52 protein-coding genes, 1 tRNA gene and 1 pseudogene (1 of these 54 running past the window's edge) are annotated in these 57671 nt (G+C 54.4%); 25 read left to right on the top strand and 29 right to left on the bottom strand.

The features are described 5' to 3' along the window. On the top strand, positions 1 to 1069 hold the 3' portion of the coding sequence (mltF, locus tag CDH48_RS17360; protein ID WP_227521155.1) for a membrane-bound lytic murein transglycosylase MltF. The gene continues 428 nt to the left of window position 1, outside the view; only the last 1069 of its 1497 coding nucleotides appear in the window; its start codon lies off the left edge, out of view; it ends in the stop codon at positions 1067 to 1069. A gap of 3 nt (positions 1070 to 1072) precedes the next feature. Here the strand turns inward: mltF and CDH48_RS17355 are convergent, their stop codons facing one another. After that, positions 1073 to 1558 (bottom strand): regulatory protein RecX, encoded by a 486-nt coding sequence (locus tag CDH48_RS17355; protein WP_100689997.1) that lies wholly within the window; start codon positions 1556 to 1558, stop codon positions 1073 to 1075. Between the two features lie 186 nt (positions 1559 to 1744). Between CDH48_RS17355 and CDH48_RS17350 the strand changes: the two genes are divergently transcribed. Next, complete coding sequence (locus CDH48_RS17350; protein WP_100689996.1) at positions 1745 to 4213, top strand: DUF349 domain-containing protein; 2469 nt, start codon at positions 1745 to 1747, stop codon at positions 4211 to 4213. 10 nt (positions 4214 to 4223) lie between these two features. Here CDH48_RS17350 and CDH48_RS17345 read toward each other — a convergent pair whose 3' ends face one another. After that, positions 4224 to 4487, bottom strand: coding sequence for a late competence development ComFB family protein (locus CDH48_RS17345; RefSeq protein WP_100689995.1), 264 nt, complete (start codon positions 4485 to 4487; stop codon positions 4224 to 4226). 209 nt (positions 4488 to 4696) lie between these two features. Here CDH48_RS17345 and CDH48_RS17340 point away from each other — a divergent pair, with 209 nt between their 5' ends. The 4 genes from CDH48_RS17340 to CDH48_RS17325 all read left to right on the top strand — a co-directional run bounded on the left by CDH48_RS17340 (position 4697) and on the right by CDH48_RS17325 (position 11296). Further along, positions 4697 to 5905: an acetyl-CoA C-acetyltransferase gene (locus tag CDH48_RS17340; RefSeq protein ID WP_100689994.1), complete on the top strand. Its 1209-nt coding sequence runs from the start codon at positions 4697 to 4699 to the stop codon at positions 5903 to 5905. 32 nt (positions 5906 to 5937) lie between these two features. Then, on the top strand, positions 5938 to 8088 hold the full coding sequence (locus tag CDH48_RS17335; RefSeq protein ID WP_100689993.1) for a 3-hydroxyacyl-CoA dehydrogenase NAD-binding domain-containing protein: 2151 nt from the start codon (positions 5938 to 5940) through the stop codon (positions 8086 to 8088). Positions 8089 to 8336: 248 nt separating this feature from the next. After that, a complete protein-coding gene (locus CDH48_RS17330) occupies positions 8337 to 10511 on the top strand; it encodes a carboxy terminal-processing peptidase (RefSeq protein ID WP_100689992.1) in 2175 nt (724 codons plus the stop codon). Continuing rightward, on the top strand, positions 10508 to 11296 hold the full coding sequence (locus tag CDH48_RS17325) for a helix-turn-helix domain-containing protein (protein WP_100689991.1): 789 nt from the start codon (positions 10508 to 10510) through the stop codon (positions 11294 to 11296). The genes CDH48_RS17330 and CDH48_RS17325 overlap by 4 nt, the downstream gene beginning before the upstream one ends. Here the strand turns inward: CDH48_RS17325 and mtnA are convergent. Further along, a complete protein-coding gene (gene mtnA / locus CDH48_RS17320) occupies positions 11285 to 12382 on the bottom strand; it encodes an S-methyl-5-thioribose-1-phosphate isomerase (protein WP_100689990.1) in 1098 nt (365 codons plus the stop codon). The genes CDH48_RS17325 and mtnA overlap by 12 nt on opposite strands. A gap of 138 nt (positions 12383 to 12520) precedes the next feature. Here mtnA and CDH48_RS17315 point away from each other — a divergent pair, with 138 nt between their 5' ends. The 8 genes from CDH48_RS17315 (at position 12521) to rdgC (ending at position 18271) form a co-directional block, all read left to right on the top strand. After that, a complete protein-coding gene (locus CDH48_RS17315) occupies positions 12521 to 13861 on the top strand; it encodes a TRZ/ATZ family hydrolase (RefSeq protein WP_100689989.1) in 1341 nt (446 codons plus the stop codon). A gap of 35 nt (positions 13862 to 13896) precedes the next feature. Further along, the gene (ubiG, locus tag CDH48_RS17310) at positions 13897 to 14613 is read left to right on the top strand and encodes a bifunctional 2-polyprenyl-6-hydroxyphenol methylase/3-demethylubiquinol 3-O-methyltransferase UbiG (protein ID WP_100689988.1); all 717 of its coding nucleotides are present in this window, start codon (positions 13897 to 13899) and stop codon (positions 14611 to 14613) included. Further along, the gene (locus CDH48_RS17305; protein WP_100689987.1) at positions 14603 to 15265 is read left to right on the top strand and encodes an HAD family hydrolase; all 663 of its coding nucleotides are present in this window, start codon (positions 14603 to 14605) and stop codon (positions 15263 to 15265) included. Before ubiG ends, CDH48_RS17305 begins: the two co-directional genes overlap by 11 nt. 68 nt (positions 15266 to 15333) lie before the next feature. Next, positions 15334 to 16083, top strand: a complete 750-nt coding sequence (locus CDH48_RS17300) for a YciK family oxidoreductase (protein ID WP_100689986.1) — start codon at positions 15334 to 15336, stop codon at positions 16081 to 16083. Further along, positions 16083 to 16316, top strand: coding sequence for a glutaredoxin family protein (locus tag CDH48_RS17295; RefSeq protein WP_100689985.1), 234 nt, complete (start codon positions 16083 to 16085; stop codon positions 16314 to 16316). The genes CDH48_RS17300 and CDH48_RS17295 overlap by 1 nt, the downstream gene beginning before the upstream one ends. Positions 16317 to 16329: 13 nt before the next feature. Next, complete coding sequence (gene yaaA / locus CDH48_RS17290) at positions 16330 to 17100, top strand: peroxide stress protein YaaA (protein ID WP_100689984.1); 771 nt, start codon at positions 16330 to 16332, stop codon at positions 17098 to 17100. 24 nt (positions 17101 to 17124) lie between these two features. Continuing rightward, the gene (locus CDH48_RS17285; RefSeq protein ID WP_100689983.1) at positions 17125 to 17325 is read left to right on the top strand and encodes a DUF2788 domain-containing protein; all 201 of its coding nucleotides are present in this window, start codon (positions 17125 to 17127) and stop codon (positions 17323 to 17325) included. Between the two features lie 19 nt (positions 17326 to 17344). Beyond that, on the top strand, positions 17345 to 18271 hold the full coding sequence (gene rdgC, locus CDH48_RS17280) for a recombination-associated protein RdgC (protein WP_100689982.1): 927 nt from the start codon (positions 17345 to 17347) through the stop codon (positions 18269 to 18271). A 45-nt stretch (positions 18272 to 18316) separates the two neighbouring features. Here rdgC and CDH48_RS17275 read toward each other — a convergent pair whose 3' ends face one another. Next, positions 18317 to 21061: a bifunctional acetate--CoA ligase family protein/GNAT family N-acetyltransferase gene (locus CDH48_RS17275; protein WP_100689981.1), complete on the bottom strand. Its 2745-nt coding sequence runs from the start codon at positions 21059 to 21061 to the stop codon at positions 18317 to 18319. Between the two features lie 158 nt (positions 21062 to 21219). Here CDH48_RS17275 and CDH48_RS17270 point away from each other — a divergent pair, with 158 nt between their 5' ends. Continuing rightward, the gene (locus tag CDH48_RS17270) at positions 21220 to 22146 is read left to right on the top strand and encodes a histone deacetylase family protein (RefSeq protein WP_100689980.1); all 927 of its coding nucleotides are present in this window, start codon (positions 21220 to 21222) and stop codon (positions 22144 to 22146) included. A gap of 22 nt (positions 22147 to 22168) precedes the next feature. On the opposite strand, the gene CDH48_RS17265 is transcribed toward CDH48_RS17270, so the two are convergent. Next, the gene (locus CDH48_RS17265; RefSeq protein WP_379923834.1) at positions 22169 to 23029 is read right to left on the bottom strand and encodes a flagellar protein MotY; all 861 of its coding nucleotides are present in this window, start codon (positions 23027 to 23029) and stop codon (positions 22169 to 22171) included. A gap of 242 nt (positions 23030 to 23271) precedes the next feature. Between CDH48_RS17265 and pyrC the strand changes: the two genes are divergently transcribed. Together pyrC and rnt are read left to right on the top strand one after the other, a co-directional pair. Continuing rightward, the gene (gene pyrC, locus CDH48_RS17260) at positions 23272 to 24303 is read left to right on the top strand and encodes a dihydroorotase (protein WP_100689979.1); all 1032 of its coding nucleotides are present in this window, start codon (positions 23272 to 23274) and stop codon (positions 24301 to 24303) included. A gap of 41 nt (positions 24304 to 24344) precedes the next feature. Next, positions 24345 to 25001, top strand: a complete 657-nt coding sequence (rnt, locus tag CDH48_RS17255) for a ribonuclease T (protein ID WP_100689978.1) — start codon at positions 24345 to 24347, stop codon at positions 24999 to 25001. Between the two features lie 83 nt (positions 25002 to 25084). Here rnt and CDH48_RS17250 read toward each other — a convergent pair whose 3' ends face one another. Beyond that, positions 25085 to 27070, bottom strand: coding sequence for an SDR family oxidoreductase (locus tag CDH48_RS17250; protein ID WP_100689977.1), 1986 nt, complete (start codon positions 27068 to 27070; stop codon positions 25085 to 25087). Positions 27071 to 27441: 371 nt separating this feature from the next. Between CDH48_RS17250 and CDH48_RS17245 the strand changes: the two genes are divergently transcribed. Together CDH48_RS17245 and CDH48_RS17240 are read left to right on the top strand one after the other, a co-directional pair. Beyond that, positions 27442 to 27741, top strand: coding sequence for a hypothetical protein (locus tag CDH48_RS17245; RefSeq protein WP_100689976.1), 300 nt, complete (start codon positions 27442 to 27444; stop codon positions 27739 to 27741). 90 nt (positions 27742 to 27831) lie between these two features. Beyond that, positions 27832 to 30684 (top strand): insulinase family protein, encoded by a 2853-nt coding sequence (locus CDH48_RS17240; protein ID WP_100689975.1) that lies wholly within the window; start codon positions 27832 to 27834, stop codon positions 30682 to 30684. Between the two features lie 14 nt (positions 30685 to 30698). Here CDH48_RS17240 and CDH48_RS17235 read toward each other — a convergent pair whose 3' ends face one another. Beyond that, positions 30699 to 31346: a TIGR04282 family arsenosugar biosynthesis glycosyltransferase gene (locus tag CDH48_RS17235; RefSeq protein WP_100689974.1), complete on the bottom strand. Its 648-nt coding sequence runs from the start codon at positions 31344 to 31346 to the stop codon at positions 30699 to 30701. Beyond that, entirely contained in the window at positions 31333 to 32040 is a 708-nt protein-coding gene (locus CDH48_RS17230; RefSeq protein ID WP_100689973.1) for a TIGR04283 family arsenosugar biosynthesis glycosyltransferase, read from the bottom strand. Before CDH48_RS17230 ends, CDH48_RS17235 begins: the two co-directional genes overlap by 14 nt. 86 nt (positions 32041 to 32126) lie before the next feature. Here CDH48_RS17230 and CDH48_RS17225 point away from each other — a divergent pair. Then, positions 32127 to 32203, top strand: a tRNA-Arg gene (locus CDH48_RS17225). A gap of 340 nt (positions 32204 to 32543) precedes the next feature. Here the strand turns inward: CDH48_RS17225 and CDH48_RS17220 are convergent. The 3 genes from CDH48_RS17220 to CDH48_RS17210 are packed head-to-tail and all read right to left on the bottom strand — an operon-like array spanning position 32544 to position 38274. Continuing rightward, positions 32544 to 35666, bottom strand: coding sequence for an efflux RND transporter permease subunit (locus CDH48_RS17220; RefSeq protein WP_100689972.1), 3123 nt, complete (start codon positions 35664 to 35666; stop codon positions 32544 to 32546). Next, on the bottom strand, positions 35666 to 36949 hold the full coding sequence (locus tag CDH48_RS17215) for an efflux RND transporter periplasmic adaptor subunit (RefSeq protein ID WP_100689971.1): 1284 nt from the start codon (positions 36947 to 36949) through the stop codon (positions 35666 to 35668). The genes CDH48_RS17220 and CDH48_RS17215 overlap by 1 nt, the downstream gene beginning before the upstream one ends. A 5-nt stretch (positions 36950 to 36954) precedes the next feature. Next, on the bottom strand, positions 36955 to 38274 hold the full coding sequence (locus tag CDH48_RS17210) for a TolC family protein (protein WP_100689970.1): 1320 nt from the start codon (positions 38272 to 38274) through the stop codon (positions 36955 to 36957). A gap of 222 nt (positions 38275 to 38496) precedes the next feature. Between CDH48_RS17210 and CDH48_RS17205 the strand changes: the two genes are divergently transcribed. Further along, a complete protein-coding gene (locus CDH48_RS17205) occupies positions 38497 to 38823 on the top strand; it encodes a hypothetical protein (RefSeq protein ID WP_100689969.1) in 327 nt (108 codons plus the stop codon). A 625-nt stretch (positions 38824 to 39448) separates the two neighbouring features. Here CDH48_RS17205 and CDH48_RS17200 read toward each other — a convergent pair. The 4 genes from CDH48_RS17200 to CDH48_RS17185 are packed head-to-tail and all read right to left on the bottom strand — an operon-like array spanning position 39449 to position 42060. After that, positions 39449 to 39784 carry an outer membrane lipoprotein-sorting protein gene (locus CDH48_RS17200; RefSeq protein ID WP_100689968.1) on the bottom strand — a complete coding sequence of 112 codons (336 nt, stop codon included), beginning with the start codon at positions 39782 to 39784 and terminating at the stop codon, positions 39449 to 39451. Between the two features lie 46 nt (positions 39785 to 39830). After that, positions 39831 to 40784 carry a DMT family transporter gene (locus CDH48_RS17195; protein ID WP_227521154.1) on the bottom strand — a complete coding sequence of 318 codons (954 nt, stop codon included), beginning with the start codon at positions 40782 to 40784 and terminating at the stop codon, positions 39831 to 39833. Then, complete coding sequence (locus CDH48_RS17190) at positions 40753 to 40944, bottom strand: DUF2933 domain-containing protein (RefSeq protein WP_227521156.1); 192 nt, start codon at positions 40942 to 40944, stop codon at positions 40753 to 40755. Before CDH48_RS17190 ends, CDH48_RS17195 begins: the two co-directional genes overlap by 32 nt. A 45-nt stretch (positions 40945 to 40989) precedes the next feature. Continuing rightward, entirely contained in the window at positions 40990 to 42060 is a 1071-nt protein-coding gene (locus CDH48_RS17185) for a YncE family protein (protein ID WP_100689965.1), read from the bottom strand. A gap of 303 nt (positions 42061 to 42363) precedes the next feature. On the opposite strand from CDH48_RS17185, the gene CDH48_RS17180 reads away from it, so the two are divergent. Next, positions 42364 to 43446, top strand: coding sequence for an IS630 family transposase (locus CDH48_RS17180; protein WP_100689964.1), 1083 nt, complete (start codon positions 42364 to 42366; stop codon positions 43444 to 43446). Positions 43447 to 43521: 75 nt separating this feature from the next. Here CDH48_RS17180 and CDH48_RS17175 read toward each other — a convergent pair whose 3' ends face one another. Then, complete coding sequence (locus tag CDH48_RS17175; RefSeq protein ID WP_100689963.1) at positions 43522 to 44040, bottom strand: DsrE family protein; 519 nt, start codon at positions 44038 to 44040, stop codon at positions 43522 to 43524. Between the two features lie 256 nt (positions 44041 to 44296). Between CDH48_RS17175 and CDH48_RS19480 the strand changes: the two genes are divergently transcribed. Next, the gene (locus CDH48_RS19480) at positions 44297 to 44686 is read left to right on the top strand and encodes a hypothetical protein (RefSeq protein WP_227521153.1); all 390 of its coding nucleotides are present in this window, start codon (positions 44297 to 44299) and stop codon (positions 44684 to 44686) included. A 483-nt stretch (positions 44687 to 45169) separates the two neighbouring features. Here the strand turns inward: CDH48_RS19480 and CDH48_RS17165 are convergent, their stop codons facing one another. From CDH48_RS17165 to CDH48_RS17105, 13 genes are all read right to left on the bottom strand, one after another. Further along, positions 45170 to 45838, bottom strand: a complete 669-nt coding sequence (locus tag CDH48_RS17165; protein ID WP_100689962.1) for a methyltransferase family protein — start codon at positions 45836 to 45838, stop codon at positions 45170 to 45172. Continuing rightward, positions 45831 to 46259: a hypothetical protein gene (locus tag CDH48_RS17160; protein WP_157807860.1), complete on the bottom strand. Its 429-nt coding sequence runs from the start codon at positions 46257 to 46259 to the stop codon at positions 45831 to 45833. The genes CDH48_RS17165 and CDH48_RS17160 overlap by 8 nt, the downstream gene beginning before the upstream one ends. A gap of 13 nt (positions 46260 to 46272) precedes the next feature. Beyond that, the gene (locus CDH48_RS19255) at positions 46273 to 46761 is read right to left on the bottom strand and encodes a hypothetical protein (protein ID WP_188437808.1); all 489 of its coding nucleotides are present in this window, start codon (positions 46759 to 46761) and stop codon (positions 46273 to 46275) included. A 156-nt stretch (positions 46762 to 46917) separates the two neighbouring features. After that, positions 46918 to 47376 (bottom strand): ATPase, encoded by a 459-nt coding sequence (locus CDH48_RS17150; RefSeq protein WP_100689960.1) that lies wholly within the window; start codon positions 47374 to 47376, stop codon positions 46918 to 46920. A 266-nt stretch (positions 47377 to 47642) separates the two neighbouring features. Further along, positions 47643 to 48443 (bottom strand): prolipoprotein diacylglyceryl transferase, encoded by an 801-nt coding sequence (lgt, locus tag CDH48_RS17145; RefSeq protein WP_100689959.1) that lies wholly within the window; start codon positions 48441 to 48443, stop codon positions 47643 to 47645. A gap of 101 nt (positions 48444 to 48544) precedes the next feature. Then, positions 48545 to 48967, bottom strand: a complete 423-nt coding sequence (locus CDH48_RS17140; protein WP_227521152.1) for a c-type cytochrome — start codon at positions 48965 to 48967, stop codon at positions 48545 to 48547. A 94-nt stretch (positions 48968 to 49061) separates the two neighbouring features. Then, on the bottom strand, positions 49062 to 51413 hold the full coding sequence (locus CDH48_RS17135; RefSeq protein ID WP_100689958.1) for a heavy metal translocating P-type ATPase: 2352 nt from the start codon (positions 51411 to 51413) through the stop codon (positions 49062 to 49064). Further along, positions 51406 to 51633, bottom strand: a complete 228-nt coding sequence (locus CDH48_RS17130) for a hypothetical protein (protein ID WP_100689957.1) — start codon at positions 51631 to 51633, stop codon at positions 51406 to 51408. Before CDH48_RS17130 ends, CDH48_RS17135 begins: the two co-directional genes overlap by 8 nt. 30 nt (positions 51634 to 51663) lie before the next feature. Next, positions 51664 to 53016, bottom strand: coding sequence for an APC family permease (locus CDH48_RS17125; RefSeq protein ID WP_100689956.1), 1353 nt, complete (start codon positions 53014 to 53016; stop codon positions 51664 to 51666). 11 nt (positions 53017 to 53027) lie between these two features. Beyond that, entirely contained in the window at positions 53028 to 53381 is a 354-nt protein-coding gene (locus CDH48_RS17120; RefSeq protein WP_100689955.1) for a hypothetical protein, read from the bottom strand. A 168-nt stretch (positions 53382 to 53549) separates the two neighbouring features. After that, positions 53550 to 54287 carry a copper resistance protein B gene (locus CDH48_RS17115; RefSeq protein WP_406564998.1) on the bottom strand — a complete coding sequence of 246 codons (738 nt, stop codon included), beginning with the start codon at positions 54285 to 54287 and terminating at the stop codon, positions 53550 to 53552. A gap of 8 nt (positions 54288 to 54295) precedes the next feature. Then, entirely contained in the window at positions 54296 to 55987 is a 1692-nt protein-coding gene (locus CDH48_RS17110; protein ID WP_100689953.1) for a copper resistance system multicopper oxidase, read from the bottom strand. Between the two features lie 94 nt (positions 55988 to 56081). Further along, positions 56082 to 56615, bottom strand: a complete 534-nt coding sequence (locus CDH48_RS17105) for a cupredoxin domain-containing protein (RefSeq protein WP_100689952.1) — start codon at positions 56613 to 56615, stop codon at positions 56082 to 56084. 228 nt (positions 56616 to 56843) lie between these two features. On the opposite strand from CDH48_RS17105, the gene CDH48_RS17100 reads away from it, so the two are divergent. Then, entirely contained in the window at positions 56844 to 57509 is a 666-nt protein-coding gene (locus tag CDH48_RS17100; RefSeq protein WP_100688817.1) for a response regulator transcription factor, read from the top strand. After that, positions 57496 to 57671, top strand: a pseudogene (locus tag CDH48_RS19615) (histidine kinase); the annotation flags it as partial. The gene CDH48_RS17100 and the pseudogene CDH48_RS19615, both read left to right, overlap by 14 nt.

Raw genomic sequence — 57671 nt, 5'->3', positions numbered from 1 at the left:
GGTTTCCGACAGCAATCATGAATACCAGTTACAAGCACTTGCAGACTCAGAACCACGTATCTCCTGGCAAGTGCACCCGGGGCTGGATGCCGCCGGCATTCTGGCCCGGGTGGAATCCGGAGAATTCCCGTACGCGGTTGTCTCTTCCAACGAACTTGAGCTCAATCATGTTTTTTTCCCTCAAGTGAAGCAAGCGTTTGCAATTGGCGATGTAAAGGAACTGACCTGGCTGTTTCCTTCAAGCCAGGACGACTCATTAGTGAACGCCGCAAAATTATTTTTCGAAAAGGTGGCTGCAGACGGCACCATGGCCCAGCTCTCCGAACGCTTTTACGGGCACCTGGATCACCTGAACTATGTGGGCGCACGCACGTTCATGCACCATGTCGAAAACCGGCTGCCGGACTACAAGGCTTTGTTTCGGGATTATGCCGACGCATTCAATATGGATTGGCGCCTTCTTGCCGCTATTGGTTATCAGGAATCCCACTGGCGCCCCAATGCGGTCTCTCCCACGGGCGTTCGCGGTCTGATGATGCTGACACGTAACACGGCAAACCACATAGGTATCAATAACCGACTGGACGCAGAAGAGAGCATTCAGGGAGGAGCCAAGTACTTCCGCATGGTTCACGAAAAGATCCCTGAACGGATCGCGGAACCTGATCGCACCTGGTTCGCTCTGGCTTCCTACAACGTGGGGTTCGGTCATCTGGAAGATGCCCGCAGACTCACCGAGAGTGCCGGCAAGAACCCTGACCGCTGGATGGATGTAAAAGAGTTCCTGCCATTGCTGGCGCAGAAAGAGTGGTACACAAAAACCCGTTTCGGATACGCCCGGGGCCATGAACCCGTGCTCTACGTGCAGAATATCCGCCGCTATTACGATGTTCTGGCGCGGATGATGAAGCCCTCAGAAGATAAAGACATGGAACGTGTTGATGACCCGTCATTCGTCAGTCTGGAGCAGACTGACACTGATATGCCCGACGCAAAACTGCCGGAAGAGCAACCGGATATGCGGGCAGGCCTGCCACCCGAACTTGGCATGATACCGCCAACACTTTAACGCTCATATACCCGGATCAATCGCATCCCGGACTTCAAGCGCACGCTCAACCTGATTTGCTGTAAAGCCTCTGCGAGTCAGAAACCGGGCCTGGCGCATTTTTTCATCCCGGTCGCTACTCAAGTCAGACAGGCCAAAGCGCTTTTCCCTCAACAGGAGCGCCCTGTGAATCCAGTCTGCATCAACTGACTCGCTAACACATTCCGGAGTATGGTGGATCCCCCGCTGTTGCAGTTCCGCCTGAACACGCACCGGGCCATAGCCCGAAGCGATCCGCTGGCGTGAATATTCCTCGGCAAACCGGTTGTCGTCCAGCCAGCCCTTATCCTCATACTCATCCAGAACCGCCGAGATAACCGAACTGTCAAGCTTGCGCTGTCGCAGTTTCATCGCCAGCTCCTGGCGACTGTGTTCCCGGCGGGCAAGCAGCCTGAGGGCAACCGAGCGCGCTTTGTACTCCTGGTCGCCACCATTTTCCTGTTTTGACATTCAGCCCTTCCCGCATACGCTTACAAAACGCTAGACTAGCCCCGATCAATGCCGTCGGGGCTGGTCACTCAACCCTCCGACAACAGTATCCGGCGCTCTTGAACCCTGAAACAAGAGAGCCGATGGCCGGTGCCGGCTTACTTTGCCCGACACTGTAGATTGGTTTCAATCCCCAAGGATATCTTCATGGCTGCATTCCTCGAGAGACTGTTTAAATCCCGCAAAACGGCTGCACCAGGCAAGAAAGCACCACCCCAGACACAGCAAGCGACCGAGTCAGCAGAAGACAAACGGGCGGTAATGCGGCAGGAACAGCTTCAGGCGCTACAGGCCCATCCGAGCGAGGATGCTGCGGCTATTCTTGCAATTGAAGGATTAACGGCCGAAATCCGGCTCAAAGCTGCCGGTTTTCTCCAGGATGCAGAGCTTCTGCACAAGGTACAGAAGCAGGCCAAGGGCCGGGATAAAAGCGTTTATCAGGAAGTAAGGCAGAAGCTGCAACTTGCCCGGGAGGAACAGGCCCGGCAGGAAGCGATTTCAGAATCCATCATCACACTGATTGCCAATGCCCGCGACCAGGCTGCAAGTGACGATACCCAGCTCTATGAGGCTCGCCTCAACAAACTACTCAGCCAGTGGGCATCGGTAGAGTCCAGCGCTACACCGGAACAGCTGAGTGAGTTTCTGGCATCGGTACACCTCTGCCGGGAGCGGTTATCGGATTTAAAGGCAGCCCAGGCCGCAGTGAAACATGAACACGAACAGCAAATTCAGCGCGAAGAAACCCTGGAACTGATTGCCCGGACACTGGAAGACCTCAGACACCAGCCTACGGAAGCACTTGCGTCCCTGGCATCGCTGGATGCTTTGCAGAAAACCCAGGAAAACCGGTGGCTGGAAGCAACCCGTGATACCCGGGTTGAAAAGCAACAACAGAAAGCTTACGAAACGTCGATGATGGCGCTGCGCAATTACATCAACGCAATCCGCCAGATCAGCCAGAAAAAAGAGGCTCTGCTGGCGCTTTCCGGGATGTCAGTCCAGGACGCGAGCCCTGAAGATCAGGACAACGCCGTTACTTTGCTGAAGGAGATCAATTGGCCAGAGGGTTTTCCTGCCCCCGAAATACTGGAGCCTGCGCGAAAGCTTGCTGGCAAACCTAAAGCCGCAGTGGCCCCTGGGCGGGGCAACGGCGACCAGAAGCAGCAACAGGAGACATCGGACAACCTCAGAGCCACCCTGGCGCAGCTGGAAGACACCCTCGAAGCAAAACAACTGAAAGAGTCACGGCAGCTTCTGAAAACCGCCCAGCAATACCTCAAGGCTCTTGACCAGCGCCACAGCAAGAACTTTCAGGCCCGCGTCCAGCTACTGACTGGCCAGCTCAGGGAATTAACGGACTGGCAAGGGTTTGTCACAGAACCGAAACAGATAGCCCTCTGTGAACAGATGGAATATCTGGCACAGCAGCCAATGGAACCCGAGGCAAAATCGGAGCGCATCAAGGAACTGCAGAAAGAGTGGCGGGAACTGGGTGGCTCATCAGACCGCACTCTGTGGTCACGCTTTAAACAGGCGTCTGACGAAGCCTATGAGCCCTGCAAAGCCTATTTCAAGGCCAAATCCGGGCTCAAGCAGGCGAACCTGGAGAAGCGCAAGGCGATCTGTGCCGAGCTGGAGCATTTTGTTAACGCGGCAGAGTGGGACAGTATCGACTGGAAGGCCGTCGAGCGAATTCTGCAGACCGCCCGCCAGGAATGGAAGTCTGCCTGGCCGGTGGAGTTCCGCGACAACCGTCAGGTTCAAAAGCAGTTTGATGAGCTGCTTAAAAAGCTTGAGGCGCCCATCGATCAGGAGCGCCGGAAAAATGAAGCACTGAAGCTGTCGATCGTCGAGCAGGCACAGGCTCTGATCGAGCATGAACCGCTGCAGGAAGCCATGAACAAGGCAAAAGCCCTGCAATCGGAATGGAAAAGCATCGGCATTACCCGCCACAGGGAAGACCGGAAGCTCTGGCAGGCATTTCGCAAGGCCTGCGATGCCATTTTCGAACGTCGCGACCTGGAGCGTTCGGAACAACAGCATGTTACGAAAGAGGCCGATGCGGCAGCAGAAACCCTGCTTCAGCAGCTGACAGGCGTGGGCGCTGAAACGGGCCAGGAAGCGCTGGAGCAAGCAATCGCCGAACTGGACAACTTCGATGCATCACAAACCTCTGCCGGGGTGAGAGAACAGATTCAGAACCGGAAAAAGCGGTTAAGACAGCTTGTGTCGGCACAAAAACTCAAGGCCGGAATCGCTGAATGGCAAGCGCTTGTGCTTACCCGCACTGAGACGGGTGTGTCGCCTGGGCCCCTGTCGGATAAATGGGTGTCACTTGCAGAAAACATGGGCGAACTGAACGATCAGGAGATTGTTATTCGTGCCGAGATTCTTGCCGGCGTGCCTTCCCCGGAGGCCGACCAGAAAAAGCGCATGGAAATACAGGTTCAGAGACTGGCAGAAGGTATGGGATCCTCTGACACAGCAGACTCGCCTGTCAAAAACATGGAAGGTCTTATCGCAAGCTGGTGCGTTAAGCCGACTGACGAACCGGCGGACCCCTCCCTGGCAGCCCGCCTGAACAGGGCTTTGGACAACCTGCTCGAAAGCTGACCCGCGGGCACTACTCGCGCTGATGCTCCCTGACAAAATCCCTGGCAAACCTGACGGCGGCCAGGGATTTTTCTTTCATAACACTGAGTTCTTCATCTGCCAGATAGAACATCATGTCAATAGTGTGCCTGTAATACCTGGGCGGCAGCCTGTTCAGGGCGACACACATAACGTCCGTCAGATAGTCCGCGGTATCCCCCGGCTCCCTTGTCGCGTCGATCGCGTCCATCACCAGGCGTTCGTAAAAATTGTCAACAGCGTCTCTGAAAGACATGGCTCTGTGCCTCCTGAATCCCCTTGCGAGCACCTGAAAAGTTGATGCTTCTGTTTAACCATAGAAGCCGCACCCAGGCCTGTCATGGTTACTGAGCAATTTCGTCAATCCGATTGGCAGGCGGCGTCATTACCCACAGAGCTGTCAAAAGGCTATGGTGGGCTGTCTGGCATGCAAACCACAAAGCAACAATCATCAGAGGAAAAGCAATGACCACCGAGGCGTATATCTTCGACGCGGTCCGCACTCCCAGAGGGCGTGGCAAAAAGGACGGCGCTTTGTACAGCGTGAAACCCATTACACTTCTGACCACTGTGCTCAATGCGCTGCAGCAACGAAACAATCTGGATACCGCCCAGGTAGACGATATAGTGCTTGGTTGCGTCACCGCTATTGGCGATCAGGGTGCCGACATTGCCAAAACTGCGGCTCTCGCAGCAGACTGGGACGAGAAAGTAGCCGGCGTTACCCTTAACCGTTTCTGCGCTTCCGGTCTGGAAGCCGTTAACCTGGCCGCCATGAAAATTCGCTCAGGCTGGGAAGATCTTGTTGTAGCCGGCGGTGTCGAGTCTATGTCCCGCATCCCCATGGGTTCTGATGGCGGCGCCTGGGCGATGGATCCGCACACCAACCTGCATACCGGCTTCATGCCCCAGGGTATCGGCGCCGACCTTATTGCCACCCTGGAGGGCTTCAGCCGGGAAGATGTTGACGGCTTCGCCGTCAAATCCCAGCAGAAAGCCGCAAACGCCTGGAAAAACGGTTACTTCGCCAAATCCATTGTGCCTGTTACCGACCAGAATGGCGTTGTTATTCTTGACCGTGACGAACACGTGCGAGGCAACACTACTGTTGAGTCTCTTGCCGGCCTCAAACCCTCCTTCCAGATGATGGGCGAAATGGGCTTTAACAGCGTGGCTCGCGAAAAATACCACTATGTTGAAAAAATCAACCATGTGCATCACGCTGGCAACTCTTCCGGCATGGTAGACGGCGCCACCGGCATTCTGATTGGCAGCGAAGCCAAGGGCAAGGCCCTGGGCCTGAAGCCCCGTGCCCGCATTGTTGCCACTGCCGTAACCAGCACCGACCCCACCATCATGCTCACCGGCCCTGCCCCGGCAACGCTCAAAGCGCTGGATAAAGCAGGCATGACGGTGGATCAGATTGATCTGTTTGAAGTAAACGAAGCCTTTGCCTCCGTGGTAATGCGCTTCCAGAAGGAACTCTCGGTTCCTGATGAAAAAGTGAACGTGAACGGCGGTGCAATCGCCATGGGCCACCCACTCGGCGCTACCGGCGCAATGATTCTCGGCACCCTGCTGGACGAGCTGGAGCGCCGTGAATTGCGTTTTGGCCTGGCAACGCTTTGCGTTGGCGGCGGCATGGGCATTGCCACCATCATTGAACGGGTCTGAACCCCACACTTTTTCAGTAAGGAGAACCGATTATGAGTGCCATTCGATATGACTTGGGTTCGGATCAGATACTGACCCTTACCATCGACATGCCGGGCCAGTCCGCGAACACCATGAACAAGGCGTTTCGTGAAGCTCTGGACGACGCCGTGAGCAAAGTTCAGGGCGACCTGGAAAATATTCGCGGTATTATCGTCACCTCTGGCAAAAAGACTTTTTTTGCCGGTGGCGACCTGAATGAAATTTTCAAAGTCACCCGTGACAATGCCCAGTTATTTGAGGACATGGTCAACGGCATGAAAGCCCAAATGCGGGCGCTGGAAACCTGTGGCAAGCCGGTGGTCGCAGCCATTAATGGTGCGGCGCTCGGGGGCGGATTTGAAATTGCTCTGGCTTGCCACCACCGCATAGTACTGAACAACAACAGCATCCAACTGGGCCTTCCGGAAGTATCACTGGGCTTGCTCCCCGGTGGCGGCGGTACTCAGCGACTACCCCGAATGATTGGCCTGGAAGCGGCGTTTCCGCTTCTGATGGAAGGCAAAAAGCTGCGCCCGGCCGCTGCCCTGAAAGCCGGCATTATTGATGAGCTGGCAGACTCCCCGGAAGACATGATGGCCAAGGCCCGGGCATTTATTGACGCCAATCCCAAGTGCCAACAGCCCTGGGACAAGAAAGGCTACAAAATGCCCGGCGGCGCGCCCCATCATCCGGCCATGGCACAAAAGCTGGCAATTGCGCCGGCCATGCTGAAGCAGAAAACCAAAGGCTGCTACCCGGCTCCCGAGCGCATCATGGCGGCGGCCGTTGAAGGTGCTCAGGTCGACTTCGATAACGGCAGCCTGATTGAAACCCGCTACTTTGCCGAACTGGTGATTGGCCAGGTTGCCAAGAACATGACAGGCACCTTCTGGTTTCAGCTGAATGACATCAATGCGGGCGGCAGCCGGCCATCCGGAGTGGAAAAAGAAACTTTCAAAAAGGTAGGCGTGCTGGGTGCAGGCATGATGGGTGCAGGCATTGCCTACGCCACCGCCAACCGTGGCATGGAAGTGGTGCTGAAAGACGTTTCTCTTGAAAACGCAGAAAAGGGCAAGAGCTATTCGGAAAATCTGCTGGCGAAAAAGGTCAGCCGTGGCCACATGACCGAGGAGAAAAAAGCGGAAATCCTGGGTCGCATCAAAGCCACAGACTCTGCCGCCGACCTGGAAGGCTGCGACCTGGTCATCGAAGCAGTGTTCGAGGACAGCGATCTGAAAGCCAAGGTAACCGCAGAAGCCGAGCCAAAACTGGTGGGCAACGGCATCTTCGCCTCCAACACCTCAACCATTCCAATCACACAGCTGGCAAAAGCCTCTGCCAAGCCGGAAAACTTCATCGGTCTGCACTTTTTCTCACCCGTCGACAAAATGATGCTCGTTGAAATTATTGTGGGCGAGAAGACTTCCGACGAGACACTGGCACGAGCCTTCGACTACGTTCAGCAGATTGGCAAAACCCCGGTGGTGGTGAACGACAGCCGTGGATTCTTTACCTCTCGGGTTTTCGGCACCTTTGTGAACGAAGGCATCAGTATGCTGGGCGAAGGCATTCACCCGGCCAGCATCGAGAATGCCGGCTTAATGGCCGGCATGCCCGTTGGGCCCCTGACCATCTCCGATGAAGTCAGCCTGACGCTGATGCAACATGTTCGTGACCAAAGCAAAAAAGACACAGAAGCGGCCGGTGGAATCTGGAATGCGCACCCGGCAGAGGCCATCATCGACCAGATGGTCAAGGACCACGGACGCAAGGGCAAGGCAGCCGGAGCCGGTTTCTATGAGTATCCCGCGAAAGGCAGGAAATACCTGTGGCCAGAGCTTGAAACGCTCTATGTGGATAGCGAAAAAGCCCGCAAGGTGGAATTGCAGGAACTGAAAGACCGGATTCTGTTCATTCAGGCCATTGAAACCGTTCGCTGCCTGGAAGAAGGCGTGTTACGCACCGTGGAGGATGCCAACATTGGCAGCATTTTCGGTATCGGGTACGCGCCCTGGACTGGCGGAGCCATACAGTTTATTAACCAGTATGGAGTGAGAGCCTTTACTGAACGAGCCAGGGAGCTGGCTGCAACCTACGGTGAACGCTTTTCACCACCTGCGCTGCTGCTTGAGCACGCAGAGCAGGACAAGCCGTTTGTCTGATGCGGATGATCGTCGGGGGGCTCGCCCCTCCGACGCGCTGTTAACACCTCAAAGTTCCTGAGTTTTCATGTTTTTTTAATGTTATCCTGCCGGGTTCATGGACAGATTGTCACGAACCGATACGCTATGCCTATAGCAACAGGTGTAGCCCTTGCCTACAATAATTCTATAAGCTCACGGGTTAACCACCGCCAAAACAGCCTGTATGTCGTCGGCGGATACCCAGCATCGTCGTCAGGTATGTTTATATGACCATCCCGGAAAAAACATCTGTCCATCGTTCGCCACACAAAGCCGGCAAGACAGGTGTGTTTATAGCGCTCACCATTGCCCTGCTTCTGTCAACGCCGTTTGCAGTTCAGGCAAACGCTGTCGAGCCGGAGTCATATACACCCGTTGCTCCAACGATTGACCAGGCTCGTGCCAACATTCTTATCGCCAGACAACTTCAGTTCACCCATTTCCGCGATATGGGCATCAGCGACGAGCTTTCCGGCGATGTCTTCGACGCTTACCTGAACTACCTTGACGGGCAGCGGGTGTATCTTACCGCTCGCGATGTCCAGGCCCTCGACAAAGTGAAAAGCCGGTTAGGATCCGCTCTCAAAACCGGTCAGTTGCAGCCGGGGTTTGATATCTACAATCTGGTCCAGAAACGGATCATAGAACGCCTCCGGTTTGCCCTCAAAACCCTCGATGAAGGCATTGAAAATCTGGATTTCTCATCAAACGACAGCATTCTTCTGGACCGCTCCGAGGCAGACTGGGAACCGGACAAAGAAGCGCTCGACGCATTGTGGGTAAAGCGCATCAAAAATGCCGTCTTGGCCCAACGCCTTAACGGTACCGACGACGAGGCGATTACCGAAACGCTCAAACGTCGCTATGAAGGGCAGCTAAAGCGTGCCTACCAGGCCCGTAGCGAAGATGCCTTTCAGGCTTACATGAATGCATTTACTGGCATGTGGGACCCGCATACGGCTTATTTCTCACCGCGTACATCGGAAAACTTCAACATCAACATGAGCCTTTCGCTTGAAGGTATAGGCGCGGTCCTGCAGGGGGATAACGAGTACACCAAAGTCGTCAGACTGGTTCCGGGTGGCCCGGCATCGAAACAGGGCCAGTTGCAGCCTGCTGACAGGATTGTCTCCGTGGCCCAGGAAGGAGAGAAACCGGTAAACGTTATTGGCTGGCGCCTGGACGAAGTTGTCGATCTTATCCGCGGCCCTCGGGACTCCGTCGTCACTCTTGAAGTGGTCCCCGCCAGCGCAACCGACGAAACCATTACCAAATCCATTTCCATCCGGCGTGATGAGGTCAAACTGGAAGAGCAAAGCGCCAGCAAGAACACCATTGAGTTCGAGCGAAATGGTGAAACCTACACGGTTGGGGTTATTACCATTCCCACCTTTTATGCCGATTTTCGCGCCATGCAGGCAGGGGATCCCAACTACAAGAGCACAACCCGCGATGTGCGCAAACTGATTGCCGAACTTCAGCAGGAGGGCGTCGATGGCCTGGTGATAGACTTGCGGAACAATGGTGGCGGCGCCCTGCATGAAGCGAACGATCTGGTCGGGCTGTTTATCGATACCGGCCCCACGGTGCAGATTCGCAACTCAAACAATGAAGTTCAGGTTCTCAATGACGATGACGCATCCGTTGCCTACGACGGGCCTCTGGTGGTACTGACCAACCGCATGAGTGCATCGGCGTCCGAGATTTTTGCGGGTGCAATCCAGGATTATGGCCGGGGCCTGGTGGTTGGTTCACAAACCTTTGGCAAAGGCACTGTGCAGGCCGTGCGCCCGCTGAATCACGGTCAGCTCAAAATTACCCAGTCGAAGTTTTACCGGGTATCCGGGGGCTCCACCCAGCACAAAGGTGTAATCCCCGATATCGAGATACCCTCACGCATCGACAAAACCCGAATCGGTGAGGATGCTCTGGATCACGCCCTGCCCTGGGATCAGATTGAGGCAGTTCCACACACCCGCTATTTCGATTTCAGCGACATTATTGAGGAACTGCGCAAGCGCCACGAAGATCGTTTTGCCAAAAGCCCCGATTTCAGACTCCTGCAACAGGAGATCGACTTCCTGGAAGAGCAGCGCCAGAGGGAAACCGTAAGCCTCAATCTGGACGAGCGAACCACGCAACAGGAGCAGATCGAGCGCACCAGGCTGACCATTGCCAACGCCCGCCGGGAACTGCGTGGCGAAGAGCCTTTCGAGTCGCTGGATGAACTTGAAGACTGGCAGGATCAGCAGGCTGCGGATCTGGGTTCTACCGATGAAGAACTGGATTTCGTAATCCGCGAAGGCGGGCACATTATGGCGGATATGCTGGAGCTGGATAAGCGGATGGTCTCCATTCTTGCGCCACGACAGATTGCAGCCCAGGCTGAGGTACGGCAGTGAGCCAGAAAACGGCCAAAGCCACGTCCAGCGAGCAGGAGCACCAGACCAAAGCCCGTGCTCTCCAGGACATGCTGCTGGACGCGCTGCATGCCATGCGCTCCCAGGAAGAGGCGGATGAACTGCGCAAACCGAGCGCATCGGAAAAAGCACCTGAAGGCATTTTTGACCGTCTCGCCGCCCTTACGGGGTCGGCATTCCGCTTCGGAGCCCGGGCCACCGACACGTCACTGCGTGTTGGCCGGGTGCTGGTCAATTCACAGGATCAGCTTCGCGCCATGCTGGCTGCCGGTCAATCACTGAAAGACATACGGGAAGTTGCCGGGCTTACCTTATCCGAAATGAGCGAAGCCCTCGATCTCCGCGACAAGTCCGTTCTTGAAGCCATCGAGAACGGCACAGCAACGCTTTCCTTTGAACTGATTCTGCGCTTGACCGCCCTGATTGCACGGAACGACCCCATTCCTTTCATTATGCGCACTACCCGCAACTACAACCCGGAAGTGTGGCAGGTCCTGAACGACTGGGGCGTGGCAAGGGTACCTTTGCAGTTTGAGCGGGAGCGGGAATTCATCAATATATTCCGCCGCCATGATTCCGCAAGAAACCTTTCCGACGAGGGTTTTGCCAAGGTGCTTGAGTTCACCCGACAGAGCTTCGAGATGTCCCTGCATTTCATAGAAGACCAGGAAAGACAGGTATCAGAACTTCGCGCCAGGTTTGAAGATCAGCAGGAAAAGCCGGTGGAGAACAAAGCGGTCATCGGAAAAAAACCGTCACCCAAATAGCTTGTGCATCCCCGTAATATTCGGGTTTCGCACGGCGCCTTTTTCCGTAACGATCAGATCAATCAGGTTCGCAGGTGTTACATCAAACACCGGGTTGAACACCGACACACCCTCCGGTGCCAGTGGAATACCCCGTATCTCCCGAAGCTCGCTTCCGTCCCGCTCTTCGATGACAATATCGGCACCTGATGCCAGCGACATATCCACAGTGCTGGAAGGCGCCACAACCATAAATCCGATTTTGTGATGTCGCGCCAATACAGCAAGGCTGTAGGTGCCAATCTTGTTCGCCACATCACCGTTGGCGGTAATTCGATCGGCGCCAACAACGATCCAACGCACCTCACCCGCTGCAAGAATGGCCGCCGCCGCGCCATCGGCATTCAAGGTAACCGGAATGCCGTCCCGCACCAATTCCCAGGCGGTAAGGCGGCTACCCTGAAGCCAGGGCCGGGTCTCATCCGCGTAAACCTGCTTCAGCAACTTTTTCTCGTGCAGCCGGCGAATAACACCGAGCGCAGTGCCGTAACCACCGGTTGCAAGTGCGCCTGTATTACAGTGGGTCAGAACCGAGACAGGCGAAGCATTTCCGCCACCAGCAGAGAGCCCCATTGCGTCAAGAGCATGGTCTGCCATTGCCAGGTTCGCTGCGAGGTCTTCCTGATGGATGGCAACGGCTTCCTTCTCCAGCCGCTTCTGGGCTTCGCCCAGAGAGTTGCAGCACGCAAACACCCGCTCCATTCGCTGCAGAGCCCAGAACAGGTTTACCGCCGTTGGCCGTGACGCCGCCAGTTCACCAAAAGCCTGCCTGACCTCGGCTCGCCAGTCTCCACCTCCGGCATGCCGGGCCGCCAATGCGACACCATAAGCGGCGCTGATGCCAATGGCCGGCGCACCGCGTACCACCATATCCCTGATGCTTTGCGCAACGCCGGCTGCCCCCTCAAATGTAATCCAGTGTTCCTGAACCGGCAGCAGGCGCTGGTCCAGCAGTTCCAGGCTGCTACCGTGCCACCTGAGTGCCACCGTACCGGTGGTATGGGAAGGTGGCAAATTAGAAGGTGGCGATTTAATGGAGTCATTCATTGCCTGGTTTCCGTTTCGTAGCGCTGAAAACCGCCATTATAACGGTTATACTTCCGGGCTACATTTTATTGTCCGGCGCCCTGGTGCACTTTGTTGGTGTTCAACCGCATTCGCCGCCGGCATCGCAAGGCAGGGTTAATGACGGCAGATACCATCACCGCAGCCGATATTCGCATCAACGCCCGTTGGTTGCTTCCGGTTGAACCTTACGGAATCGTGCTTGAGCACCAGGCCATTATCATTCAGGGCGCCAGAATTGCCGCGGTGCTGCCCGTTGCAGAAGCGGACCAGGGGTTTCGCACCAAAGAGACAATAGAACTGCCCCACCACGTTGTGATGCCCGGGCTGATCAACATGCACGGCCACGCGGCCATGTCGCTGTTTCGGGGCATGGCGGATGACCTGCCTTTGATGGCCTGGCTGAACGACCACATCTGGCCGGCGGAAGGCCAGTTTATCAGCGAGCAATTTATTGCTGACGGCACCCAACTGGCCATGGCGGAAATGCTGCGAACCGGTACGACGACCTTTTCGGATATGTATTTTTTCCCCGAGATTGTCGCCCAGATGGCTCACGATACCGGTATGCGGGCGCAAATCTGCTTTCCTCTGCTGGACTTCCCCACGGTATGGGGCTCCGGGCCAGACGAGTACCTGCACAAGGGCGAAGATCTGCTCAACACCTGGAAAGGTGACAGCTACATCATGCCCGCCATTGGCCCGCATGCACCCTATACGGTCTCTGACGGCCCCCTGGCCCGGGCTGTCGCCCTCTCGGAAAAAACCGGCGCCCGCCTCCAGACCCACCTCCATGAAACCGAATTTGAAGTGTCGGATGCCATGGAAAAACAGGGCAAACGCCCGTTAGAGCGGCTGGCGAAGCTTGGGGTTCTTGGCGCCAGAACCCAGTGTGTTCACATGACTCAGGTCAGCCAGCCGGATATTGATTTACTTGCCGGTACCGGGACGCATGTTATCCACTGCCCGGAATCCAATCTCAAGCTCGCCAGCGGGCTCTGCCCTGCCCATAAGCTCATGGCAGGCGGCGTAAACCTGGCCTTGGGGACAGATGGCGCCGCCAGCAATAACGATCTGGACCTGTTTGGCGAAACCCGGACTGCCGCCATGGTTGCAAAGGTAGTCGCCAAGGACGCCTCCGTACTCTCCGCGCACCAGGCTTTACAGATGGCTACGCTAAACGGCGCCAGGGCGCTGGGGCGGGAACACGAACTGGGCTCGCTGGTGGCGGGCAAGCTTGCCGACATCATCGCCGTGGACCTCAGCGACCCCTTTATTCAGCCGGTTTATGACCCCGCTTCCCACCTTGTTTACAGTAATCATGGCCGTGCGGTAACCCATAGCTGGGTTAATGGCGTACCCCAGGTACAGGATGGCAAACTGACGCGTATCGATGTACCGGATCTTATGCTCCGTGTTGATGGCTGGGCCAGGCAAATCCGCGAGCGACAGGCTGACTAACCGAATCCCGACATATTGATCAGGCAGAAGACAAGATGACGAACCAGAATGTTGATCGTAACGAAATAGCCAAATTTGAAGCCCTTGCCAGCCGCTGGTGGGATCCCACCAGCGAGTTCAAACCACTGCACGACATTAACCCGTTGCGGCTGAATTACATTGATGAGCGCGTATCCCTTGCCGGCAAGCGGGTAGCAGACATTGGCTGCGGCGGCGGATTGCTGTCAGAAGGTATGGCCCTGCGCGGTGCACACGTAACCGGAATCGATATGGGGGAGGCGCCACTCGCTGTTGCCCGGCTGCACGGTCTGGAAAGTGGCATCAAGGTAGACTATCGGCAAATCACCGTAGAAGAACTGGCCCGGGACCCTGAACACGCGGGCCAGTACGATGTGGTTACCTGCCTGGAAATGCTTGAACATGTGCCCGACCCGGCATCTGTTATCAAAGCCTGCTCTGCCCTGCTCAAGCCCGGTGGGCATCTGTTTGTTTCCACCATTAACCGCAACCCGAAATCCTTCCTGTTTGCCATTGTAGGCGCGGAATACGTGCTGAACCTGCTCCCCAAAGGCACCCATGAATGGAAAAAGTTTATCCGGCCATCGGAAATGTCCGATCACCTGCGCCACGCCGGGCTCGACGTACGGGAACTCACCGGCATGACCTACAACCCCATTACCCGCACCTACAAGCTGGGCCGGGATGTGGACGTAAACTATCTGATGCACGCAAGGGACACCCGTGAAAACTGAACAGCCCTCCACCGTTCTGTTCGATCTGGACGGCACCCTGATCGACACGGCGCCGGATTTCATCCGCTGCCTGAATGAGCTGCGCCGGCAGCACGGGCTCCCGGCACTCCCGGCGGATCATATACGCCGATCTGTTTCCAATGGCGTCCGGGCTATGGTGCGGGTGGGCTTCGGGCTGGAGCCTGATCACCCGGATTACCCCGGCAAGCACTCAGCCTTTCTGGACCTGTACGAGGCAGGCGTTGCGGTTGAAACCACCCTCTTTGAAGGGATGAACACACTGCTGGAATCACTGGAGCGGCGGCAAATCCCCTGGGGTATTGTTACCAACAAACCGGTACGCTTTGCCGCGCCGCTGGTTCAGGCACTGGGTCTGGCAGAGCGCTGTGCGTCGCTGGTCTGCCCGGACCACGTTACCGATCGAAAGCCCCATCCGGAAGCCCTGTTTCTCGCCTGCAGACAAATCGGAGCAGATCCTGAGCAGGCAGTGTACGTGGGCGATCACCAAAGGGACATCGAGGCCGGCCGGAATGCCCGTATGAAAACCATCGCCGTGCGCTACGGCTATATTGAAGAGCCGGAAACCGTTGATCTATGGCAAGCAGATCTCATTGCCGACTCCGTCAATGACCTCGCAAAGCTGTTACAATAGTACGCTTTTGAAACCGGCCCGTTTTTTGAACATTCCCACGAACTCACCGTCTGCTATGGAGACAGGTTATGCAAGATTACCAGGCGCCCGCTGATCTTCTGAAAGACCGCATCGTTTTGGTGACAGGTGCAGGCAGCGGAATCGGTCGCACAGCCGCAAAAACCTACGCGGCCCACGGTGCCACAGTGATTCTTGTTGGGCGAACCGTGAGCAAACTGGAGTCGGTCTACGATGAAATCGAAGCCGATGGGCACCCGAAACCGGCTATTGTGCCGATGAACTTTGAAGGCGCCGCCGTGAAGGACTATGAAGAACTGGCCATGACCCTGGAGGACAACTTCGGGAAGCTGGATGGCCTGCTGCACAATGCCGGCATTCTGGGCGATCGCAGCCCGGTGGAAATGTACGATCCGGAAACCTGGAACAAGGTCATGCATGTGAATGTGACGGCACCGTTTTTGCTCAGTCGTGCAATGATTCCCCTGTTGCGCAAATCAGACGCCGCCTCCGTTATCTTCACGTCTTCCGGTGTTGGTCGCAAAGCCCGGGCTTACTGGGGTGCCTACGCGGTATCCAAGTTCGCGGTCGAGGGTCTCAGCCAGCTTCTGGCCGATGAGTTGTACGACAAGCATCATAACGTGCGGGTAAACAGCCTGAACCCGGGCGCTACCAGAACCAATATGCGGGCCCACGCCTACCCGGCAGAAAATCCGAAGCAGAATCCGGCACCGGAGGAACTGATGCCGGTCTATCTGTATCTGATGGGCCGTGACAGTGCGCACCTGAACGGTCAGCAAGTGGACGCCCAGCCAAAATAATGGAACTGCTTTTTTACACCACGTCCCAATGCCACCTGTGTGAACTGGCGGAGGCACTGCTCGTGAACACACCAATGCCAACTCCGATACCGGTGGACGTTGTGGACATCGCCCAGTCAGAAGAGCTGATACAGCGATACGGCACACGAATTCCCGTGCTCAGGCGCAACGATACCGGGCAAGAACTGGACTGGCCGTTTAACCGGGATCAGTTACTTACGTTTCTGCAATGAGGAATTACCTGACATGTTGATGGTTATCTCACCCGCTAAAACCCTCGACTACGAGAGCCCACTGGCAACCCAAACCCATACCCAGCCGGACTTTCTGGACGATGCCTGCGAACTGGTTGATCAGCTCAAGGAACTGGAGCCCCACCAGGTCAGCAACCTGATGAGCATCAGTGACAAGCTCGGCCAGTTAAACGCCGAGCGCTTCCAGAACTGGCATACGCCCTTCTCACCGGAGAACGCGCGTCAGGCGATTCTGGCATTCAAGGGCGATGTGTATACCGGGCTGGACGCAGGAAGCTTCAGCGAGCAGGATTTCGGCTTTGCCCAGAAGCATCTGCGCATACTGTCCGGCCTGTACGGCATCCTCAAACCTCTTGACCTGATGCAGCCTTACCGGCTTGAGATGGGTACGAAGTTTGAGAACAAGCGCGGCAAGGATCTGTACGCGTTCTGGGGGGATCGCCTGACACAGGAAGTCAACCATTTACTGAAGAATGATGACGAAGTGCTGGTAAACCTGGCCTCGAACGAGTATTTCAAGAGCCTGAAGAAGAAAGACCTTGAAGGCCGGCTGATTACCCCACAATTCAAGGACTGGAAGAACGGTCAGTACAAAATGATCAGTTTCTACGCCAAAAAAGCCCGCGGCCTCATGTGCCGCTATGCCATCCTGAATCGAATTACCGATGCAGACGACCTCAAGGGGTTTGACCTTGAAGGTTACTACTTCAGCGAAGACCAATCCGACAAAAATAACTGGGTTTTCCTGCGAGATGAACACTAATCCAGATTAAGTTCGGAGCAAATCATGAATGAAGCAGTATTTTCCCAGATCGCCATGGTGGTGTTTCTGACAGGCCTTATTGGCTGGATGGGTTTTATCGTCTGGGATCTGGCCAAAAAATCAGAGGCCGGAAAATTTGGCACCCTCGCTCTTTTTACGGTGCTGGGAGCGGGTGTTGTCGGTTTTATTGTCAAAACAGTGCTGGTGGAAATTATCCAAATATGAAAGACAAGGATCAAGCCTGATGTGGTTTCGCAATGCCCGCGTTTTCCGTTTCACCAAGCCGTTCGATATTTCTTCTGAAGAGTTGGAAGACAAACTCAGCGGCGATGCGTTCAAACCCTGTGGCCCTCAGGAGACCACACGCCAGGGCTGGGTTCCGCCCCTGGGTAAACACGGTGAACTGCTTGTTCACAGCGCCAATGGTTACCACCTGATTGCTTTGCGCAAGGAAGAGAAAATCCTGCCTGCTCCTGTAATCAAGGATGCGGTAGAAGAGAAAGCCGAAGCGATCGAGATCGAGCAGGGGCGCAAGGTTCGCCGCAAGGAAAAAGACGAAATCAAAGAACAGGTGATGCTGGAAATGCTACCCCAGGCATTTTCCCGCAACCGCCGCAGCTTTGCGTATCTGGCGCCGAGGGACGGCGTTCTGGTGGTGGATGCCGGCTCCGCAAAACAGGCGGAAGACCTGGCTTCAACCCTCCGCAAAAGTCTCGGCTCCCTTCCTGTTCGTCCACCCGTTGTGGAGCAGGCGCCTGCCTTCACGTTCACCGGGTGGCTGAATGAAACCATCGACCTGCCCGCCCAGGTGGTGCTTGGCAATGAGTGTGAACTGAAAGACCCGTCCGAGGATGGCGGCGTGGTTCGTTGCAAAGGGCTGGACCTTAGGGCGGACGAAATCCGTAATCATCTGGAAGCCGGAATGCAGGTCACCAAACTGGCGGTAACCTGGGACGACAACGTGTCATTCATTCTGGATGAGGAACTGGGCATTCGCCGCTTGAAGTTTGGCGAAACCCTCCAGGAGCAACTTGACGACGTGGATGTGGAGGACGCCGTCGCAAAGTTTGATGCCGCCTTCACCCTCATGACTCTTGAGCTGTCCAAACTCATTCCGGGCCTGCTGGAGGCCTTGGGCGGTGAAGACCGCTCGGCCATCGTTGAAGAATAATCAGCCCGGTACAGGAGCGCCACTGGCGCCTTTCACCGAAAGGCTTCAGTGGGCGCTTTTCTCGAGCCTCTCCTTTTGCCAGTCTTTTTCCGGCTCGTTAAGAACCAGCCGCAAATCCATCACTTCTTCCTCAACGTTGTACTTGATTTCAAAACCAAGATGCTCGGCTAGCTGTAACATCGGGCGATTGTCTGCCAGTACAGTACCAACCATTTCCACCGTGCCACGGGAACGGCAGTAATCAATCATCTTCTGCATCAACGCAACACCAAGCCCTTCACCTTTCATTTTGTCGTGAACCATCACCGCAAACTCACATTGCAGGTTGTCTGCGTCTGTCCAGGTTCTTACGGTGCCAAGGGTTTCTTCGCCTTCACCGTCCTCTTTGGGCGCATTGGCGATAAAGACCATTTCCCGGTCGTAGTCGATCTGCACCATCTGTGCGACGTCTTCCCGGGAGAAGTGTTTGCGATACTGAAAGAACCGGTAGCGGATGGATTCCGGTGACTGCAGTTCGTGGAACACCCGATGCGCCGGTTCATCCTCGGCGAGTGCCGGCCGGATGATAACCCGACGCCCGGATTTAGGCAGCACCAGCCACTCCTCAAGCTCCCTCGGGTAAGGCTGGATAATCGGCCGGCCCGGCGTTTCAGAGAGGTTGATCGCCACATTAACCGCAACCGCACCCTGATCGTTGAACAACAGAGGCGAAATTTCCAGGCCGCGAATCTCGGGGATATCAATCACAATCTGGGACAGCGTAACCAGGGTTTCCGAAACCGCGCGGATATCCTCGTCAGGCTTGAGACTGTGCTCTTTGAGCAGCCTGTACATGTAGGTGCGCCGTAAAAGCTCCCGGGCCAGAACCATATTCAACGGCGGCAGCGCAATTTGCCTGTCGGTCATGACACTCACATGGGCGCCGGAGGCGCCGCAGACCACCAAGGGCCCGAACTGGGCGTCTCTCGTTATCCCTACACTGAACTCAATACCGCCCACGTGCTGATACGAGCGTTGCATGGCAAAACCGAGAAAACCGCTGGCCGGGAAGTGCTTCTGGTATTCGTCCATCAGAAAACGGCAGGCGTCAATAATGGCCGCCTCACTGTTCAGCTTCTGCACTGTGCCCTTATACCGGCGCTGTGCCACTGTCAGAGATACAAACGGGTGGCAAACCTGTTCGTGGATAATGGTCACGTCCACCGGTCGGCGCTCTATGGCAAAGGCTTCAAGCACTTCTTCGATATCATCACAGTAAATCGTCTCAATGGTGTTGATACCGTATTCATCAATCACTTCCCTGGCTTCCTGGCTTGACAGGTGGGTACGGCCTGAGCGCAGGGCATCCATTACGACACGCCGGGTTTTTGTGTGATCCGACAAATGGTCGGTAAAGGATTCCGGTGTTTCCTTCAGCAGGCGCTGGACTCTCTGGTGCCGCACATGCCGCATGAAGGCTACCACGGCTTTCTCCGGATTGAAGAAAGAGGGCAAACCGGCACGATAGAATTCGTCGCGAGCATCCATCACCGTGGCCTGCCCGAGCCAGCAGGTGAAAATATTAAGCCGCGTACCCTTTGCCGCCTGCACAACTGCATCGGCAATCTGGAGGCTGTCCTCGGTAAGGCTGGGAGCATAGAGTACAAGCACGTTGGCGATTTCAGGGTCCTTGGCCAGTATTTTTATAGCCTTGCCATAGAGTTCCGGCGATGCATCGTAGTTAAGGTCGATAGGGTTCTTGCGCGTCCAGTAAGGAGGCAACAGCTCCGCCAGGGCATTAATACTGGTCTCGGACAGGCGGGCCAGTTCGCCGCCCAGATCCGCCAGCCGGTCTACTGCCAGTACACCGGGCCCCACGCCATTTGCCATAATAGCCAGGGATTCCCGGCGCAGCGGGCGCATGCGCGTCAGGGTTTCCAGGGCATCAAACATCTGCCCGAGCCCGTCCACCCGCAGCACACCAGCACGCTGCAGCATCGCATCGTAAATAGGATCGCTTCGCCGGATTCCATCAGGCAACTCGTGGGGAAACCACTCGGATTCCGGCACCCGCCCGGATTTCACGGCAATCACAGGCTTGGTCTTGGAGGCCACCCGCACAGCCGACATAAAGCGCCGGGCATTCGGGATGTGTTCAATATGCAGGAGAATGGCGCGGGTTTGCGTGTCCTGGGCAAGATAATCGATCAGGTCATCGTGATCGATATCCATACCATCGCCAAGGGTGAGGAAGTACGAGAAACCCACACCGCGGGCGAGTGCCCAATCAATCACTGAACTGGCAATAGTGCCGGACTGGCCCACAAACGCAACGCGCCCAGGGAGAACCCCCATATGGGCGTAGGTGGCGTTCAGGCTCCTGGCCGGCACCATCAGGCCGATGGTGTTGGGGCCCAACACTCTTATGCCCGTCTCCCTGGCCGCATCACGAACGGAATACATCAGCGGCTGGCCGGTTTTACTGTGGGTACGGGACATACCGCCCGTCATCACAATCGCTGTTCGCACCCCTGCTTCACCCAGGCGCCTTATGGTCTTGGAAACCGTATCCGGGGGCGTACAGATAATAGCCAGATCCGGTGAAAACTCCATTCTGGACACTCTTTTGACGCAGGGCACACCGTGGACGTTCTCATAATCATTCCGGTTAACCACCAGAAGCCTGCCCGGATAACCGCCGCTCATCAGATTTCGTAACACCATGCCGCCAAGGTTGTCTGCCCGTTCCGAGGCCCCTATTACAGCAATGGAGGCAGGATTGAACAGGCTTTCCAGGTACCGTGTGCTCAAACTGACTCTCCTTAATATGTTGTTTGCCCTATCTTAGGCACTGAACAACCTTTGTGAAATGCCTATCGCACTTATAAGACCAAAGAAACGCGGCGTTATCAGATTATCCCTGATAGGATTAAATAAAATACAAGTAAATCCGGGACGTTTCGAGATATATGACCACCGCATTTTTTTCCCACGATGACTGCATGAGACACGACATGGGGCCCGAGCATCCCGAGAGCCCGGGTCGTCTGGCAGCAATCATCAGCTACATTGCCGATACCGGGCTCGCTGAAAAGCTGGACTGGGTGCGCCCTGAAGAAGCCACCCGCGATCAGCTTTTAAGCGTGCACCCTGAACGCTACCTGCAACAGCTCGACATGATGCAACCGACACGCGGCCGGGTGTACACAGACCCGGATACCGCTATGATGCCTGACACCCTGCGTGCTGCAAGACTGGCCGCCGGAGCCAACATCCAGGCGGTAGACATGGTGATGAGCAGCCAGGTAACCAACGCCTTCATCTGTGCACGCCCTCCCGGGCACCACGCTGAGCGCAGCAAGTCCATGGGGTTCTGTTTTTATAACAACATTGCCCTGGCCGCCATGCGCGCGCTCAACTTTCATCATCTTGAGCGGGTAGCCATCATCGATTTTGATGTGCATCAGGGAAATGGCACCGTAGATATCGTCAGCGGAGATGAGCGCATCCTGATGTGCTCGAGCTTTCAGCACCCATTCTACCCTCACTCCCACGTACACCGGCAAGCGGACAACATTGTGAATATCCCGATCGAAGCGGGTTGTTCTGCAGCTGATTTCCGTAAGAAGGTAAAAGATGGCTGGATGCAGCGTCTGGATGCTTTCAAACCCCAGGTAATTCTCATATCTGCAGGGTTTGACGCCCATCGTCTGGACCCGATGGCGGAACTCAATCTGGAGACTGAAGATTACCGCTGGCTCACTGAAATGCTGGCCGGCATAGCCAGTGAACACAGTAACGACAGGATCATTTCAACGCTGGAAGGCGGCTACCACCTGAGGGCGCTTGCAGAAAGCGTGAATGCCCATCTGGAAGTGCTGAGCGCGATTTACTGAGAAACCGGGCGTGCAAATGATCTCAACCGGTCGAAGCCCCGCCATAGCCATTGGCTTGCTGCAGCCCCGGGCGATCACCCTCGCGCTGCAAACGAATTGTCGTGCGGCGGTTATCGGCAGGCCGGCTGGAAACCGGGAACTGGTCACCATGAGCTCTTACCGTGATCAGGTCGGGATCCACGCCCCGGCTTTTCAGATAATCCGCTACCACATTCGCTCGATCCTCAGACAACGCCCGATTGTCGATCCGGCTTCCGATACTGTCACTGTGCCCATCCACAAATACCCGCTCTACCGTGGAATCGGCCATAATGTAGGCAACAATGTTGTCCAGCAGATCCATGTCGGCCTGAGAAAGCTTCTTGCTGCCGCTGGCGAATGCCACCCTTGACCGCCCAATCTGGTCGATATTCACGGGCAGCAGATTCTCAGCGCAGGAACGATAGCGCTGATACTCTCCGTTAAAATTGATGTTGGAAACCTGCACCCGCACCGGATTGCCGTCGTACCAGGAGGTACGGGTAACGGTTGGGCGCATACCCGAAAGCAGGCTTTGCGCGAGAATAATAGCCTGGCGCGTTGCAAGGGATACCTGCCTTCGGCCTTCAGAAACATCCACAGGCCCCACCTGCCTTGGTGCAACACCCGGCCGCCACGGGGGCGCCTCAACCACCAGCAAGCCGCGCCCTGGCCGCATGAGGCGGGATTCCGATTCCAGGAAAAACGACAGGTCTTCTCCCGCCCTGTGCCGGAAGACTGCCCGGCCGTAACCCGGAACCTCGTGCACCAGAGAGCATTCGAAAACAGACTCGGCAACATACCACTGACTGTTCGCAATTCCTGCCCCGTAGCTTCCAGCCAGGACAGGCCCGGGCAAAATCATTCCCAGTGCCAGTATTCCCAGCAGATTTCGCGTTTTTTTGGAAAAAGGAAGCGTCATAACAGCCATACCGTTGCTTGACGGAGGTTTCAGGATTTCCCTGTTTAACGGCACCGGCGCAACTTTCTTTAGCCGATACGGGGAAAACAATCGCCCACGCATTCTGCTATAATCTGCCAAATTTCTCAGGGCCCAAGCGCCTTACACGCCTGTTTTACCTCAGAAGGCATTGCGGAAACCAGCTCATGACCGACCAGCTAACTATTGTGCGCCCCGACGACTGGCACCTCCACGTTCGTGACGGCGATATTCTGAACGATGTAGTGCCCGCAACCGCAGCCTGTTTCGGACGGGCGATCATCATGCCCAACCTGGTTCCGCCGATAACAAATGCGGCACAGGCCGCTGCCTACCGGGACCGGATACTGGCAGCAGCCAAAGGCACGCATTTCCGACCTTTGATGACCCTTTACCTGACCGAATCCACCACCCGAGAGGACATTCTTGAAGCCCGCGCCCAGGGCGTTGTCGCCGCCAAACTCTACCCGGCGGGTGCGACAACAAACTCGGCTTCCGGTGTGAAGGATATCCGCAATATCTATCCGGTACTGGATACCATGGCAGAATGTGGCATGCTGCTGCTTGTTCACGGTGAAGTTACCGATGCCGACATCGATATTTTCGACCGGGAGAAGGTTTTTCTTGAACGGGTTCTGGCGCCTGCACTGGCGGCCTTCCCCACGCTCAAGGTGGTCCTTGAACACATAACCACCGAGGACTCCGCACAATTCGTTCGGCAACACCAGGGTGACAACCTAGCCGCCACGCTCACACCCCAGCACCTCATGTACAACCGTAATCACATGCTGGTGGGGGGCATGCGCCCTCATCTGTACTGCCTTCCGATCCTCAAACGTAACCGGCACCAGCAGGCGCTGAGAGATGCTATCGCCAGCGGTGACAGGCGATTCTTTCTGGGAACCGACTCCGCCCCCCACTCGAAAGACAAAAAAGAAGCGGCCTGCGGCTGTGCGGGTTGTTATTCCGCCTATGGTGCGATCGGACTGTATGCCGAGATTTTTGAAGAGCTGGGCATTCTCGACCGGCTTGAAGCCTTCGCCAGCCTGAACGGTGCCGACTTTTACGGCCTGCCTCGCAATACCGACACCATCACGCTGGTGAAAGAACCCTGGACGATGCCCGATGAATTGCCTTTGGCGGATGCTACCATCGTTCCTCTGAAGGCCGGCGAAACTGTTAACTGGCGCCTGGCCTGATCTTTCCAACTTCCTGACAAACGGCCAAAACCGGAGCTTTAGTGACTGACGAAAACAGACAATCGCATCCCATGTCCCGCAGATTCCGCGGTTTCCTGCCCGTGGTTGTGGATGTGGAAACCGGCGGATTCAATCCGGAACGTGATGCTTTGCTTGAAATAGCTGCGGTGATATTGACCATGGATGAAGATGGCCGCCTGCGCCGGGCTGAAACCCATGTGCAACAGATTGATCCGTTTGAAGGCGCCAATCTGGAGCAGTCCGCGCTGGATTTTACCGGAATCGACCCCTGGAATCCGGAACGCGAGGCTGTACCCGAGCGTGAAGGCCTGAGCGAAATATTCCGCCCCATCCGCAAAGCGGTCAGGGCACACGATTGCAAGCGCGCGGTACTGGTGGGCCACAACGCAACCTTCGATCACAGCTTCGTATTTGCAGCGGCACAGCGGGCGGAAATCAACCGCAACCCGTTCCATCCTTTCTCAACATTCGACACGGCAACCCTTGCCGGCCTGGCATACGGCCACACGGTGCTGGCACAAGCCTGCAAGCTGGCAGGCATACCGTTTAATAACAAGGAAGCCCACTCCGCCGCCTATGATGCGGAAAAAACGGCCGACCTGTTCTGCGGTATCGTCAATCGCTGGCAAGAATTGGGTGGCTTTCCACCACCCCCAATACCGGGAAACGACGGATAAAAACCGGCCACGCTGCCATTAAACCGCCACCACAAAAAACCCGCACCGCGGGTTTTTTTGGTTCAGGTTTCACAGAGCGCCCCTTACCAGTGAATGCCTCGCATCACCGCGGCAAAGGCCACCTGTTCCGTAGACACCTTTGGCCTTTCAATGGATTTTCCGCCGACACCCGGGGATGAATCCGGGAACATGCGGTACCCGGTATTCATGATGATTTCGCCCATCTTCGGCGCCAATGCATGCAACACCTGCGCAAAGATGCCAAGGCGCGTGGCAATGCGCTTGGGGCGATCAATAATCGCATTCGTTACCATATCCGCTGCCTCTTCCGGCGTAAGCGTCGGCACAGAATCATAGATCTTGGTGGGCGCAATCATCGGCGTTTTCACCAGCGGCATATTGATGGTGGTAAAGGTTACGTTCCGATCTGACCATTCAGATGCCGCGCACCGGCTGAAGGCATCCAGCGCGGATTTGGAGGCGACATAGGCCGAGAAGCGCGGGGCGTTGGTAAGCACACCGATGGAGGAAATGTTAACCACATGCCCGCGCCGACGCTCCAGCATAGAGGGCGCAAAGCCCATGATCAGACGAACAGAGCCAAAGTAGTTGAGCTGCATTGTGCGCTCAAAATCGTGAAAGCGATCAAACGAAAGTGACAATGAACGGCGGATAGAGCGCCCGGCGTTGTTAACCAGCACATCAACGTGGCCATGGTTATCCAGAACGGTTTGAACAAACCGGTCGCAATCTTCCATATCGGAAAAGTCACACTGGTAGGCGTGCACATTGCCACCCCTGGCTTCAAGGGATGCGCTTACCTCGTCCAGTTTTTCCTTGGTGCGGGCGCCAATCACCAGAATGGCACCGGCTTCCGCCAGCTTTTCAGCCGTCGCCAGGCCAATGCCGGACGTGGCACCGGTTACCACGCATACCTTGCCTTCGACCGTGCCCTTGAGTGTGCGATCCTTGAACAGATCAGGATCCAGGTTGCGTTCCCAGAAGTCCCAGATCACCGGGGCGTAATCCTTCAGACGGGGCACTTCTATGCCGGTTCCTTTCAGTGCCCGCTCGGTTTCACGGGCATCGAAGCGTGTTGGGTAATTAATGAAGGACAATACAGAGCGCGGGATGCCCATGTCATCCAGCACCGCACTGGTCAAACGCTTCACCGGCGGCAGATTTTTCAGGCTCTGGCGGATGAACGGCGGAACAAAACCGAACATGCGGGAATCAATACGCATGCCCATTGTCGGGGCATGGCCAGCCTCGCAGAAGATGTTAAGTATTTCACCAACCTTGTACGGATCGGTGTCTACAAGGTGGAAACAGTTGCCGTCCTCACCTTCCAGATGCGCGATATGATCCATGGCGTTAACCACGAAATCCACCGGGACAATGTTCAGGCGGCCCCCTTCAATGCCAACGGTTGGAACCCACTGAGGCAAGGTGCGGCGGATTTTCTGAATCATCTTGAAGAAGTAATAGGGGCCATCAACCTTGTCCATTTCCCCGGTTTCCGAGTGACCGATCACCATGCCCGGGCGGTAAATACGGAATGGCAACTTGCACTCTTCGCGCACGACCTTTTCGGACTCGTGCTTGGTCATCAGATACGGATGGTCCAGCCTCTCTGCTTCTTCAAACATGTCCTCGCGGAAAATGCCCTTGAACAGGCCCGCTGCAGCAATAGACGAAACGTGATGAAAGTGTTTTGCCTTCATCGCTCCGGCAGCATTCACCGCGGCTCGGGTACCTTCTATATTGGTGGCCTGCTGGGCCTCTTCATCGGCGCCCATATCGTAGACCGCCGCCAGATGGAAAAAATGATCGATATTCCCTGTCAGCGCTTTCAGGGTTTTTGCATCAATACCCAGATTTTTGCTGGTGAGGTCGCCGACAACAGCTTTTACACGGGACTCATCTACCCCCCAGCGTTCCCTCAGGGCTTCCAGCTTGCCCAGGGACTGTTCTCGCACCAGCAGGTGCACGGTACCACCGCGCGCCAACAATTTTTCCACAAGAAAACGGCCAATAAATCCGGTGCCACCGGTGAGGAAATAATTCATTGATAATCCACCCTGCTTGTTGCTCAGTTGTTGTCTATCCATGCCGGCCACACCAGACCAAAGTCTTATAGCGACCTTCAAAAACCGGCATTGTACTTAATTGCAACTTTCATGTATCGGTCTTTATTAGAGCTTTTACTCTGTAACCTGTTGTTTTGAATAGAGCAATTACTCTAACCCCTGCCCGGCGCGCGTGGATCCGCCCTCAGCACATTGAATTTGAGATTAGCACAGTAATCGGCACCTGCCCTCCCAGCCGATGTATTACCGCAAAGCAATGAAACAACCCGCCAGCAATGCGATAATCGGAACTTGTTGCCTCTTTGGGCGTCAGTCCTTTTCACAGACCAGCACTACCCGGAAGCCAGACAATGCAGAATGACAACCCGAATACCGAACGCTACATCGCCATTGCCCGAGCCTGCCTGAAAGCTATCAACGACACAGCAAAAAACTCGGGTGACCGGGAACAGAAGATCCAGGCGGTTTACCAGGCCATAGACACTGCGTTCCAGGCCGAGTTTGCCGATTACCGGCAGTCCGTTGCCATTATGGCAACCGTTCTGGAGCGTATAGCCTCTGGCCAACTGGACGGTGAAACGGCCGCAGACCTGGCTCGCAAAACTCTCGATCAACAGCCGAAGAATACCCGGGAGGCGAAGATACACTGAACCTGGTACACCATTACCGGTCCAGACCGTATCTGCAGCAGAAGGTTTCGAAGCTCACTGTAAATAACAGAGGCACTATCCAGAGGCACTATGCAAATAACTAATCACCCGAAGGTTCGAGTACAACGGCTGGCAGTGAATGTGTTTGCGCTGCTTACACTGTTATTTGTCAGCGCGCTCGCCAGCGCGGCGCAAACACCCGACAAAAGCCCGAACGATAACAACGAATACCGCTTCATCGAGCTGGATAACGGCTTGCGAGCGATCCTGGTATCCGACAGGGATGCAGACAAGGCGGCCGCTTCCATGAATGTCGCCGTTGGCAGCGGGGATGACCCGAAAGAACGTGAAGGCATTGCGCACTTCCTGGAACACATGCTGTTCCTGGGCACCGAAAAATATCCGGAGCCGGGTGAATACCAGCAGTTCATCAAAAGCCACGGTGGCAGCCATAACGCTTTTACCGCGTTTCGCAACACCAACTATTTCTTTGATGTTCAGGCAAACTACCTTGAACCGGCGCTGGATCGTTTTGCCCAGCAGTTCGCTGCCCCCCTCTTTACTGCTGAACTGGTAGACCGTGAGCGCAACGCCGTTCATTCAGAGTTCAGCGCCAAGCAAAAAGAAGATGGCCGCCGTTTCTATTCCGTAAAGAAGGCCACCAGTAATCCTGAACATGCCTTTCACCAGTTCGCTGTTGGTAACCTCACTACCCTGGAGAATACCGAAGCCAATCCCCTTCGGCCTGATCTGATCAGATTCTGGAAAGACCGTTACTCCGCCAACCTCATGACCCTGGCGGTCTATGGCCCGCAGCCGCTGGACAAACTCGAAACCATGGTTCGTGCACGTTTTAATGCCATCGGGAACCGCAGCCTGCAACCGCGAGTGCACGGCACCCCCCTGTATGAACCCGACAGCTTGCCGGCAAAAGTAACCGTAGACGCGATCAAGGATGTACGCACACTGTCGCTGGTATTCCCGATTCCCTCGCAGCAGGAAAATTATCGCACCAAGCCTGCGAGCTATGTTGCTAATCTGCTGGGCCATGAAGGGCCCGGGAGCCTTTTTAATGTGCTCAAGAACCAGGGCCTGGCCGATAGCCTGTCAGCAGGCATCGGCATGGACACAGGCGACAGCGCCACACTGGAAATCAGCATTGCACTTACACCGGAGGGCCTGAAGCAACACGAGGAAATCCTGCCGCTGGTTTTCCGATACATAGACATGATTCGTGAGCAGGGCATCAGCCAGCAGCGTTTTGAGGAAATGCAGCGCCTTGCGCGAATTGACTTCCGCTTTCGTGAACAGGGCGAACCCCTGCATGAGGCAATGCGGCTTTCCAGCCAGTTACAGGACTACCCTGCAGAAGACATCCTCAGTGCGCCCTGGCTTATGGAACGTTATGCACCGGACCAGTACCGGGCCATTCTTGCCAGGCTGACACCAGATAACCTGATGGCCTATGTGCTGGCTCCGCAACCCGGCCTCGACAACCCGAACCTTACTCAATGGTATGATACGCCCTGGCAAATCGAGCCGCTGAATACCGACACATTGCTCAATAACGCCCCCGAGGCGCTGGCCGCATCGCTCCATCTTCCCGCCCCCAACCCGTTTGTGCCGGAAGACCTGACCATGGTTCCCGGTGCCACCATGGACAAACCGGAGTTGCTGGGTAAGCCGAACGGTATGGCTATCTGGTTTGCCCGGGACACCCGCTTCAACACACCCAAAGCCAACGTATTTTTCAGCCTGCGCACCCCGGCGGCCCGCGTATCTGCGCGAAGCCATGTGCTTACCCGTTTGTTGGTGGACAGTATTAACAACAATCTGAACGCCTGGGCCTACTCGGCACGGCTGGCCGGGCTGGATTACAGCATTTACCCGCATTTGCGTGGCATTACAATTCGTGTTGGTGGCTACAGTGACAAACTGCACACCCTGATGAACCGTATCCTCATGCAGGTCTCGGCGCCAGAAGTTACCCGCCAACGCTTCGATATCGCCAGGCAAAACCTGATCGACAGCCTGCAGAACAAAGCAAAAGACCGCCCGGTGGAGCAAACATCGGAGTTTATTCAGACCGCCCTGCTTGAGGATACCTGGAGCACCGAAGAAAAGCTGCGCGCAGCCCGTGAAGTAACCCTCGACGAGCTTATGTCGTTCTCAAAAACACTGCTCTCGGAAGTTGACCCGGTTCTTCTGGCCCATGGCAACATTACCGAAGCCTACGCATTGAATCTTGCCCAGCAGATCGACGCCATTGTGCTGGCCAAAAGTAAGGTTGTGTCCGTAGAGCGCAGTCAGGTGCGTGAACTGCCGGCAGGCGATATGCTGGTTTCTCTCAACGTACAGCATCCGGATACCGGCTATACGCTTTACACACAGGGCCGGAATACCGGTTTTGAAGAACGCGCCCGATTCCAGCTGTTAGCGCAGATTATCAGCAGCCCGTTTTATGAGGAGCTCCGCACGACCCGCCAGCTTGGTTATATCGTGTATGCAACGCCATTCGAAATGCTTGAGACACCGGCGCTGGGGTTTGTGGTTCAATCCCCCGGTGCAAGCGCAGAAGACATCGACCAGGCAGTTCGCGAGTTCGCCAAAGGTTTTGAAAAGACCCTCGAAGACCTTGACGAAAAACGGCTAGAACGCGAAAAGCGGGCCGTGATCAGCCGCATTCTTGAGCGGGACCGCCAACTGGGTGACATTTCCGGGCGTTACTGGCGGGAAATTGATCGGGGCAATGATGACTTTGATTCCCGGGAGAAACTTGCGAGCGCCGTTCAAGACGTGAGCCATAAAGAGCTTTACGCCACCTTCAAAGACGCCGTACTGAACCGGGAAAGGGCTTTACGCGCAGTCACAGGCCCAGAGGGCTTGAGCGCCAATGAAGCACGGGATCTGATTCTGAAGCAGCCGCCGGTAACCGCCAAATAAGCGGCAACAGACAACTACCCGTTGCCCGCCGGGGGCAGGCGCTGAAAACGCGCCCAGTCCTCCGGTTCGTCCACGTCCCAGCGGGGCTCCAGCAATCCGACACTGAGCCCCAGGCTAACCAGTCGCTGCTGGGTTTGTGCTAGAACGCCTTGCGTTCCCCATTCAATACCATCAAGCATCTCCGGAACCACCCGACGAGCGCCAATCAACACATAGCCACCGTCATCCGAAGGCCCCAAAACCACATCGTATTCCTGCAGGCTTGCCAGTGCCTGATGCACGTATTCCGGTTCGACCGAAGGGCAATCGCTACCCACAATCAGGGAAAAAGCATGGAACTCAAGGCCGAATTCAAGCGCACCCTGCATCCGCTCACCCAGGTCCGCGCCCTTCTGTACCTTTTGCTTCAAACCCCGCTGATCGATAGCGCCCACAATCTCCTGCGCCTCATCCGGAACTGAGTCTACATGCCTGTCCCACCAGAATTGCACAGCCAGCCCGGTGCCACACAGGTTATTCAACACCGCAAGCGTGAGCTTTATGTGAGCGTCCGCTGCGCCCCGGGCGCCAAGCGCCGGAATGAGGCGTGTTTTCACCTGGCCCACTTCGGGCCACTTGGCGAATTGCATCAGCAGGGCGTCGGGAGTTTCAGTCTTTGGCATTACGAACATCCGAACGGTAAGAGTGAACAAGCCTTTCGGGAGACTCACCGCGCCAATAGCGCCAGCGCAAACGCCACATAAGGAAAATTGTGCGCCACACACCCCGTTGCTCCCAGCGCCTGCTGTCAGTAATCACAGGATCCTTGATACGGAAGGGGCGGGAAACCAGGCACAGACGACGGGAAAATTCGACATCTTCCATAAGCGGTATGTTCTCAAAGCCGCCCAACGCTTCAAAAACCTCCCTGCACACAAACAACGCCTGATCTCCCGTGCAAATCCCCGTTAACCGAGAACGCTGATTCATGAACCCGCCAATCATCCGCAACATTACGCCCTGGCCACTCAGGCGAACATCGAATCGCCCCCAAACCCGGTCGCTCTGAAAAAATTGCTCCAGGGAACTCAGGGCACCCGGCGGAAGGCGAGTATCGGCATGCAAAAATAACAGAACCCTACCCCTGGCAACCGACGCTCCGGCATTCATCTGCACAGCCCTGCCTTTTTCCGCCTGCACCACGCGATCCGCGTAAGGCCTGGCCAGCGCGGCGGTTCCATCCGTGCTGCCGGCGTCCACAACGATCACCTCATGCCCACTGGCCCGCAGCAGCTGCAGCGCTTCAAGGGTTTGAACCACACCCGCAGCCTCCATCCACACCGGCACAACAACACTTAACGAGAAAGAGTCAGACAAAACACACTCCCGGCCCAGCAGAAATCACGGCAATACCTTGAGCCACAGGCTTCAGGCCGCTATCATACCGACCTTCTCAAAGAAGTGCCTCCGTAGCTCATCTGGATAGAGCGTCCCCCTCCTAAGGGGAAGGTAGCAGGTTCGAGTCCTGCCGGGGGCACCAGCTACCCTTCCGCACTAATCCACAAAACATAACAAGCCACTGTTTTTTTTGAACACTTTTATCACGCAATCCAATCCTTATCGGTCCATAATACTCCGACCTAATCTACACGTTTTGGGGGTATGTTTGGGGAGCAAACTAAAATGCACTCCCGATATAGTAGGTTTTATACCCACAAAAAGAGATAGAACCCCGCCATGTCCAGGCCTATCACGCTGAAAGGCCAACTCAAGACAAACTCCACCTCACCGCTCGGCAATTACCAACCCCGATGAGTTGGGCAGGCTCCACGAATGCAAGAGCCCAACAAATTTGAGCTCTTGCACTTTTCTGAGTGCACTCAGTTTGAGAGCGCCTTACGTCTCCACAAATAGAACAATACCGGGATCACCAACAGCGCCAAAATAACGGCAGTAACCATGCCACCAACCATGGGCGTTGCGATACGCGCCATCACTTCAGAACCTGTTCCAGTGCCAACCATAATCGGAACCAGGCCACCGATGATCGCGGCGGCAGTCATCATCACCGGTCGCACACGCATACCAGCGCCGTGAAGTACCGCATGGCGCAGTGTTTCGCGCCTCGGCGTCAGGCCTTTCTTCTCGCAGGTTTCAAGCATTGCCCGGTAGGACTGGTTGAGATAGACCAGCATGATTACACCAATCTCCACGGCGACACCCGCCAGCGCAATGAAACCAACACCCACCGCTACCGAGAAGTTGTAGCCTAACAGATACATCAGCCAAACAGCCCCGATCATTGCGAACGGCAGTGTGCCCATGATGATGCCCACCTCTGTAAAGTTTCTGAAATTCAGGAACAGCAGGATGATGATAATGGCCAGTGTTAATGGCACTACGTAGCTCAGCTTTTCTTTCGCGCGAAGCATGTATTCATACTGGCCCGACCAGGCGATGGAATAACCTGCTGGCAGATCCAGTTCCGCTTGCACTGTCGCCATTGCCTGCTCCACGTATGTGCCCACATCGACGCCCTCTATATCCACAAAGGACCAACCGTTCAGGCGTGCATTCTCGCTTTTGATCGCCGGCGGCCCATCTTCTATCCGGATATCCGCGACATCAGCCAACGCAATTCTCTGACCCGAGGCCGTGACGATGGGGAGCTGTTCCAGTTTCTCGGGTGAGTCCCGGTAGTCTTCCGGATAGCGAAGGTTAATCGGGTAACGCTCAAGGCCCTCGATGGTTCTGGAGACATTAATCCCGCCAATCGCAGAGGCAACCACCTGCTGTACGTCCGCGATATTCAGACCATAACGGGCAGCGCGTTCACGATTGATATCCACCTTGATGTATCGGCCACCTGCTACTCGCTCTGAGTAAACCGAAGCTGTGCCGGGCACATCTGCCAGAATTTCTTCCAGGCGTTTTCCGACATTCTGGATGGTGGCGAGGTCCGGTCCCGCGATTTTGATGCCTACGGGGGTTTTAATACCCGTTGCCAGCATGTCGATGCGGGTGATGATCGGCATAACCCAGGCGTTGGTGACACCAGGAAAACGAATCAGTGTGTTGAGTTCCTGTTTGAGCTTGTCTGTGGTCATACCCTCGCGCCACTGATCTCGGGGCTTGAGCTGGATAAAAGTCTCAATCATCGTCAAAGGTGCAGGGTCTGTTGCTGTATCCGCGCGCCCCACTTTGCCAAACACGGTTTTCACTTCCGGCACCGTCGCAATCAGTTTGTCCGTTTGCTGAAGTAACTGGCGGGCTTTGCCGATTGAAATTCCCGGATATGTTGTGGGCATGTACATCAAATCCCCTTCGTCCAGTGGGGGGATGAACTCGCTACCGATTTTCGTTGCTGGCCATAGGCCTACAGCCAACACCAGCACTGCACAGAGCACGGTCGACCTGGGAAACCTGAGCACCAGTTTCAACACCGGCATATAGGCGCCGACCAGCAAACGGTTTACAGGGTTCTTATGCTCCGGTAGCACTTTCCCTCGGATAAAGTAGCCCATCAGAACCGGAACCAGCGTCACCGCAAGCGCGGCACTGGCGGCCATAGCGTAGGTTTTGGTGAACGCCAGTGGCGCAAACATTCGCCCTTCCTGTGCTTCAAGCGCAAACACCGGCACAAAACTGACGGTAATGATCAACAACGAGAAAAACAGCGCCGGGCCGACTTCCGAAGCAGACTTCGCAACAATCTCCCATCGATTCTCCGGCGTGAGCGGCGTTCGCTCCATATGCTTGTGCATGTTCTCTATCATGACTATGGCCCCATCAATCATGGCGCCGATAGCAATGGCGATACCGCCGAGGGACATGATATTGGCATTGATGCCCTGCCAGTACATGACAATAACCGCCGTGAGAATACCCACAGGCAAGCTGAGGATCGCCACCAAGGACGAGCGTACGTGAAACAAAAAGACGATACAGACCAGCCCGACCACCAGAAACTCTTCCAGCAGCTTGAACCAGAGGTTGTTGACGGCCCGTTCAATCAGGCCCGAACGATCGTAAGCCGTGACCACTTCAACGCCATCGGGCAGGCTCGATTGCAACTCGCCCAGCTTGGCTTTAACGCCATTGATGGTTTCCTGCGCATTTTCGCCGAAGCGCATCACCACTATGCCACCAACGGCCTCCCCTTCCCCGTTCAGCTCGGCAATACCGCGCCTCATCTGCGGCCCCACTTCGACACTGGCCACATCCTGGAGCAGAACCGGCGTGCCGTTCACATCTAGGCCTAGCGGAATTGCCATCAGGTCTTCGCGGGATTGAATATAACCTGAGGTACGAACCATGTATTCCGCCTCCGCCATTTCAATAACCGATGCCCCGACTTCCTGATTGCCCTGCTTGATCGCTGTCTGGATAAGAGAAAGCGGAATCCCCAGCGCACGGAGCTTCTCGGGGCTGACCTTGACCTGATATTGCTTCACCATGCCGCCGAGCGCAGCAACCTCTGAAACACCGGGCACGGTTTGCAGTTCGTACTTGAGAAACCAATCCTGAAGGCTGCGCAACTGGCTCAGGTCGTTCTGTCCTGTGCGATCAACCAGCGCATAGAGATACACCCAGCCAACACCGGTTGCGTCCGGCCCCAACTGAGGCCGTGCCGAATCAGACAGATTGGGTGCCACTTGCGAGAGGTACTCCAGAACTCTGGAGCGAGCCCAATACATATCGGTATCTTCATCGAAAATCACGTAAACGTAGGAGTCCCCGAAAAACGAATAGCCACGCACGGTTTCCGCACCGGGAACCGACAGCATGGCGGTCGTCAGGGGATAGGTCACCTGGTCTTCTACAACCTGTGGCGCTTGTCCCGGGAAGCTGGTTTTAATGATAACTTGCACATCAGACAGATCCGGAAGCGCATCGACCGGGGTTTTACTGAGTGAGTAAAGGCCCAGCCCTGTTATTAACAAACTCGCCAGCAGAACCAGAAAGCGGTTTCGAATGGACCAATAGATAATCGACTGAATCATCAGTTGGCCCCCTCATGGTTCATGTTTCCATGATCCATTTCCGCGTTATCCACCGAATCAGAGGGCATGGCCGTCATACGCAGAAAATCCGAGGTCTTGCTGGATTCGGAATCAATCAGGAATTGGGCGGATGTCACTACCTCATCACCCGGCATGACACCCTCAAGGATTTCAGCGTACTGCACACCAACACGGCCAACCTTCACAGCGACCGATTTGAACGCGCCGCCATTCAGAGCCAGCACCAGCCGATCGCTCTGGCCAGTTCGAATAACCGATTCACGAGGCACTAGAAGCTGTCTGCTGGTGCGGGCGCCCTGAATGTTCAGCTCTGCAAACATGCCCGGCAACAAAGTGCCATCGGCGTTGTCAAAACGCATTCTTACCCGGGCGGTACGGGTCTTGGGGTTAACCTCCGGATACACATAATCCACTTTTCCTGTCCATTGACGACCGGGCAAATAGTCGAGGGTCATCACCACGCGATTGTCGGATGCCACTGCGGATAACTGGCGTTCAAATACTTCACCAATGACCCACACCTCATCCAGCGCAGCAATGGACAGGACTCGATCCCCTGGCTTGATAAACATACCTTCGCGAACATTAAGGTTATCGATAACACCAGAGGTGGGCGCATACACCGTTAAGGTACGCTGCAATTCGCGGGTTTTCGTGAGCTGACGGATCAAACCTTCAGGTACGTTAAGCGCAGCCAGGCGCTCCTTGGCAGCATTGACCAAACGCTCATTGCCCCGGTTTAACGCCAGGACAAGTTCATCCTGGGCATTGACCAGCGTAGGCGAATACAGGGTGTAGAGCGGCTTGCCCTTCTCCACCGGTTCGCCCTCTGCCTTCACATAGAGTTTCTCGATCCACCCCTCAACCCGGGGATGGACATGGGCCATGTCGTCTTCACTATATTGAACGTACCCCACCGTTGTTATTTTGTTCGGTAGCCGTCCCTGAATGACCGGCTCCGTCAACACGCCCAGGTTGTTAACGACATTCGGAGAAATACGAACAGTACCAGGGGCATCTTTACCCGATCCGCTATCTGCATAGACCGGTATCAGGTCCATCCCCATGGGCGATTTACCCGGTTTGTCGCTCTTGTAATTGGGATCCATGGGCGCCACCCAATGCAAGGGCTCTTTACTGGCATTGCTGGTCACCTCAGCCACAGCAGCCTCTGGAGATCCAGGGGTAAGCCAATAGGTCGCTGCCGCCCCGGCCACGCCACCTAACAACAAAAAGCCCAATGGGCGTATAACATTTGCCATGATTGTTATTCCTGGGAGTTTTTCAGTGAGAATGAGGGGCTGCCAGACGCACCGGCAGTGAGATAGCGGAGGCTCGCCAGGTTTTTGGCTCGTTCAGCCGTCATCTGAATAAGCTCAACCTGCGCATTAAGCTCAGCGATACGCGCACGCACAGCTTCGGCAAAATCGCCGTCATCGTTGTTGTAAGCTGAGAGCGCAGCATTGGCCTGCTCCCTTGTTTGCGGAAGCAGCGACTGCTCATACAGCCTGATGCGGTCATCGAGCCGTCTAATTCGGGCGGCCGCTGCACGGGCTTCGGCTTTAATTCGCCGAACCTGCAGCATTCGGTCAGACTTCGCCGCTTCCACACGGGCGATTGCCGCGCTCACGGTGCGATCCTGGCGATTGCCCGTGAAGATAGGCAGATCAAACCCGATCCCGACTGAAAACAGATCCGCCCGGTCCTGACCGTTCGGGGCTTTTTCCCGATATCCATACTGTGCGGACACAGTCCACTCCGGCTTGTAAGCCTGGCGAGCCAGCTCAATATCAATAGCTCCGGCATCAATCAACTGGTCTGTGGCGCGAATTGAAGAGTGGCTGATCAATGCGGTATCGCTGACATCAAACGCTGTGCTCGGAAGCCTGGCTAACAGATTCGGGGGAATGCGTTCGCTTACCCGCAAACGAAAGGTGTCAGTACCTATCCACTCTCCCAGCTCTTCCTGAGCGGTTTCCATCCGGGAATGAAGTGCCGTTAAGCGGTCATCAAGACGGGTCAACTCCAGAGACGCTCGGATAATATCCTGCTGGCGTGAACCGTTCATCGTTGAGGTGTACCCAGCCTCCGCAACATCTGCCAACTGCTCAAACAGGCCTCGATTGCTTTCAATCAATCGAACACTTTCTTGAGTTTTCCAAAGCTCAAGCCACAGATCAGTTACCGACCTGATCACTAATTCCTGTCGATTCTCCCGCTGAAACGACTGTGATTCCGCGAGCTCTTTCTTCTTGTCGCGGGCTAGATACCGACTATCTCCGCGAGGAAAGCGCTGGCTGAGGGCAATAATGGCTTGTGTCATGCCTTCTTGGCGGGTATCGAAGGTATCCGTGGGAAGGTTTGCGGCACCTAGCGTAATTCGCGGGTCGGGTAACGCAGCTGCTGCAACAGATTCATCGAGAAGCGCCTTCTGCAGTTGGATGCTTTGGGCCGACCAGGGGTCGCCCCGAACCGCAATATCAATAGCCTCTTCAAGGGCAAGTCTCGGCTCCGCAGACAGGCCAAAACTCGTTAAAAGCAAGGCACCCACAACAGCTGTTCTATATATACGAGAAATATAACTCAAGGTTCATTCTCCACTGGATTAATACGCCGCGGAGAATCATAGAAGTGTTGTCTGAATTCAGGCTGAAATTTCATTGCCAATCATGTGATTTTGATCTGGGTCAAGCGTTATTAATTACTGATAAATATCAAAATAATTATTACGTTTATTTTATTATTTATTTCAGGATGAGTTCAGGAAGAGATGATTGAATGAGCACATCAACCAACCAGGAGGTACGATATGAAAAAGTCGATTTTATTCTTAGCCGTAGTTACTTTTTCCACAGCAGCTTTTGCTGGCAATATTCCAGAAAGCAGGTCCGGCAATCCAATACATGACAACATGAAATCAATGCAAAAAAATATGAACTCAATGCATAACGGCATGAATATAGAAACAACTCAGACGGACATACTTAAAAATAAGGACATGCAACGACTTCATAAAAGAATGACACTTGATGGAATGTCTGAAAGCGGTATGGAAGCTCGACTTGATATGATGGAAAAAAAAGGTATAGCCTACCATCGAGTGTTGGAAAAGAAAGAAAATAGCACTCCAAGATAAATGCTTCTACAACATTAGCTCACCAAAATTGAAGGAGGTAGTGGGGCATTTTTATGTACTGTTGACGCCTTGTTTGATAATCTAAAAAATATAAATATAAAACCAAAGTGAATTACTACAAAATTTTAATTAATCGAAGTGAGGGATTAAAAATAAAGAAGTTTATTATCGCAGCAGCAATAACATCCTTGTTCTCTACTATGGTGTATGCCAACTCTGGCTTGGCAGATCGTATTAATGAAGCGCGAAGCTATCCGAACAAAACAGCCGAAAACATAGTAGATGCGCGGACGTTGAGTAGTCAGCATAAAAAGATACATATGAGAATGAATAAATCTGAGCTGAGGGATCATCAACATTAAAGTTCATCAGTGTAAACTTTCAAAAACACTGTGCTTTAAGACCTGATGGAGGATAATTTCATAAGGCATCGTCCAGCCATGCCAAAAAGAGCGTGGCTGGCTATTTTTTCGGCGGAAATTCTGGATAGATCTCCAAAATTAGCAACAAAACGACATGCTCTTACAAACTATGAGCCTTGAATAGTTCACTTCCTTATTGTTACTTACCATGCTGCACGCTAAACACAGACCGTTGACCGATATTTAGGAGGTGTTGGAGCGCATTATTGGAGCATCATGGAGGGCGGGATCTTGATGGTACGATCCAACTTGGGCAGGTAGTTCCACATGGCGTCGCCAATGCGCAGCGAGCCGATCCCGGCCTCCTTTTTTTGCGCATGGATTCGAATCAATGCCTTCTCGGTCCGGTCTATCCAGGCCTCCAGATTCAGCTCCCGCGCCCAATGTTCGGTTTCGATGCGCATGGTAGACCGACCGTGGTTGCTGTCCGACCACAGCGTGTCTTCCATCCCTTCAATCAATGATTCGACCGAGGGGACAGCACCAAGCGCAATGGCCGGGAAAACGCCAAGAAAAGTAATAACTGGTAAGCATTTCATGCACTGTTTCCTTACGTTAACAAAGTCCCAGAACCGAGCATCTCGATTACCGTTCCTGATACCTTAAAACGATACGCTGTTTCTGATTTGGGACTAAGACAATCACCACCAAGCCTAAAATAGTGATCGCAATCCCTGTAATTTCGACTGCACTGAATGTCTCATCGAAAAATAACGCCCCGATAAGTAAGCCGAAGACCGGTGTCAGAAACGTAAATGGATTGAGTTTATTCAGCGGTGCTCGGGCCAGAAGCTCATACCAGAGCACAACTATCAATGCAGTTGCCGGAACCGCAAGCACGAAAACAACGCTGGCAAATGACCATGTCCAGTCAACCTCAAAGCCTTCACCCGCCAATAAAGAAGCAACAAGCAGAAATGTGGCCCCCAGGATGAGCTGAATTCCCATCGGCAAGTACATATCCCCCTCACCTGCCCGAAGCTTTAAAAGAACGTTACCAATTGCCGTTCCAACGGCGCCCAGAAGAACATATAGCGCCCCGACAAAACGATCCGTTCCAAAGTCAAAACCGGGTAAAGCGAGTACAACAACCCCCACAAAACCAATAAACAATCCCAAATACAAACAGGCGGTCATTACTTCCTTAAGAACAAAAATCGATAAAATGGCGGCAAAGAGAGGTTGCGCATTCGCCAATACAGTGGCGACACCTGGCCCGACATTACCCGCGCCGAGAAACATACCGCCGAGGCCCAAGCCTGTGTAACTGAAGCCAATCAACGCAAGCATTGCCAAGCGTCGAAATGAACAATCAAACCTACGCCCGAAGTTCATTCCTATCGCAATCAAAAATGCACCTGCCAAAAACGCTCTCAAAGCCGCAAACAGTAAAGGAGGCGCGTCCGGCAGCCCAACACTTATGAACGGAAAGCAGATAGCCCAAAGAATCGCGACAACCACCATTCCAACGATGGTTTGTAGCGAAAGTGACTTGCCTGCCATTGCACTACTTGTCACTTTTGTCCGATTGTCGTCCATGGTTACCGTGCCCCCTATGCATAAACTTATGGAGCAGAGGGCAGGCAAGAAGTATCAGCCAGGGCAGCGCGCCAAGCAGGTGACTTTTGTGGTCACTCCAGAGCAAAATCAGCGCGACCCCGACAAAAACTGCCAAAGTGATTTTATAACGTCGATCCATCATTTATCTCTCTTGAAGACCAGGCGACAGCTTAAGAGCACCGTTTTAGTTGGCCTCAAGTGATATCTGATGTCCTATGCCTTCCAGCGGAATTTCATCAATTATGTCGAGGGAATCCGGGTCGAGCACCCAAAGCTTGCTCTCTGCACGACTGGTAATCAATAACTGGCCATCATGGGGCGATACAGCTAAGTGATAGGGTCCCGGAGCCAGTGGTGCGCTGCGACGAGCTCCGGTGGCGAGCTCAATACGAACGATCCGGTTGCTGCCTTTGCTGGTTGCGAAAAGTATCTGGCCGTCGTTGCTCAAACCAACGCCATGGGGTTCTTCCCCGATTTCGTAGGTTGCCGCCACGACGCCGCTCGAAAGCTCAACGACACTCACCTGCCCCGATGCGACATCATTCACATAAAGCCGTTCATTCTCGGGAGCGAGCACCATATGTTCCGGGCCACCACCAACCCGCATGTTGCGTTTGACGAACCAGTGACTGGTGTCCACTTCGCTGATTGTGCCATTACCGCTATTGCTGACCAGAAGAGACTGCCCGTCCTCCGTTTCCACCACGTAATTGGGAGCAGGTCCCGTTGCCACGCTTTTAACCAGCTTTCCGGAATCCAGATCGACAATGCTGATACCGCCGCCCATGGGATGAGTGGATACGGCATAGCGACCATTCGTTGTCACAAGAACGTGGTGTACCGGCCCCGGCACCTCCAGTGTGCGAGCAATCGCATTGGTGGCAGTGTCCACCATATAGAGCAGTCCCGTATTCGGTTCTTCCGATGCCGCAGCAGCCCCACCACCATGGTGAGCGGCGTGCTCATCTTCCGTCACGCCTTCGGGACGGCTGACGGGCTCCTCGCTTTCATGAGCAGTCAGGCTGCCTGCCACCAGGTACTGCCCGTCCGGCGTTAATGCCGAACCATGGGTATTCACAGTTCCGGTCATTGAAGACGTCACCTGACGACCCACCAGATCAATAACGCCCACGGAATCAGCCATTCCCATAGGAATAAACGCCCGGGTCGTGTCTGCGGCCGCCATCAGCGAAACACTCATGGTGATGCCGGTGGTGAGCCCAGTGAGCCAGCGCCTAATTCTTTGATGTTTCATCGTGTTACCTTTTAAATAGAGGGTTTCGTTACGATATTTCCGCCCGGCTGGCAAGGTTTCCAACCGTGCGTGGTCATTACCCCCTAGTCCAACACACGAAGCTGAAACAAGCCTGAAAACAGTTAGTTAACATGTATTTCCTTAACCGGAATTAAGGCCAAAGATATGAAGGATTATCGAGCAGAAATTGCTCTCGATCATATTTTTTATGCGATCAATCTTGATTAGTGTTTCGTCTGGTTAATTCGCGGATCCATTTTTGTTATAGTAGGAACCATCGATCAGCAATAAAAGGTTCTTTTCGTGCCCAAACCTGCAGCGCCGTTTAATCTGACTGTAAACGATCAACTGGAACTCGAAAGTTGGTGCCGAGCCAGTACCCTGAGCCAGCACCTGGCACAGCGCGCCAAGATACTTTTATTGCTCAACGAAGGCGAGACACCCAAAGAGATCTCAGAGTCTCTTCAGGTTAGCTCTCAAACGGTATTCAAGTGGCGCAAACGCTACAGTGAGAGCGGTCTTGAGGGACTTTATGATGCGCCGCGACCTGGCCAGCCTCGAAAACTGGACGGTAAAATCGTCAAGAAAATTTTAGATGACACGGTCCATAAAGTTCCGAAAGAGGCCACACACTGGAGCATCAGTCTCATGGCGGAGCATGCCGGGGTAACGCGCTGGCAAGTGCATCAGATCTGGAAAGCAGCCGATTTGAAGCCGCACCGGCTCAGAACATTCAAGATCAGCAACGATCCTCACTTCGCTGAAAAAGTGTGCGATGTTGTTGGGCTTTATATGAATCCCCCGGATAATGCACTGGTTCTGTCTGTTGACGAAAAAACCCAGATTCAGGCTCTTGATCGGACTCAGCCAAAATTGCAGCTTCGCCCTGGACAAGTGGAACGTCGCACACATGATTACAAGCGTTATGGGACAACCAGCCTGTACGCTGCATTCAATACCCTGACGGGTCAGGTGATCGGTCGGGTCACCCAGCGCCACCGGGCAAAGGAGTTTTTAGACTTCTTGCGTCAGATTGACCGGGAGACTCCGAAGGGTCTGGATTTGCACTTGATTCTGGATAACAGCTCTACTCATAAGACCTCGGAGGTCAAAGCCTGGCTGGCCAAACATCCACGGTTTCATCTGCACTTCACGCCCACAAGTGCATCCTGGTTAAATGCAGTCGAAGGGTGGTTTGGCCAACTGGAGCGACGAGCACTCTATCGCGGTATTTTCACCAGCGTCGGCGATTTGAAGTCTGCGATTAAAAAGTTCATCAAGGTTCACAATGAAAAACTGGCAAAGCCGTTCCGTTGGCATAAAAGTGCAGAATCTATTATGACGTCAGTGGCTCGGGCAAAGCTGAGTTTAATTGATAATAAATGAGCGAATTAACCGAACGGCACATTAGCGGACCTCAAGGTGAGCTTCATTTCGCAGAACAACAACCGATCTTCTTGTTTAGGGTATTCGGATAACCGCGTACCCCTGCATCTGATAGCCGATGACCGAGACGAACCCATTATCTACCGGGTCGATCTCCGGAATGATCGTCGCCTCATCTACACCCATTCCTTTCAAAGCATAACGGCAAACTTCCAGCGTCACCCCGTCCTTCTTCATTTGTTTAAGAGTCGTCTGGAATTTTTTTATCTCGACCAACTCTGCCTCATTAAACGATGCGCTGTCAGTCGAGAGCAGTTTCACTACTGGCCCGTGAAAAACGATGGCGATATTAGGATCTTTCGAAAGCGACTTCACTTCAGGGGCTTCGTAGGAATTCTTTATTACCAAGAAAACGGGGTTAACGACTTTGGGATCTCCTTGGCTCACCTCGTAGACAGCGTCATAGTTTTTAACGCCCTTCAGAGCATTCTCATATCCGGCTGCACTTGCAGGTACAGACACCAGGGCCATATAGACGGTTGCAAAGAATATGTGGGGAATTCGGCGAAATATGCTTTGATAATTGACGGCCATGATAAATCTCCATGAGGGATAGGAACTTGTTTTATTAACCAACCCATAAAAATGCTCAAAAATTAAAAACACTTTCTAATGCAGGAACGATATATCATAAATTTATCGGATTGGAGCACGCTAATATTCTGATAGTCCAACACACGAAGCTGAAATAGACCTGAAAACAGCTGCCAAACATGGACTTTTCTGGCGAGGTTCAAAGCTGACTACAGTCCGAAAAATTTACTTATGCTGCGGGCTCCAAATCCAAAACGTGGCCCAGGACAACCAACGAACAAGCAATACCCACGCAGGTTGCGATTTTCACTCGGGCCCAAATGGCCCTCAGTTAATCGAGATCAATACCAATGCCGGCGGCGCGTTTTTGAACACGGTGCTGACTCGGGCTCAACATCGATGCTGTGACCCATCTCAACAGACCGCAGAAACCAAGCAGGCGCTGGATGGATTTGAAAACGCGGTGTTCGACATGTTCGAACAGGAATGGCAAAGGCAACGCACTGATTCGATAGCCGGCCGCTTGGCCATCGTAGACGATTCACCGGAAACCCAATTTATGTTTCCCGAATTCCAATTGGCCCAGCAGCTACTTCAGGCCAGAGGCATTGATACTCGATCCATCGGAGCTGAAGTATGTCGGTGATGCGTTAACAGCAAAGGGTAAGCCCATCGATATGGTGTATAACCGGCTGGTGGACTTCGCGCTAGATGCCCGGGCTAATGACGCGTTGAGACAGGCCTACCTCGACGGTGCGGTGGTAGTAACACCTAACCCTCGTGCCCATGCTCTTATGGCCGACAAACGAAACCTGATTCTGCTGTCAGACTCCCAGACCCTGCGTGACTGGGGACTGAATGAAGATGATGCGGAATATCTCGAAAGTGCAGTACCGAAAACCCGTCAGGTTTCAGCAAGCGACGCAGCAGAACTGTGGAGCGCTCGGCGAGAACTTTTCTTCAAACCGGTTGCCGCTGCGCGCGTCTATCAGGGCCAAACCACCAACTTTCGCACGCCCGGTGGTGGCTTTGCCCCCGTTTTTTCAGGTGTGAACGTTTGCCTCATACCCATTTCATCCAGCGCAGCGCATCACACTACCCTAACGAAAACGTGGCTTTGGCTTGGGGTTCATGGCGTTTTGTTATCACGGCTTTCCCGTGAAGCGGCCGCGAGTCTGCGCCACTGGCCCCAACGGGGGATGAACATTGGTACCTGCTGTTGATAGGCTCGGTATTCTTCACCAAACTGCTTTAGAACTTGCTGTTCCTCGCGGCGAGCCAGCCATGTGTAGACAAGCACGATCACGGGAAACAGGCCGATCGAGAACAGCGTTGGCCAATGCACAACACCTTCGCCAAACAGGGCAATGAACAACCCCGTGTTCTGCGGATGCCTTACATACGCATACAACCCGTCTGTCACCAGACGATTTTCCCCGCGAGCCTTATGAACCTGACGCCACCCCTGAATGAAAAGACCTATCCCGGTAAAGGCAAGTGCATAACCAAGCAGCATGGAGACCATCATGCCGGTTTCGCCGAGCCCTACCAGGGTCGACCATAAGCTGGCGCTGATATACTCGCTGTCCAGACCGAAAAAGCGCACCAACAGATAGATGGTGAGCGGAAAGCCGTACATTTCGGCATAAAGGGCAATTATAAAGGCCTGTACCACCCCCGCACCTGCCCACTCCCGCCAGTTCTTCGGAGCGAAGTAACGATAGAAGAACCAGGACACCAATACGATAACGATCAGCGTGATGCCCCAGGCTCCAGCGTGATTGAACGATTCATTCATAATTTGATCTACCTGTATTGCAGTCGAGGCTGCCCAGCCGCGACACGATGGCCTGGCTGACCGATTCAGGATCACTGCCGTTGGCCATCAGCAGGCCTGCGGTATCGAGTGTTCCTCCATGGTTGGCGTAACCGAAAGCCAGTGTGCGATCCCGCCCCAGATCGAGAGGCCGACAACCCCCCAACAGGGTTTCCGGGCGCATATGGCACACGAATACCCGCAGCTTTATGTCGCTGGGGAACAGTGTCGCTTTGGTCTGGCTGGGTGGCTGATGTTCCGCCTCTATCCCATCTCGGGGATCGCGGAAACGCCCGGGTTCCAGCAGACAGACAACCCCGCATGAAATACCCTGCTGGCTGAGATCATCGGCCACGGCCTGACAAACCTGCCGTTGATAGGCACCCACCGCGACTAACTGCACATCGACACCCTCGCTAAGCGCAACAGCTCCATCTCTTAACAATTGCTCGGCCTGATATCGCTGCCACACAGTGGCCCTGCCCCATCAGCCAACTGCGGGTGATCCCCGCCAGCGAGTTGGCAGCGGTGTAACCAATATAGGTGGGCACCATATTTAACGAACCGCCAGTATGACCCTGAGGGTTTTCCTTGAAGTCGTTCGCCGCCAACGGCTGCCCGGACAAATCCACTTTGTTGGCGTAGGTCATGTGGGCCACCAACCACATGGCTGCATTGGTCAGGGTGTCCGCTGCGTCGAAAATCGCCAATGCGTCGTCGAGCGTGTTGTAGCGCCCGGCACAGATCAGTTCCTGACATAAATCGAACACCCGCACCTGGGTCAAATCCGTGTGCTCGACAACGCCGCGACCTTGTGCCCAACTGACAAACTTGGGGTAGCGCTTGCGGTATTGTGCGGCGCGCTGCTGGACTCGGTGTGAGTCTTCAATCGAATAGAAATCCATGGTCACTCCTTGATAGCCATCAGGACATTATTGGTTTCTCACTTACCCGTGATTTTCAGACCCGCACTATGGATTGGTAACCCGCCACCTCCACATCAAAGCGAGTGTTCTGACGCAGATAACCACCGCCTTCCGCCCACGGATAAAAAGGAATAATCAGAGATCATCCATCCGGCCAATCTGGCGAGCCAGACGTTTGGATTCGTTTTGCTCCATCGCCAATAGTGACCCCATCAACTCTTTTACCTTTGGGATTTCGGCTTTCTCGGCAAGTGTTTGGTAGAGATCAGTAATCTGACCATGAAAGTCGAACACTTCCCGGCAGATACCGTTGAAATCAAGTTTTGCATAGGGCTCATCACAGGTTCTGTGGGTTTTAATAGGATGATGAGACAGATAGTCATAAACCCTTGTTTCCAAGGCGTTGGTGTCCGCCTCTCGTTCAAATTCGTTCACAATACGTTCAATTTCAGATTCCCGGGTTGCCAGATAGTCCAGAAGCGCCCGGGCCCTCTCTTCTTCGTTCCGTGTCGAACAGTGGGAAAGACACCGTGCCAGGTGTGCATGCAGATCACGTGTCCAGCCAATCAGCTCTCTAAACGTTTTAATGTCCATTCCGGCCTACCTTCCTTACTTTTGATATGTATTTGACTTCTGCGTTGTGAGTTCAAGTCGCGTTAACAGGTACCAGTAAACCCTGAGCAGCTGAAATCAACCTGAAAACCGGAGGGTATAGACGCAAAAAAGACGAAAGTCGTTGCAGTCTAGGTATGTCGAGCATGGAGACATCGCGCGATGTCTCCATGCTGAATCGGTGAGGAGTTCAACTTCTTGTATTTCTCTACGGCAATGAATCTGACGGGCACTCTTTATCAGACTTATCAGACGTTCGCCACCTTTGCAGTGTTAATGGGCTGATATCTCGACCAACCAATCAAGGCAAGTCCACCAATGATCATTGGCAGGGTTAGCAACTGCCCCATGGTCATCCAGCCAAAGGTGATGAACCCCAACTGCGAGTCAGGAAGGCGAACAAACTCGACAGAAAAACGGAAAACCCCGTAGAGCAACAAGAACAGGCCGGACGTTGTTCCATTTCGACGAGGATGGCGCGAGAACCACCACAACACAGCGAACAACACGACACCTTCCAGTGCAAATTCATACAGTGACGACGGGTGTCGTGGAGCCGGCCCCATATTCGGGAACACCATGGCCCAGGGTACATCGCTGGCTCGCCCCGGAAGCTCGTAATTGATAAAGTTGCCGATGCGCCCTGCCCCCAGGCCAATCGGCACCAGTGGTGCGATAAAGTCAGTGAGCTGAAAAAAATGTAAGTCTTGCTTGCGAGCGAAAATCAAAGCTGCGACCAATACCCCAACAAAGCCGCCATGAAAACTCATGCCACCTTCCCAGATTTTGAATAACCAAAACGGATTGTCGGCCAGCTTGTCGAAGCCGTAGAAGAGCGCATACCCCAGGCGACCGCCCAGTATGACGCCCATCACGCAGTAGAAAATCAACGTTTCAACTGCATCGGTGCTAAACCCCAATCGATGAGCCCGGCGGCGGCCCAGCCACCAGGCAGCCAGAAAGCCGACCAGGTACATCAGGCCGTACCAATGGATTTGCACCGGGCCCAATGAAATCGCTACCGGATCAATTTTTGGATAGTTGAGCATTGGATATCAGGTTCCTGTACATGAAAATGGATTTTTTCTGCGCCAGGAGCAGTACATTTTATTTACCCGGATCAAATCGGTGGAGTCAGTTGTACGGGAGGTTAAAGGCCACTTCTTTCAGCCCACGCATCATAAATCCGCTTATCCCATTTGCTCTGGAAGAACGCGATAGCGGCTTTTTGGTCGTCCTTGGAGAGCTCACCTCCAAAGGCGGGCATTTTGCCACCCAGGGGGGCACCACCTTGCGCGATTGTGCCCATTAGCATGTCGAACGGATGGTGCCAGGCGTGCCCCGTGCCGTTGAGTGGTGGCGGCGGATAGGAGCCATCCTCCAGCCTCTTTCTCCAACTAAAGGCGCCCTGGGCTTTGGAGCCGTGACAGCTTGCGCAGTTGCTGTCGAACACGGTTGCGCCACGCTCGACCTGGGCCTGGGTGTACCAGCGGCCATCTACAGTTCCGTCACTGCAGCCGCTGATCACTCCGATCGTAAGAATGCCCAAGGAAAGTTTTAACCTACCCATCATATCTTTGTACCTCTGTTTTCCGGGGCACCCCAGGCCGGGGACGATGGGCATGGGGTGCCGTTGGACATGTGGCCGAGAACTCCTCAAGCCTTGTTTATTTCAGCTTAACCACCCGCAATCGCAGCGCATTGGCAATGACGCTCACCGAAGACAGTGACATCGCCGCAGCGGCAAAAATCGGTGATAAGAGAATCCCTGCGACCGGGTAAAGCACACCGGCCGCAATCGGTATACCCGCTGCGTTATAAACGAAGGCAAAAAACAGGTTCTGCCGTATGTTGCGCATGGTCGCGATTGATAAATGACGCGCTTCGACAATGCCCATCAGATCACCGCGCAAAAGGGTTACGCCCGCGCTTTCAATAGCCACATCCGTACCGGTACCCATAGCAACGCCCACATCGGCCGTAGCCAGCGCAGGGGCATCGTTCACACCGTCTCCGGCCATCACCACAATGCGGCCCTCTTCCTTGAACCGCTGGACGATCTTCGCTTTGTCCTCTGGCAGCACTTCTGCTTCGACTTCATCGATATGGAGCATGCGGGCGACGGCTTCGGCAGAGGTCTGGTTGTCACCTGTCAACATAACCACGCGGATGCCGTCCTTCTGCAACGAGGTTATAGCCGCTTCGGTGGTTGCTTTGATGGGGTCTGCAATGGCAATCAACCCACAAACCTGATCGTCCACCGCAGTGAATATCACCGTGGCTCCATCCACACGAAGCTGATCTGCCTTTTCTTCAAAGGCAGAGGTATCGACACCCTGTGACTCCATTAGCAACCGATTACCAATCAAAACGCTTTTCCCATCAATCTTGCCGGTTACACCCTTACCATTGGGCGAGTCGAAATCCTCTGCATCCGGCAAGGCAAGTTCCATGGCTTTGGCTTTATCAAGAATCGCATGGGCCAGCGGGTGCTCACTGCCCTTCTCCAGGCCAGCGGCATATCGCATCAGATCTTCTTCACTGAAGTCGTTAGCCGGAACCAGTTTCGTCACCTTGGGCTTACCTTCGGTGAGTGTGCCGGTTTTATCGACCACCACCGTATCGACCTTCTCCATACGCTCAAGCGCTTCGGCATCACGGATCAACACGCCATTTTGTGCGCCTCGCCCTACGCCAACCATGATTGACATAGGCGTAGCCAAACCAAGAGCGCATGGGCACGCAATAATCAGCACGCTCACCGCTGCAATAAGGCCATAGGCCATTGGTGGTGTTGGCCCAACGACTGACCAGACAATAAAGGCAATAACGGCGATCACGATGACCACTGGAACAAACCAGCCGGACACTTTGTCTACCAAAGCCTGAATCGGCGCACGGCTGCGCTGTGCGTTTGCTACCATCTGCACAATCTGCGACAGCATGGTGTCGCGCCCGACCTTGTCGGCTCGCATAATGAAGCCGCCTTGCTGGTTCATGCTGCCACCAATCACCTGGTCACCAACCTGTTTGCTCACAGCCAGGGGTTCACCCGTCACCAGGGATTCGTCGACATTGGAGCGCCCCTCAAGAATCTCTCCATCCAAGGGCACTTTATCGCCCGGGCGCACTCGCAAGCGGTCACCAACCTTCACCTGATCAAGAGAAACGTCAGACTCACCTCCGTCATCGTCCAGCTTTCTTGCCGTGGCCGGGGCCAGATCCAGCAGGGCTTTTATCGCACCCGAAGTTTTCTCTCGAGCACGCAGTTCCAGCACTTGCCCAAGCAACACCAGCACCACAATAACCGCAGCCGCTTCGAAATAAACGGCGACCGAGCCGTCCACCTGGCGGAAAGCATCGGGAAAAATCTGTGGAACCAAAGTCGCCACGAGGCTATAAATCAGCGCAACGCCAGTACCCATTGCGATCAACGTGAACATGTTCAGGTTGCGGCTGAGAACTGATTTCCAGCCTCGAACAAAGAACGGCCAACCACTCCAGGCAACAACAGGCGTTGCCAGCACCAACTGAATCCAGTTAGAGGTTTGCGGCGAGATGATGTGATCAAGACCTGTGAGGTGGCCGCCCATTTCAAGCACCAACACCGGGAATGCGAGAAGCAGTCCAATCCAGAACCGACGCGTCATATCCGCAAGCTCTGCCGAAGGCCTGTCGTCAAGGCTCACTTGTTCCGGCTCCAGGCCCATGCCGCAAATTGGGCAATCGCCCGGCCCTTGCTGACGGATCTCCGGGTGCATCGGGCAGGTGTACATGGTTCCGGGGGCTACCGGCTCCGCAGGCTCCTGTTTCTCCCCGAGGTATTTATCCGGGCTTTCATCAAACTTCGTCTGGCATCGGGAAGAACAGAAATACCAGGTCTTGCCAGCATGCCGGCTGCGATGTTTTGCAGCATGGGGGTCCACAGACATTCCGCAAACCGGGTCTTTTACCGCGTGTTCATTGAGATGCTCATCGGTATCGTGGCCGTGGTGATGTGTATGCTGATACTCACTCATTACGCGTTCCTGCCTTGTCCGCCGGCCAGTCTGCAAACGCAATAAAGTACAAAAGAGCCAGATTCACCACCGGTATAAGAATCAGGATTCCCATCCAGCCCGGGTAACCGGTTCGTTGACAAATTCGCCAAGCTGGTATTACCGCTATAATGCCAATAACCAGCATCCACAACCAATGCCCGGCCCACATGGTGTTACCAAACATATTTCCATCCATCATAGGGTTACTCTCCGATTTACCTGTTGAATATCAGTGGTGGTGTTCGTGAGCCTCGTCACTTGTCACCGCCTGTTTTCTGGCAGACGACTTCAGGAATAGCTGCTCGGCAACCGCAATAACAATCATTGTTGCCACGGCCACCCCTATTACAAAGGGGTCGGTGGTCAGCTTGACCCATACAAAGCCGCCCAGAACCATTAGATCCAGGATGATCGCCACTGCGGGCACCCACCTCCTGGCCTTCACATCCTGATACAGGTAACGCAGCACGCTCCAATGAATGGCTATATCCATAACCAGATAAAAGACGATACCCAGAGCCGCAATCCTTGAGAGGTCGAAAAAGGCCGTCAGAACCAGGCCCAGCACCACGGTGTATACAAGCGTGTGTTTCTGGATACTGCCTGGCATTCCAAAGTGACTGTGGGGCACCAGCTTCATCTCAGTTAGCATGGCGAGCATGCGAGAGACTGCAAAAATACTGGCAAGGATGCCTCCTGCAGTCGCCATCATGGCAAGCACCACGGTGAACCACAGGCCATAATCACCCAGTGCCGGGCGTGCTGCTGCCGCCAGAGAGTAATCCTGGGTTTCAATAATTTCGGCGAGGGAGAGATTGCTTGAAACGGCGAACCCCACCAGTGTGTAGAGCACAACGCAGGCGGCAATGGAGATAACAATGGCGCGACCAACGTTGCGGTGCGGGTCTTTCACCTCGGAGCCGCTATTTGTAATGGTGGTAAATCCTTTGAAGGCCAAGATGCCCAGCGCCGTTGCGCCCAGGAAGTTTCCGATAGCGCCGGTCTCGCCGCTTCTGGAAAAATCAACTGCAAGACTGTCGGCCAGCCATACGCCCACAAGCCCGAACACAAGAATGCCGCCAATTTTGAGAATTCCGATAAACGAAGCGACGCCTTGAATCCAGCGATTGCCGAGCAGATTGATGAGGAATGCCGCCAAAATCAGCGACACACCCAATATAGACACCATGCGCCCGCTTTCATCGCCGCCAAATAACTGCATAGTGTACGACCCGAATGTTCGGGCCAGGAAGCTCTGGGCGATCACCATGGAAAAATACATCAGCAAGGCATTAAAAGCCGTCGCCAAACGGTCGCCGTAGGCCTTATGGAGATACATGCCAATGCCGCCTGCGGATGGGTAGGCGTTGGAAATTTTGATATAGGAGTAGGCACTGAAGGACACAACAACTGCCGCAGCCAGAAATGCGAGCGGGAAAAGCGCTCCGGTCATCTGGGCCATTTGTCCAGTAAGCGCAAATATACCGGCGCCAATCATGACGCCGGTGCCCAGCATGACAGTCCCTGATAGAGTCAGGCTACCTTCCTTGTAGCGAGTTGTTCTGTCTTGCTCCCTGCTCATTCAACCCCCGTTTATTTCTTCATCGGTGGGATTTTCGAACAGCAAAAGGGTTCATGCTTGGCGTTGGCTCGAACGTTGTCATCGGTAAACTGGTACCAGGCGAGCCTTCGACGCTGCCACCAGCCACCCTTTAAACGACCTCCGTTAGCCTCAATGAAGCTAACCAGTTCGTCGGTGGACCAATGTGTGCCATCAAACGTGACAATCAGCTTGCCTTCTGGTTTACCCTTGGCAAAATCGACGCACGGATGATGATTCAGTTCCTGAATCAAGTCTTCCCACTGAACCTCAGTAAGGCCGTCAACCGTCAGTTTGCGTCGAAGCAAAAATTGCTCCTGATTTGTTGCTTTATGGGCTTTAATCATGGTTTTGCACCTTTCAATCTGTGTGCTCAACCTCTATCAGAACACTCCAGCCTGAACTGCAACTGAAAATTGGCGTGCAAGTGACCTGGTCATAGCAGAATTTGCGGTAGATCAAGTTGCGCGGATATGGGCCAAGAGTTAAGGCTCAAAACCCATGCACAAAATCCATCAGAAAGAAAGCCTCGCTCCGACAACCGCAAACCAATCCTCTGTGTTGCCGCCATCGGCCCTGGCAAAGTCCGCTGTATCGCCGTATTGGCGTTCGTGAACAATACCAAGGTAAGGCGAGAAAGCGCGGTCAATCAGGTCGTAGCTGAGCCGTAACCCGGTTTCCGTAGATACCAGGCCCTTACCGACTCCAATTTCCCGATCCTCGCTGAATGCTACCGTTGCATCGAAGGTAGCAGTGAGGATCCAGTAATTGGTGAGCAGCAACTCATACTCCGCATCCAGATCAGCAGATGTGTCGCCGTCCTTGCTCACGTAAAGGTTCGCATCGATTTCAAACCACTGCGGCGCCAGGCCTGCCACACCGAGAACTGCATAGGTTCGATCCGGGCCTTCCGGAGTGTCGAATCGTACCCCGGCCTTTGCATCGAAGAATGTTGATATCGGGACTTGCCCCACCAACTGGTTTTCGAGTTTTTCGTAAGCTTGCTCTTCGAAGGAATACTCCCCACTGGTAAGCCAGCGAGCTTTGAAATTGTCAGTGCCATAAAAGAAATCCGCATCCCAAACACCTATTTCTTCATCACTGTCACTGTAACGGTATTCAAGTTCTTCGAACTGCGCGCCCCACACCTTCAGCGGTTGCTTACGCTGGGTGGTATCCGGCATCCGCTCTTGAGCAGACGCCAGCGCCGGTATGACACTCAAGCTAACAACCGCACTTGCAATCAACGGCATCCAAAGCTTCATACGTCACCCCCAACTTCGCTCGGCTGCTCACTGGATGCGGCCTGTGTAGATTCCGGCCCACCCTCAACAATCACTTTTCGGAACATGCCAGCCGCCATGTGGTAAGTCAGGTGGCAATGGAAGGCCCACTGCCCAGGCGCATCCACTTCGGTTTCCATGTAAACCGTGGTACCAGGCTGCACACTGACGGTGTGTTTGATCGGATTCCATTGGCCCGCGCCAACATCGAGAATCGACCACATACCGTGCAGGTGCATGGGGTGCGTCATCATGGTTTCGTTCACGAATTTGAAGCGGACTCGTTCGCCATACTTCAGGCGTATGGGATCAGCGTCTTCGTATTTAACGCCATTGATGCTCCAGGTGTAGCGTTCCATGTTGCCTGTGAGGCGCAACTCAATTTCCCGTGCAGGCTCCCGTTCTTCGTAAAGTGGCTTCTGTGCTTTGAGGTCGGCGTAGGAGAGGAATTTGCCGCCATTGGCTGCGGTCGGAACCAGCCCGCTGCCTTTGGCGTAAAAGGGATCACTTGCGCCACCCTCGGACATCATCATGGTGCTATGATCCATGCCCTTCATATTGGAATGATCCATATCAGGCATTTCAGCCATTTCGTTTGCACTGCCCATGTCACCGTGTTCCATGCCAGGCATGCCGCCCATGTCCGCCATGGTCAAACGTGCGGGCTCACGTAACCCGGGAACAGGCGCTTCCATCCCCTCTTCTGGTGCCAGTGTCGCTCGCGCATAGCCGGAGCGCCCCATGGACTCGGCAAAAATCGTGTAGGCCTGCTCGTCTTTGGGCCGAACGATCACGTCGTAGGTTTCCGCAACACCAATACGAAACTCATCCACATTGACAGGCTGCACGTTGTTGCCATCGGCCTGCACAACGGTCATCTCCAGGCCCGGAATCCGGATATCGAAATAGGTCATCGCTGACGAGTTGATAAAGCGCAGCCGAATTCGCTCGCCGGGCTCAAAGAGGCCTGTCCAGTTCTGTTTCGGGCTCTTGCCGTTTATCATGCCGGTGAACCCCTGCAGATCCTCAACATCGGCTTGCATCATGCGCATGCCGCCCCATGCCAAGCGCGCTTTCACCGTGTTCAGGAAGCCGTTTTCCGAAGCGTCGGAAAAGAACTCGCCCAGTGTTTGCTGTTTACGGTTGTAGTAATCCGGCGTTACCTTGAGGTTACGCATGACCCGATCGCTGGAATGGGGGTGCTTGTCGGTCAACTGAACCACGTATTCCCGGTCATAGCGAAACGGCTCACGCCCCTCTGGTTCGATGATAATGGAACCGAATGCCCCCTCCGGCTCCTGAAAGCCCGAGTGGCTGTGGAACCAGTAGGTACCCGATTGCGTGATGGGGAATTTATACGTGAACGTCTCACCGGGTTTGATGCCAGGAAAACTGATACCCGGAACGCCATCCTGTTCAAAGGGAAGAATCAAACCGTGCCAGTGAATAGAGGTCATCTCGTCGAGGTTATTGGTGACGTTGATCGACACCTCTTCCCCTTCTTTGAAGCGCAATACCGGGCCAGGAGATTTGCGGTTGTAACCGACACCCTGTTTTACAAATTCCCCAGTATCGATCTCGACCCGATCTACGGTCAGGTTGTACTCACCGGCAAAACCAATAGCCGGCAAAAGCAGGCCTAAAGTGCCTGCAACAAGGGTTTTCTTCATGGTCAACTGCTCCCGAACCACTTCGTTGTATTCAAAGATCCCGACGCGCTGGCTAAAGAGCGGGCGCGTTGAACTCTCTCTTGTTTGAAAGGGATCAGTTGAAATTCACTTCGCCGTACATGCCAGCCTGGTAGTGCCCTGGCACGTTGCAGGCAAATTCGATATTGCCCTTCCCGGAAAATGTCCAGATAACTTCCTGGCTATCCCCTGGCTCCAACAGCACGCTGTTCGGGTCGTCATGGTTCATGGACTGACCATTCCCCATGTCCATTTCCATCATATCGTGATTAAGTTTGCCCCCCTGAATGGCGCCGTGTTCAACCATCATCCTCATTTCTTTTTGATGGGCTTCGTGCATATCGGGGGTGCCAATGTTGAATTCGTGCACCAGCTGCCCTTTGTTCTGAACTACAAAGCGCACCGTTTCCCCGGGTTTGACCTCGATGATTTCAGGCTCGTAGTAGTTGTCATACATTTCCACGGTGATGCTGCGGCTTGCTTCCGAGGCTTTGCCTGGTTCGCCACTCTTGGCGCTGTGTCCGTGCCCACCGCCGTGGGTACCTGCGCCAAACGCTGTCAGGGAAATTGACATGGCAACTGCTGCAACTGCGAACTTTGCTGGACTCATCAAGCTTTCTCCTTTGGTACGGCATTGTGTGCCTTCAAAACCCAACGGGTTTATCTGGTAACGTGGGTATGCTGCTAAAACGCCAGGTACCATCGCGCACGAACCTGAACTCTTTCTGAAAATCTGGAACTATTTGCGGTTCAGGCTCAATTCAGTTTGATAAGCGACACTGCTTTAGCCTGTTTTGGCCGAAGTTATTTAGCCGAAGTTATGTAAAGGGAGCAATCAATGAGGTTACTGCTGGTAGAGGACGACCGGCTGCTTGCTGAAGGGCTTGCCAGCCAACTTGAGAAGGCCGGTTTCAGCGTGGATGTGACTCGTTCTGCCAACGAAGCCATTATTTTGGGCGAGCAGGAGGACTACAAAGCCGGCGTGCTGGATCTCGGGCTACCAGATGGAAATGGCCTGGACGTGCTGAGAAAGTGGCGCTCAAGTAAAGTCATTTTCCCGGTACTGATCCTGACCGCAAGGGGGGACTGGCAAGATAAGGTCAACGGACTTAAAGCTGGCGCAGACGATTATCTGGCCAAACCCTTTCAAACCGAGGAACTGATTGCACGGTTAAACGCCATCTTGCGCAGAAGCGAAGGCAGGGTCCACTCCACGGTAAAGGTCGGGCGTTTTGAACTGGACGAGAACCGACAGCGCCTGATAATCGAAGATGGCACAGAACACAGCCTGACGGGCACGGAATTCCGGCTGTTGCGATGCCTGATGGGCCGGCCTGGCCATATCTTTTCCAAGGAACAGCTAATGGAGCAGCTCTACAATCTTAACGAAAGCCCCAACGAAAACACCATCGAAGCCTATATCCGGCGCCTGAGAAAACTGGTCGGGCCGGAGACCATTGCAACAAAGCGTGGCCAGGGATACCTGTTTAATGACCCTGTTTAAAAAGCCTGTATCGGTAAAGGGCGCACTCCTGCTTCTGCTGTTGCCTGCAGGCATTGGATTGATGGCAATCGCCTGGCTTGTGCACGGGTTACTTCTGGAGAGAATGTCCAGGGAGTTTGTTGAGAGCCGCCTGAAAGCCGAAGTGGCTTTCCTGGAACATCA

Origin of the sequence: Marinobacter aromaticivorans, assembly GCF_002806975.1 — a bacterium.
Classification (GTDB): domain Bacteria; phylum Pseudomonadota; class Gammaproteobacteria; order Pseudomonadales; family Oleiphilaceae; genus Marinobacter; species Marinobacter aromaticivorans.
This window is presented reverse-complemented; position numbering and strand designations above follow the sequence as displayed.

Coding starts and splice junctions, on each gene's coding strand:
- CDH48_RS17355 (WP_100689997.1), bottom strand. CDS start 1,558: ATGTCAAAACAGGAAAATGGTGGCGACCAGGAGTACAAAGCGCGCTCG.
- CDH48_RS17350 (WP_100689996.1), top strand. CDS start 1,745: ATGGCTGCATTCCTCGAGAGACTGTTTAAATCCCGCAAAACGGCTGCA.
- CDH48_RS17345 (WP_100689995.1), bottom strand. CDS start 4,487: ATGTCTTTCAGAGACGCTGTTGACAATTTTTACGAACGCCTGGTGATG.
- CDH48_RS17340 (WP_100689994.1), top strand. CDS start 4,697: ATGACCACCGAGGCGTATATCTTCGACGCGGTCCGCACTCCCAGAGGG.
- CDH48_RS17335 (WP_100689993.1), top strand. CDS start 5,938: ATGAGTGCCATTCGATATGACTTGGGTTCGGATCAGATACTGACCCTT.
- CDH48_RS17330 (WP_100689992.1), top strand. CDS start 8,337: ATGACCATCCCGGAAAAAACATCTGTCCATCGTTCGCCACACAAAGCC.
- mtnA (WP_100689990.1), bottom strand. CDS start 12,382: ATGAATGACTCCATTAAATCGCCACCTTCTAATTTGCCACCTTCCCAT.
- CDH48_RS17315 (WP_100689989.1), top strand. CDS start 12,521: ATGACGGCAGATACCATCACCGCAGCCGATATTCGCATCAACGCCCGT.
- ubiG (WP_100689988.1), top strand. CDS start 13,897: ATGACGAACCAGAATGTTGATCGTAACGAAATAGCCAAATTTGAAGCC.
- CDH48_RS17300 (WP_100689986.1), top strand. CDS start 15,334: ATGCAAGATTACCAGGCGCCCGCTGATCTTCTGAAAGACCGCATCGTT.
- CDH48_RS17295 (WP_100689985.1), top strand. CDS start 16,083: ATGGAACTGCTTTTTTACACCACGTCCCAATGCCACCTGTGTGAACTG.
- yaaA (WP_100689984.1), top strand. CDS start 16,330: ATGTTGATGGTTATCTCACCCGCTAAAACCCTCGACTACGAGAGCCCA.
- CDH48_RS17285 (WP_100689983.1), top strand. CDS start 17,125: ATGAATGAAGCAGTATTTTCCCAGATCGCCATGGTGGTGTTTCTGACA.
- rdgC (WP_100689982.1), top strand. CDS start 17,345: ATGTGGTTTCGCAATGCCCGCGTTTTCCGTTTCACCAAGCCGTTCGAT.
- CDH48_RS17270 (WP_100689980.1), top strand. CDS start 21,220: ATGACCACCGCATTTTTTTCCCACGATGACTGCATGAGACACGACATG.
- CDH48_RS17265 (WP_379923834.1), bottom strand. CDS start 23,029: ATGATTTTGCCCGGGCCTGTCCTGGCTGGAAGCTACGGGGCAGGAATT.
- pyrC (WP_100689979.1), top strand. CDS start 23,272: ATGACCGACCAGCTAACTATTGTGCGCCCCGACGACTGGCACCTCCAC.
- CDH48_RS17250 (WP_100689977.1), bottom strand. CDS start 27,070: ATGAATTATTTCCTCACCGGTGGCACCGGATTTATTGGCCGTTTTCTT.
- CDH48_RS17245 (WP_100689976.1), top strand. CDS start 27,442: ATGCAGAATGACAACCCGAATACCGAACGCTACATCGCCATTGCCCGA.
- CDH48_RS17240 (WP_100689975.1), top strand. CDS start 27,832: ATGCAAATAACTAATCACCCGAAGGTTCGAGTACAACGGCTGGCAGTG.
- CDH48_RS17235 (WP_100689974.1), bottom strand. CDS start 31,346: ATGCCAAAGACTGAAACTCCCGACGCCCTGCTGATGCAATTCGCCAAG.
- CDH48_RS17220 (WP_100689972.1), bottom strand. CDS start 35,666: ATGATTCAGTCGATTATCTATTGGTCCATTCGAAACCGCTTTCTGGTT.
- CDH48_RS17215 (WP_100689971.1), bottom strand. CDS start 36,949: ATGGCAAATGTTATACGCCCATTGGGCTTTTTGTTGTTAGGTGGCGTG.
- CDH48_RS17205 (WP_100689969.1), top strand. CDS start 38,497: ATGAAAAAGTCGATTTTATTCTTAGCCGTAGTTACTTTTTCCACAGCA.
- CDH48_RS17200 (WP_100689968.1), bottom strand. CDS start 39,784: ATGAAATGCTTACCAGTTATTACTTTTCTTGGCGTTTTCCCGGCCATT.
- CDH48_RS17195 (WP_227521154.1), bottom strand. CDS start 40,784: ATGGACGACAATCGGACAAAAGTGACAAGTAGTGCAATGGCAGGCAAG.
- CDH48_RS17190 (WP_227521156.1), bottom strand. CDS start 40,944: ATGGATCGACGTTATAAAATCACTTTGGCAGTTTTTGTCGGGGTCGCG.
- CDH48_RS17185 (WP_100689965.1), bottom strand. CDS start 42,060: ATGAAACATCAAAGAATTAGGCGCTGGCTCACTGGGCTCACCACCGGC.
- CDH48_RS17175 (WP_100689963.1), bottom strand. CDS start 44,040: ATGGCCGTCAATTATCAAAGCATATTTCGCCGAATTCCCCACATATTC.
- CDH48_RS17165 (WP_100689962.1), bottom strand. CDS start 45,838: ATGAATGAATCGTTCAATCACGCTGGAGCCTGGGGCATCACGCTGATC.
- CDH48_RS19255 (WP_188437808.1), bottom strand. CDS start 46,761: ATGGATTTCTATTCGATTGAAGACTCACACCGAGTCCAGCAGCGCGCC.
- CDH48_RS17150 (WP_100689960.1), bottom strand. CDS start 47,376: ATGGACATTAAAACGTTTAGAGAGCTGATTGGCTGGACACGTGATCTG.
- lgt (WP_100689959.1), bottom strand. CDS start 48,443: ATGCTCAACTATCCAAAAATTGATCCGGTAGCGATTTCATTGGGCCCG.
- CDH48_RS17140 (WP_227521152.1), bottom strand. CDS start 48,967: ATGATGGGTAGGTTAAAACTTTCCTTGGGCATTCTTACGATCGGAGTG.
- CDH48_RS17135 (WP_100689958.1), bottom strand. CDS start 51,413: ATGAGTGAGTATCAGCATACACATCACCACGGCCACGATACCGATGAG.
- CDH48_RS17130 (WP_100689957.1), bottom strand. CDS start 51,633: ATGATGGATGGAAATATGTTTGGTAACACCATGTGGGCCGGGCATTGG.
- CDH48_RS17125 (WP_100689956.1), bottom strand. CDS start 53,016: ATGAGCAGGGAGCAAGACAGAACAACTCGCTACAAGGAAGGTAGCCTG.
- CDH48_RS17120 (WP_100689955.1), bottom strand. CDS start 53,381: ATGATTAAAGCCCATAAAGCAACAAATCAGGAGCAATTTTTGCTTCGA.
- CDH48_RS17115 (WP_406564998.1), bottom strand. CDS start 54,287: ATGCCGTTGATTGCAAGTGCGGTTGTTAGCTTGAGTGTCATACCGGCG.
- CDH48_RS17110 (WP_100689953.1), bottom strand. CDS start 55,987: ATGAAGAAAACCCTTGTTGCAGGCACTTTAGGCCTGCTTTTGCCGGCT.
- CDH48_RS17105 (WP_100689952.1), bottom strand. CDS start 56,615: ATGAGTCCAGCAAAGTTCGCAGTTGCAGCAGTTGCCATGTCAATTTCC.
- CDH48_RS17100 (WP_100688817.1), top strand. CDS start 56,844: ATGAGGTTACTGCTGGTAGAGGACGACCGGCTGCTTGCTGAAGGGCTT.